Source organism: Streptomyces sp. NPDC058239 (assembly GCF_042882185.1).
Taxonomy (GTDB): domain Bacteria; phylum Actinomycetota; class Actinomycetes; order Streptomycetales; family Streptomycetaceae; genus Streptomyces.
In genome coordinates, this window is record NZ_JBHVWS010000030.1 from 1 (window position 1) to 57,671 (window position 57,671).

39 protein-coding genes and 6 pseudogenes (1 of these 45 running past the window's edge) are annotated in these 57,671 nt (G+C 70.5%); 23 read left to right on the forward strand and 22 right to left on the reverse strand.

Translation table 11 applies throughout. The annotated features are described in order from the left end of the window. Positions 1 to 271: 271 nt before the first annotated feature. On the reverse strand, positions 272 to 976 hold the full coding sequence (locus ACFVYE_RS27705; protein WP_389607558.1) for a TetR family transcriptional regulator: 705 nt from the start codon (positions 974 to 976) through the stop codon (positions 272 to 274). A 123-nt stretch (positions 977 to 1,099) separates the two neighbouring features. On the opposite strand from ACFVYE_RS27705, the gene ACFVYE_RS27710 reads away from it, so the two are divergent. Together ACFVYE_RS27710 and ACFVYE_RS27715 are read left to right on the forward strand one after the other, a co-directional pair. Beyond that, on the forward strand, positions 1,100 to 1,984 hold the full coding sequence (locus ACFVYE_RS27710) for an SDR family NAD(P)-dependent oxidoreductase (protein ID WP_389607559.1): 885 nt from the start codon (positions 1,100 to 1,102) through the stop codon (positions 1,982 to 1,984). Further along, positions 1,981 to 2,151, forward strand: a pseudogene (locus ACFVYE_RS27715) (SDR family NAD(P)-dependent oxidoreductase); the annotation flags it as partial. The gene ACFVYE_RS27710 and the pseudogene ACFVYE_RS27715, both read left to right, overlap by 4 nt. 149 nt (positions 2,152 to 2,300) lie before the next feature. On the opposite strand, the gene ACFVYE_RS27720 reads toward ACFVYE_RS27715, so the two are convergent. Beyond that, positions 2,301 to 2,858, reverse strand: a complete 558-nt coding sequence (locus ACFVYE_RS27720) for an MFS transporter (RefSeq protein WP_389607560.1) — start codon at positions 2,856 to 2,858, stop codon at positions 2,301 to 2,303. A gap of 280 nt (positions 2,859 to 3,138) precedes the next feature. Between ACFVYE_RS27720 and ACFVYE_RS27725 the strand changes: the two genes are divergently transcribed. Continuing rightward, a complete protein-coding gene (locus tag ACFVYE_RS27725) occupies positions 3,139 to 3,888 on the forward strand; it encodes a hypothetical protein (RefSeq protein ID WP_389607561.1) in 750 nt (249 codons plus the stop codon). Here the strand turns inward: ACFVYE_RS27725 and ACFVYE_RS27730 are convergent. Continuing rightward, complete coding sequence (locus tag ACFVYE_RS27730; RefSeq protein ID WP_389607562.1) at positions 3,885 to 4,625, reverse strand: Type 1 glutamine amidotransferase-like domain-containing protein; 741 nt, start codon at positions 4,623 to 4,625, stop codon at positions 3,885 to 3,887. The two genes, ACFVYE_RS27725 and ACFVYE_RS27730, sit on opposite strands and share 4 nt — an antisense overlap. Before the next feature lie 776 nt (positions 4,626 to 5,401). On the opposite strand from ACFVYE_RS27730, the gene ACFVYE_RS27735 reads away from it, so the two are divergent. Continuing rightward, positions 5,402 to 5,920, forward strand: coding sequence for a DUF402 domain-containing protein (locus ACFVYE_RS27735; protein WP_389607563.1), 519 nt, complete (start codon positions 5,402 to 5,404; stop codon positions 5,918 to 5,920). A gap of 268 nt (positions 5,921 to 6,188) precedes the next feature. Here the strand turns inward: ACFVYE_RS27735 and ACFVYE_RS27740 are convergent, their stop codons facing one another. Next, entirely contained in the window at positions 6,189 to 6,647 is a 459-nt protein-coding gene (locus ACFVYE_RS27740) for a MarR family transcriptional regulator (protein ID WP_389607564.1), read from the reverse strand. Between the two features lie 146 nt (positions 6,648 to 6,793). Here ACFVYE_RS27740 and ACFVYE_RS27745 point away from each other — a divergent pair, with 146 nt between their 5' ends. The 7 genes and pseudogenes from ACFVYE_RS27745 to ACFVYE_RS27775 all read left to right on the forward strand — a co-directional run bounded on the left by ACFVYE_RS27745 (position 6,794) and on the right by ACFVYE_RS27775 (position 14,700). Continuing rightward, positions 6,794 to 8,209, forward strand: a complete 1,416-nt coding sequence (locus ACFVYE_RS27745; protein ID WP_389607565.1) for a DHA2 family efflux MFS transporter permease subunit — start codon at positions 6,794 to 6,796, stop codon at positions 8,207 to 8,209. Between the two features lie 74 nt (positions 8,210 to 8,283). Further along, positions 8,284 to 8,576: pseudogene (locus tag ACFVYE_RS27750) on the forward strand (hypothetical protein). 271 nt (positions 8,577 to 8,847) lie between these two features. Continuing rightward, entirely contained in the window at positions 8,848 to 9,624 is a 777-nt protein-coding gene (locus ACFVYE_RS27755) for a protein kinase (protein WP_389607566.1), read from the forward strand. A gap of 32 nt (positions 9,625 to 9,656) precedes the next feature. Next, positions 9,657 to 10,493, forward strand: a complete 837-nt coding sequence (locus ACFVYE_RS27760; RefSeq protein WP_389607567.1) for a DUF4158 domain-containing protein — start codon at positions 9,657 to 9,659, stop codon at positions 10,491 to 10,493. A 6-nt stretch (positions 10,494 to 10,499) separates the two neighbouring features. After that, a complete protein-coding gene (locus tag ACFVYE_RS27765) occupies positions 10,500 to 12,731 on the forward strand; it encodes a transposase (RefSeq protein WP_389607568.1) in 2,232 nt (743 codons plus the stop codon). Between the two features lie 391 nt (positions 12,732 to 13,122). Further along, positions 13,123 to 13,860: a dienelactone hydrolase family protein gene (locus ACFVYE_RS27770; protein WP_389607569.1), complete on the forward strand. Its 738-nt coding sequence runs from the start codon at positions 13,123 to 13,125 to the stop codon at positions 13,858 to 13,860. 264 nt (positions 13,861 to 14,124) lie between these two features. Then, on the forward strand, positions 14,125 to 14,700 hold the full coding sequence (locus tag ACFVYE_RS27775) for a hypothetical protein (RefSeq protein WP_389607570.1): 576 nt from the start codon (positions 14,125 to 14,127) through the stop codon (positions 14,698 to 14,700). Positions 14,701 to 14,744: 44 nt separating this feature from the next. Here ACFVYE_RS27775 and ACFVYE_RS27780 read toward each other — a convergent pair whose 3' ends face one another. The 4 genes and pseudogenes from ACFVYE_RS27780 to ACFVYE_RS27795 all read right to left on the reverse strand — a co-directional run bounded on the left by ACFVYE_RS27780 (position 14,745) and on the right by ACFVYE_RS27795 (position 17,240). Next, a complete protein-coding gene (locus ACFVYE_RS27780; RefSeq protein ID WP_389607571.1) occupies positions 14,745 to 14,987 on the reverse strand; it encodes a hypothetical protein in 243 nt (80 codons plus the stop codon). A 59-nt stretch (positions 14,988 to 15,046) separates the two neighbouring features. Beyond that, positions 15,047 to 15,955 (reverse strand): recombinase family protein, encoded by a 909-nt coding sequence (locus ACFVYE_RS27785; RefSeq protein WP_389607572.1) that lies wholly within the window; start codon positions 15,953 to 15,955, stop codon positions 15,047 to 15,049. Positions 15,956 to 16,143: 188 nt separating this feature from the next. Continuing rightward, positions 16,144 to 16,259 (reverse strand): annotated as a pseudogene (locus ACFVYE_RS27790) (Lrp/AsnC family transcriptional regulator); the annotation flags it as partial. A 3-nt stretch (positions 16,260 to 16,262) separates the two neighbouring features. After that, complete coding sequence (locus ACFVYE_RS27795; protein ID WP_389607573.1) at positions 16,263 to 17,240, reverse strand: winged helix-turn-helix domain-containing protein; 978 nt, start codon at positions 17,238 to 17,240, stop codon at positions 16,263 to 16,265. Positions 17,241 to 17,328: 88 nt separating this feature from the next. Between ACFVYE_RS27795 and ACFVYE_RS27800 the strand changes: the two genes are divergently transcribed. Beyond that, complete coding sequence (locus ACFVYE_RS27800; protein ID WP_383966034.1) at positions 17,329 to 18,645, forward strand: MFS transporter; 1,317 nt, start codon at positions 17,329 to 17,331, stop codon at positions 18,643 to 18,645. 71 nt (positions 18,646 to 18,716) lie between these two features. Here the strand turns inward: ACFVYE_RS27800 and ACFVYE_RS27805 are convergent, their stop codons facing one another. Then, positions 18,717 to 19,061, reverse strand: coding sequence for a Tn3 family transposase (locus ACFVYE_RS27805; RefSeq protein ID WP_383966037.1), 345 nt, complete (start codon positions 19,059 to 19,061; stop codon positions 18,717 to 18,719). A 56-nt stretch (positions 19,062 to 19,117) separates the two neighbouring features. Between ACFVYE_RS27805 and ACFVYE_RS27810 the strand changes: the two genes are divergently transcribed. Continuing rightward, positions 19,118 to 19,366 carry a helix-turn-helix domain-containing protein gene (locus ACFVYE_RS27810; protein WP_383966040.1) on the forward strand — a complete coding sequence of 83 codons (249 nt, stop codon included), beginning with the start codon at positions 19,118 to 19,120 and terminating at the stop codon, positions 19,364 to 19,366. Between the two features lie 102 nt (positions 19,367 to 19,468). Here ACFVYE_RS27810 and ACFVYE_RS27815 read toward each other — a convergent pair whose 3' ends face one another. From ACFVYE_RS27815 to ACFVYE_RS27825, 3 genes are all read right to left on the reverse strand, one after another. After that, positions 19,469 to 21,007 carry a transposase gene (locus ACFVYE_RS27815; RefSeq protein ID WP_389607574.1) on the reverse strand — a complete coding sequence of 513 codons (1,539 nt, stop codon included), beginning with the start codon at positions 21,005 to 21,007 and terminating at the stop codon, positions 19,469 to 19,471. A gap of 454 nt (positions 21,008 to 21,461) precedes the next feature. Then, positions 21,462 to 22,178 (reverse strand): hypothetical protein, encoded by a 717-nt coding sequence (locus ACFVYE_RS27820; RefSeq protein WP_389607575.1) that lies wholly within the window; start codon positions 22,176 to 22,178, stop codon positions 21,462 to 21,464. 203 nt (positions 22,179 to 22,381) lie between these two features. Next, entirely contained in the window at positions 22,382 to 22,717 is a 336-nt protein-coding gene (locus ACFVYE_RS27825; protein WP_383966085.1) for a hypothetical protein, read from the reverse strand. A 576-nt stretch (positions 22,718 to 23,293) separates the two neighbouring features. On the opposite strand from ACFVYE_RS27825, the gene ACFVYE_RS27830 reads away from it, so the two are divergent. Both ACFVYE_RS27830 and ACFVYE_RS27835 read left to right on the forward strand, forming a co-directional pair. Next, the gene (locus tag ACFVYE_RS27830) at positions 23,294 to 24,013 is read left to right on the forward strand and encodes an MBL fold metallo-hydrolase (RefSeq protein ID WP_389607576.1); all 720 of its coding nucleotides are present in this window, start codon (positions 23,294 to 23,296) and stop codon (positions 24,011 to 24,013) included. 117 nt (positions 24,014 to 24,130) lie between these two features. Continuing rightward, a pseudogene (locus tag ACFVYE_RS27835) lies at positions 24,131 to 24,667 on the forward strand (transposase); the annotation flags it as partial. A 107-nt stretch (positions 24,668 to 24,774) separates the two neighbouring features. Here ACFVYE_RS27835 and ACFVYE_RS27840 read toward each other — a convergent pair. Next, positions 24,775 to 25,293, reverse strand: coding sequence for a Dyp-type peroxidase (locus ACFVYE_RS27840; RefSeq protein ID WP_389607577.1), 519 nt, complete (start codon positions 25,291 to 25,293; stop codon positions 24,775 to 24,777). A 28-nt stretch (positions 25,294 to 25,321) separates the two neighbouring features. Here ACFVYE_RS27840 and ACFVYE_RS27845 point away from each other — a divergent pair, with 28 nt between their 5' ends. Continuing rightward, positions 25,322 to 25,555, forward strand: a complete 234-nt coding sequence (locus ACFVYE_RS27845) for a hypothetical protein (protein ID WP_383966053.1) — start codon at positions 25,322 to 25,324, stop codon at positions 25,553 to 25,555. A gap of 176 nt (positions 25,556 to 25,731) precedes the next feature. Here the strand turns inward: ACFVYE_RS27845 and ACFVYE_RS27850 are convergent, their stop codons facing one another. Beyond that, positions 25,732 to 26,988, reverse strand: coding sequence for an MFS transporter (locus ACFVYE_RS27850; protein ID WP_389607578.1), 1,257 nt, complete (start codon positions 26,986 to 26,988; stop codon positions 25,732 to 25,734). Between the two features lie 257 nt (positions 26,989 to 27,245). Here ACFVYE_RS27850 and ACFVYE_RS27855 point away from each other — a divergent pair, with 257 nt between their 5' ends. Next, complete coding sequence (locus tag ACFVYE_RS27855; RefSeq protein ID WP_383966057.1) at positions 27,246 to 28,412, forward strand: FAD-dependent monooxygenase; 1,167 nt, start codon at positions 27,246 to 27,248, stop codon at positions 28,410 to 28,412. Positions 28,413 to 28,605: 193 nt separating this feature from the next. On the opposite strand, the gene ACFVYE_RS27860 is transcribed toward ACFVYE_RS27855, so the two are convergent. The 5 genes from ACFVYE_RS27860 to ACFVYE_RS27880 form a co-directional block, all read right to left on the reverse strand. Beyond that, positions 28,606 to 29,466, reverse strand: coding sequence for a LysR family transcriptional regulator (locus tag ACFVYE_RS27860; protein ID WP_389607579.1), 861 nt, complete (start codon positions 29,464 to 29,466; stop codon positions 28,606 to 28,608). 885 nt (positions 29,467 to 30,351) lie between these two features. Further along, positions 30,352 to 36,954, reverse strand: a complete 6,603-nt coding sequence (locus tag ACFVYE_RS27865) for a beta-ketoacyl synthase N-terminal-like domain-containing protein (protein ID WP_389607580.1) — start codon at positions 36,952 to 36,954, stop codon at positions 30,352 to 30,354. Between the two features lie 49 nt (positions 36,955 to 37,003). Beyond that, entirely contained in the window at positions 37,004 to 43,066 is a 6,063-nt protein-coding gene (locus tag ACFVYE_RS27870) for an SDR family oxidoreductase (RefSeq protein WP_389607581.1), read from the reverse strand. 56 nt (positions 43,067 to 43,122) lie between these two features. Continuing rightward, a complete protein-coding gene (locus ACFVYE_RS27875) occupies positions 43,123 to 44,706 on the reverse strand; it encodes a PfaD family polyunsaturated fatty acid/polyketide biosynthesis protein (protein ID WP_389607582.1) in 1,584 nt (527 codons plus the stop codon). A 33-nt stretch (positions 44,707 to 44,739) separates the two neighbouring features. Beyond that, positions 44,740 to 45,921, reverse strand: coding sequence for an SDR family oxidoreductase (locus ACFVYE_RS27880; RefSeq protein ID WP_389607583.1), 1,182 nt, complete (start codon positions 45,919 to 45,921; stop codon positions 44,740 to 44,742). Between the two features lie 772 nt (positions 45,922 to 46,693). Here ACFVYE_RS27880 and ACFVYE_RS27885 point away from each other — a divergent pair. Next, a complete protein-coding gene (locus ACFVYE_RS27885; protein ID WP_389607584.1) occupies positions 46,694 to 48,010 on the forward strand; it encodes a wax ester/triacylglycerol synthase domain-containing protein in 1,317 nt (438 codons plus the stop codon). Between the two features lie 62 nt (positions 48,011 to 48,072). Here ACFVYE_RS27885 and ACFVYE_RS27890 read toward each other — a convergent pair whose 3' ends face one another. Further along, complete coding sequence (locus tag ACFVYE_RS27890; protein WP_389607585.1) at positions 48,073 to 49,293, reverse strand: wax ester/triacylglycerol synthase domain-containing protein; 1,221 nt, start codon at positions 49,291 to 49,293, stop codon at positions 48,073 to 48,075. 25 nt (positions 49,294 to 49,318) lie between these two features. After that, positions 49,319 to 50,680: an NAD(P)-binding domain-containing protein gene (locus tag ACFVYE_RS27895; RefSeq protein WP_389607586.1), complete on the reverse strand. Its 1,362-nt coding sequence runs from the start codon at positions 50,678 to 50,680 to the stop codon at positions 49,319 to 49,321. A gap of 413 nt (positions 50,681 to 51,093) precedes the next feature. Between ACFVYE_RS27895 and ACFVYE_RS27900 the strand changes: the two genes are divergently transcribed. The 5 genes and pseudogenes from ACFVYE_RS27900 (at position 51,094) to ACFVYE_RS27920 (ending at position 55,548) form a co-directional block, all read left to right on the forward strand. Next, positions 51,094 to 51,708, forward strand: coding sequence for an ABC transporter ATP-binding protein (locus ACFVYE_RS27900; RefSeq protein WP_383975909.1), 615 nt, complete (start codon positions 51,094 to 51,096; stop codon positions 51,706 to 51,708). Beyond that, positions 51,705 to 52,574 (forward strand): ABC transporter permease, encoded by an 870-nt coding sequence (locus ACFVYE_RS27905; RefSeq protein WP_389607587.1) that lies wholly within the window; start codon positions 51,705 to 51,707, stop codon positions 52,572 to 52,574. Before ACFVYE_RS27900 ends, ACFVYE_RS27905 begins: the two co-directional genes overlap by 4 nt. A 130-nt stretch (positions 52,575 to 52,704) precedes the next feature. Continuing rightward, positions 52,705 to 53,226 carry a hypothetical protein gene (locus tag ACFVYE_RS27910; protein ID WP_389607588.1) on the forward strand — a complete coding sequence of 174 codons (522 nt, stop codon included), beginning with the start codon at positions 52,705 to 52,707 and terminating at the stop codon, positions 53,224 to 53,226. 186 nt (positions 53,227 to 53,412) lie between these two features. Next, positions 53,413 to 53,679 (forward strand): annotated as a pseudogene (locus ACFVYE_RS27915) (ISAzo13 family transposase); the annotation flags it as partial. 435 nt (positions 53,680 to 54,114) lie between these two features. Then, a pseudogene (locus tag ACFVYE_RS27920) lies at positions 54,115 to 55,548 on the forward strand (IS1380 family transposase). Positions 55,549 to 55,700: 152 nt separating this feature from the next. Here the strand turns inward: ACFVYE_RS27920 and ACFVYE_RS27925 are convergent. Next, a protein-coding gene (locus tag ACFVYE_RS27925; protein WP_389607617.1) for a BTAD domain-containing putative transcriptional regulator crosses the window boundary here: on the reverse strand, positions 55,701 to 57,671 show its 3' portion. It continues 1,110 nt past the right edge of the window; the window shows 1,971 of its 3,081 coding nt (coding positions 1,111–3,081); its start codon lies beyond the right edge, outside the window; its stop codon occupies positions 55,701 to 55,703.

Consider the following 57,671-nt stretch of genomic DNA (forward strand, 5'->3'; position numbering starts at 1 on the left):
AAGCTACCTGGCTGGCCTCTACTTACGTGCCTCGATGATCTGGATCAGAGACCTCACGCAGGCCACCTCTTGATCACAACACGATACGCGCCCTAGCACCGTGGAGGGCCTCAGCGGGAGCGCGAGACCGACGTGCGGCTCGTGCGCCCACCCGGCACTTGGGCCGTCCCAGGGCCATGGCCGCGTGCCTGTCTCAGGAGCCTGGCCATTTCCTCTTCCTTGGCGTGGCCATGTTCCCGGCGAGTGAAGGCCTCCAGCAGGAGGCGGCCCATCACCGTCCTCCGGTGCGGGTCGAGCGGGTGGCGTAGCCGGTGAGCAGTGCGCTCAGGATGTCGGTCAGCCTGGGTTCGACGTCCACGATGGAGTGGGATAGTTCGGGGTCGGTCTCGTAGAAGGCACGCAGTTGTGTGCCGGGGGCGGCCATTTGCCACAGCGCTCCGGCCATCGAGGTGGCGGTCGTCACGACGGCCCGCGCCTGGTTCGCGTCGAGCGGGGTGAGCGCGCAGAGCGTGTCGGCGATGGAATCGCCCTCGGCGAAGGCGCCCTTCTTGAACGTCCGGACGGTGTCGGTGGAGACATTGCGCTCCAGGTTCAGGGGGGTGTGCGCCAGCAGGTCGCAGAACAGCGGCCGCGCCACCAGCGTCCCGGCTAGCGTGGCGGAGATCGAGCGGGCGGTTTCCTCCCACTTCTTGGTCTCGGCGTCGGGACAGGGGGCAATCGCATCGAGCCGGCTGCGCACCTCGACCGACCAGTCGTGCCAGGCGGTGCCGGCCAAACGCAGGAAGATGTCCTCGCGCGTCTCGAAGTAGCGCAGCATCGCGGACTTGTGCATGGCGACCTCGTCGGCGATGGCGGTCACGGTCACCTCCCGCACTCCCTTCGCCGTGGCGAGGCGTGCCGCCGCGGCGAGGATCTCGGCCTCCCGGGCGGCCTTGGCCTCGGGGCTGCGGGCTCGCAGGAAATCAGCTCTGGTCATGGCTCTCATCATAACGAAACTAGGTTGCGGTAACGCCGCAACGGCGTTGCGATAGCAAGTAATGACACGCAGAGTTACCGAAACCGAGTTGCATTAATAATGCAACCGTGTTTCGGTAGAAGTGTGAGTACACACACCCACACCTGGTTCATCACCGGCTCCTCACGCGGCTTCGGCCGCAACCTCGCGATCGCCGCCCTTGAGGCCGGCGACAACGTCGTCGCCACCGCGTGCAAGCCCGAGCAGCTCCACGACCTCGTTGGGCAGTACGGTGATCGCGGTCTGCCCGTCGCCCTCGACGTCACCGACAGACCGGCCGCCGTGGCCGGCCTCCAGGCGGCAGTCGACCGGTTCGGCAGGATCGATGTGGTCGTCAACAACGCCGGGTACGCCAACGCCTCGGCGATCGAGACCACGCCCGAGGACGACTTCCGCCGCCAGTTCGACACCAACTTCTGGGGCGTCTACAACGTCTCGACCGCGGCACTGCCGGTCCTGCGCGCCCAAGGAGGCGGCACGATCGTGCAGTTCTCCTCCATCGGCGGCCGCGTCGGCGGCACCCCCGGTCTCGGTTCCTACCAGGCCGCGAAGTTCGCCGTGGACGGCTTCACCCGCGTCCTGGCGGCCGAGACCGCACCGTTCGGCATCGGGTACCTGGTCGTCGAGCCGGGCGGGTTCGCCACGGACTGGGCCGGAGCCTCGATGCAGATCCGGGACGTCACACCCGAGTACGACGCGACGGTCGGCGAGATGGCGCGACGGTTCAGCGGCGCCACCGCCCCGGGCGACCCGAAGCGGGCCGGCGAGATCCTCGTCCGCGTCGTCAAGCACCCCACCCCGCCCACCCACCTGATCATCGGCGCCGGAGCCGTGCAGATGGCACAGGACTACTCCCGCCGCCAGCTGGACGAGGCGGCCACCTGGGAAGCGGTGAGCCGGTCTGCCGACTTCGACCAGGACCCGGTCGAACTCCCCACCCGCGGGCAAGAATCGAAGTCCCGGTCATGACCCAGTTCACCGGCAAGGTAGCGCTCGTCACGGGCGCCGGAAGCGGCGTGGGCGCGGCGACGGCTCGGCTGCTGGCCGCCCGCGGCGCTGCGGTCACGCTCGTAGGTCGGCGCGTCGAGAAGCTCGACGAGGTCGCCACGCAGATCAAGGCGTCTGGCGGCCAGGCCCTCGCCGTCGCCGGGGTGATGAGACTCTTTGAAATTCCCCACCCCGTGCTCAGGGTCTCCCCAGACCTGCTCACCTCGGCTCCCCACACCCGCACCGTGCTGAGGAGCCCCTATCTCGGGTGGTTCACACCGGGCAGCATCGCAGCGTTTCAGGGACGCCTGTCCGTCTCCAGGGCATCGGGGGCGGTCTCAAGAGTGCGGCGAAACAGTGTTCCCACGGCCAGAAGGGCAGCGAGCCGGCAGGCGCTGAGCGCAAATGCCTGCCGGTGTCCAAGGCTCTCCGTGATGGCTCCGCCCACCGCATTACCCAGCGCGCCGCCCACCAGCCAGACGCTCACCATCAGGGTGTACGACCTGGTCAGCGCGGCCCGGGAAGCCAGTGTGTCCAACAGCGCCGAGGAAGCGATGGCGGACGGGCCACCGCACATACCTACCAGGAACGGAGCCGGGAACAGCAGTGCAGGGCTGCTCGCGGCCCACGCTGCCATGCCGACCGCCAAAGACCAACCTGCCAGGGCCGCAAGCAGCAGGCGGGCCGGTGACCAGCGCCACGGACGGGCTCCGAAAACCAGCCCTGTGATGTTTCCCCCGGCCGACATCATCGCGATCAGAACTCCGCTGTCCGCAGCGGTGCCCAGTGACAGAGCGGTGGCAGGTACAGCGACGGCGACAATACCGGCTGAATGTCCCGCCCCTGCCGCGATCATCAGCAAGACGGCCAGACCACCGTTCTTACGGACGCCGTCATACCGGGCGAAGGTCCGCAGGGGGCTCCAGTTCCGGGAAGCCCTCGTTGTGGAGAAGAGCAACCCCGCGCCACCGGCAAGGAAGCCCCCCCCATCACCACGATCGCACCCGGTCCCGCCAATACCAGCAGCAGCGACGTGATCAGCGGCCCGGGCGTGTCTCACACTCCTCAACTCCCGTTGATCGGTCGTGGCGTTAGCAGTTGATGAGGCCCGTGTCGCGGGCCTACCGTCCCGGCGCGTGTTGGTGCACTTCTTCTCTGCCGAGGGCTGGCAGTCCTGGGGGCTTGGTGGCGAGCCGTTGATTCCCGAGCGAATGCCGGTGCTGTTCGACGACGACTTCGTATTCGAGGACGAGGACGGCCCGCGGGCGACGCGGGCGACGCGGGCGGTGAACGCCTGGCTGCGCACGCTGCCATCGAGCGGGGCTCCGTCGCCGAACTCGTGGCGGGCGTACGCGCTGGCGGCCCGGGACTGGCTGGTGCATCTGCGGCGGCACCGTGTCGCAGTGTTCGGTGCACGGCAGGATCTGGTGGCCGCGCTCGGTACGTACGCGGACCGTCGGCTGTCGGGGCCGTTGGACGAGCGGCTGGAGTCCTCGTCGTGGGAGCTGCAGCGAGACCAGATCGAGCGGCGCATCCGCGCGGCCATCGACAGGCTGCTGACTGGGCAGATCCCGCCCGGCGGCGCCTGCGACGTCAAGACGCTCGCCCGCGAGGCGGGTATCTCCCGCAGGTCCCTCCACCGGACCTCGGGCCACCTCAAGGACGAATTCGAAAAGCGGCGGCCAACCGCCTGGGCGGCGGGCCAGCAGCCCGATCCTCGCGAGGCCCGCATCACCCGGTTGCGCGAACTCAATCAGCGGCTCACCAGCAAACTCGCCCACACTCACACGGAATTCAACGAGCTCAAGGAACGGAACCGGCTCCTTCTGTCCGTCCTGGCCGCCAAGGACGACGAGCTCCAGCGGCTCCGCCGCCAGCTTGATTAAGGTGACACGGTGGGCAGCTTGCGGGGCTCGATGCGCTCCTCCACCGCCCTGTCACCCTCGCGCATGACCAAGTAGGCACCCTTCCCCGGAACCTCTGCCACCGCTTCAACCAGTTCCGTTCCCCGGTAGACCAGACCGACTCCGTCATCTGTGCAGTGAGCCGTTGGCAGGTTCCCGTCCGCGACAAGCTGATGGATCAGCGGACGCCGACCCGCGTCCGAGTCATAATGCACGCCATTGCCATAGGGCAGGAATGAAAGAGCGTTCGTGATCGGGCGCAGCTCCGGTCCGAACGAATCGGTCGCGCCCCCCTGGAACCAGCAGATCGACCCCGCACTGACCCCACTGAGCACGACGCCGGCCTTCCAGGCTCGGCGCATGATGCGGTCCAGGCCGTGGACTCTCCACACCGCCAGCAGATTGGCTACCGATCCACCCATGACCCAGACGACGTCTTGATCGAGCACCGCACCTTCGACATCCTCCATGTTGGGCATGGGGAACAGGTGAAGCGGCGTCAAGTCGAACCCGGCTACCCGTGCGGCCTCGCTCATGCGGGTCGTGAAGTGCTCGGCATCTCCGATCGCGGTGCCGACATACATGATGCGTGGCCGGCGGCCGTGGACTCCCGAGAGATCAACCGCGTGATGCACTAAGGAATCAAACGTCACCCTGGTGCGCCCTCCGGCGCGGTGTCCCCCAGAGGTCGCGAGAATGGTCGGTTCCGATGCCGTCATGGTCATGATCATATCGGCGGCATACTCCGATCAGTCAGCGCGCCCGGTGCGTCATGCAACCGCCCACCTCTGTCACCCGCACGAATTCACTTCGGGCCAAAAAGCCGTACTCGCCAAGCGAGACACGTCATCAGTGCTCCGCCTGAGCACGGCGCACGTAACTCCTTCCAGTAGTGAGACACCGACGAGGGTGGACACGACCTTCGCCGTGTTAACTCCAGTAATCCCCGAGGGCGCTCGCTGCGCGGGTCAGGCCGAGCAGGGCGGCGAGGGTGGCGGGACGATGCATGCTGGAGTTCTCCTGATCTCGATACGGGTGGAAGGGGAGCGGGCGGTCGGCTCTTTGCCGGTGGTGCGGTCACCCGGTGGTCCCGCCCCCGGCCTGTGCGGCCGAGGCGGGATCCGTTCACGCGGCCGGGTGGTGCGTGGCTGGGGGAGCGGTGTAGCTGCTCGGGTCAGCGGGGGTGCCGTCGTGGCACTCCAGGCAGCAGCCGATCGTCTTGAGCGGTACTGGTGAAGAGGCATCGTTTGAGATGTGCGCTGTTCCGGCGGTTCAGAAGCTATGTTGCAACCGCTGATCTGTGTCCTGTGACTGGTGGCAGAGCCGCGCAACTGAGTGTCGGTCCAGGGACGTGTTCGGGCATGAGTGGGACGGCTCATGAGATGAGGAACGGGCTCCGTCGGCAATGCCGCAGTGAAACCACTTCCACCAGCCGTCCCATGAAGCCAGCTTTGAGGCGGCCTCCTGGTTGGCGCCGTCGGGTTAGCGTCTTGGCATGACTGCAGAGAGCACTTCCGTGCTGGTCGACATCCGGAAGTACGACGGCAGCCTGAGCGCACAGTGGACTGCCATCCGGCTCGGTGAGGACGAGCACGGCGTGTGGCTGGGCACGGCACAGGGCGTCTCCGTCAGTTCGGCCACGGGCGGCTGGACAACCCGGTTCGCGTACGTGATGTTGGTCCCGCGCGGTGAGTGGTGGACAGCCACGTTCTGTGCGGACCCGGGCCCCGAGATGTACTGCGACGTGTGCACGGTGCCCGAGTGGAACACGGACGGGACCGTCCTGCGCGCGGTGGACCTCGATCTCGATGTCGTGCGGCCTCATGGCGGCGAGGCCTGTGTTGAGGACGAGGATGAGTTTGCCGAACACCAAGTGCGCTACGGCTACCCCGATGGCGTCATCGGCAAGGCCCGACAGACCTGCGAGTGGTTGATGGAGGCGGGCCGTCGCGGTGGTGATGGCGTCGAACCCTTCGCCTCGGCGTACCGCCACTGGCTCGGCCTGATCGGGTAGGTGGTGCCGGTATGCACCGCCTCTTACTGGTGAAGAGGTGTTGTTCCGACCGTGCGCTAGCTAGGACGTCGGAGAGTATCCGACCAAGGTGGGCCGCCGATCGCCCGACGACCTACGCCGTTGGCGCCGTTTCAGGGGTGCGGTGGCGCCAGGACTGGCCTCCAGGCCTCCTGGAAGGGCGGAGATCCGCACGAAGGCCCGATGAGCGCGATTGGCTGATGATGCCACCAGCCAGTCGCCGACGGGCGCCCGACCAATCCTCGCCCACCTATGGGCGCAGGTTGGCCAGCGCCTGCGGAGTCAGGTGTCGGGCGAGTACGGCAAGGGCATCGGTGACTTCCTGAATCCGTTTCGGCCAGTCGGCGCCGAGCGCCTTGGCAAGTGCGTCGTCGATCGTGGTTGCCCGGACCTGCGCCACTCGGTCCGAGAGGTCGGGGGACTGTCGGACCAGGAGGCGGCGACGGTCCGCGGGGTCGGGTGCTGTCGTGACCGCGCCCGTCTCCTTGAGGCGAGCGACGGCGGTGGATACCTGACTCTGCGGCAGGCCGGTGCGTGCGGCGATCTCGCCGACGGCACTGTCCGGATGGGCGGCAATGTCGCTTACCGCGATCAGCACGGACCGGACGGTACCGGGGTGGCGCCCGCTACCGCCCTCCGGCTCCGGCATGGCCTCTTCGCCGATCTTCATCAGGGTTCGCCCCAACAGGAACAGCTCAACTCCATTCATGCCACCACGATACATCCAACTCGATACATCTATCTTGATGTATCGAGTTCGATTGAATATTGTCATGGTGGGCCCCGGAGGTTCCGGGGCCGGGCGAAGGGGTGGATCCCGTGCGGAAATGGCACGCAAACCCGTGGGCTGTCCTGGTGACGCTCTCCCTCGGGTTCTTCATGACCCTGCTGGATCTGACGATCGTGAACATCGCGATCCCGGAGATGATCGACGGGCTCGGTGCCTCGCTCGACCAGACGCTCTGGGTGGTCAGCGGCTACGCACTGGTCTTGGCGGTGCTGCTGATCACCGCCGGCCGCCTCGGTGACCTGTTCGGGCCGCGCAATCTCTTCGCCGCGGGGCTGGTGATCTTCACCCTGGCCAGCGTCGCGTGCGGGATGGCCCCGGACCCCGCCCTGCTGATCGCCGCCCGCGCTGTCCAGGGGCTGGGCGCCGCCCTGCTCGTGCCCCAGACGATGACCCTGATCGTCTCGGTCTTCCCAGCCCAGCGGCGTGGTGCCGCCATGGGGATCTGGGGCATGGTCGCCGGTCTTGCCACCCTGTCCGGCCCCACCCTGGGCGGCATCCTGGTCTCCACGGTCGGCTGGCGCTGGATCTTCCTGGTGAACGTGCCCATCGGCCTGGCCGCGCTCGCCCTCACCTTCCTGGTCGTCCCCGACATCCGGCACGGCCGCAAGCACCGCTTCGACGTGATGGGCGTACTGATCGCCACAGCGGCGCTGTTCTGTCTGGCCTTTGGCCTCCAGGAGGGCGAGCGCTACCACTGGGGCCCCGGTATCTGGGCGCTGCTGGCCGCTGGAGCCATGCTCGTCGCGGGCTTCCTGCTGAACCAGCGCGGCAAGCAGGACCAGGAGCCGCTGGTGCCGTTCGCGCTCTTCCGTGACCGCAATTTCACCGTCATGACCGTGCTGGTCGCCCTGGTGGCGATGGCCATGATCGGACTGGTGCTGCCGTTCAACCTCTATCTGCAGTCGGTACTGCACATGAGCGCGATCAAGGCCGGAATGGTGCTTGCCCCGTCCTCGCTGGTGTCGATGGCCGTCGGGCCGTTCGCGGGACGGCTCTCGGACCGGATCGGCGGCAAATACCTGTTGATGGCCGGACTGACGCTGTACGCAACCGGGATGCTGGCGATCGTGCTGATCGCGGGGGTGGCCACCCCCTGGTACTCGTTCATCCCGGCGACCGTGGTCACGGGCCTGGGAATCGGCTGCGTGGTCGCTCCGATGTCCACCGAGGCAATGCGGAATGTCGAGCCCCGGCTGGCCGGCGCCGCTTCGGGCGTGAACAACACGATCCGTCAGATCGGTTCCGTCATCGGCGCGGCGACGGCCGGTGCTCTGCTGCAGGGCCGGCTGGCTGCCGAGCTGGCCACTGGCAAGACGTACGCGGACGCGTTCATCACCACGATGCACGTCACCGCGATCCTCCCGATCGCCGTGGTCCTGGCCGGAGCACTCGCCTGCCTGCTGGTACGCAACCACACCAGGGCCAAGCCCGCAGGCCTCGTACCGGCTGCGGTCACCCGGGAGACGACGCCCGGTCGCTGACCGAATGGCCCGCTGCCGGGCCGCCCGCCCTACCGGGTGGCGGCCCGGCAGCGCTTCGTCGGACAACGCGTGCGCTGACAGCAAGGACGCCCGGAGTCATTGCAGCTGACTCCGGGGCCCCGGGAGCTCCGACCGAACTGCTCGCGCAGCTGCGCGCCGACCGCCGCGCCGCGCGGTGGGTCCCGGCCTCAGAGCAGGAGTGGCCGGCCGCGTTGGAGGAGTCCCGCCGGACGTTCTCCCTCGCCGGGCTGTACGAGGTCGTCCAGGTCTGCCAGGCCCGCCCCGGCGGTCGACGCGTTCGTCGACTCCGGCCATGAGCGAGAGCGGGTTCGTGGATCTGGAGGAGCTCTGGAGTGGGAACTCGTGAGCGGTCAACCGTCCGCGATCCGGCTGTCGCCGGTCGCGGACGGTCGCGGTGCCCAGCTGGACGATCCAGGTTCCGCTGCCGGGTGGGGTCGCCCGGGAGAGCAGTTTGAGTTCTTCGGACGTTCATGGCTGGCGACCAGTGTGTGGTGAGCTGCGACTAGTGCACCCCGCCAAGATCAATGGACGAGCGTGGCGGGACCATGAGAGGTGAGCGCTCACCGTCAGATGACGGGCAGATCGGGCGGGAGCTGAGAGGCTTTCTGAGGGGGCCGATGGGTACGTCGGGGCGTGGAGCAGGGAACGGGGCCGGGCCGGGTGCTCGGCGGGCGGTATCGACTCGAGGGCCAGCTGGGGTCCGGGGGTACGGGCAGGTCCGGATGGCGATCGACGAGTCCCTGCACGTCCGGATAGCCGCCGAGGCGCTGGGGGAGGTGGATTCGGTGGATTCGGCACGAGTGCGGCGGCTGGCGCTCGCGGCCGCGCGTCTGCAGGGCCATCCAAACCTCGTCCCGGTGTACGACGTCGTGGAGACGCGCGGTGTGGTGTGGTGCATCAGGGCGCTCGTGCCCTGCCCGTCTCTCGCCGACCCCTACCTGCATGGCCCGTGGCCTGCCGAGATGGTCTGGGAATTCGCGAAGGCGCTGCTGGACGCGCTTGCGGCGATGCGCGAGGTCGGGATCGTTCACGGGGATGTTCGGCCCGCCAATGTCCTTCAGAACAAGGAGCGTTGGGTTCCGCTGCCCGGCATCCGCGCCAGGGAGCGGAGGGACGATGACACCATCGATGACGGGACATGGCTGACAGGCTCGGCGAACTACGTCGCCCCTGAACTGCTGTTCGGTGCGCGCCCGGCGCCGAGCGGCGACCTGTTCTCGGTGGGGGCGACGCTCTGCCACCTCCTCGCGGGGAGCCCGCCGTTCCAACGGCACAGCATCGCGGAGACCTTGTCGGCCGTAGCACAGGAGGACTTGCCGCCCCTGAGTCGCGTCGGTGAGCTCGCGCTGCGCCCGGCCCCCGTCACCCATTCGGCTCAGTGTCGTTGGTGGTGATGTCGAGCGTCGTCTGGGGCCTGGGGTGGGTTGTGACATCGATTGAACGAACCGCGTATCCGCGGTTCAAGCGGCTGATCACCGCGCATGAGCTGCATCTGTTCTTCTCGCCGAGCCGCGATGAGCTGGAGTGGGCGGCCGATTCCACGGACTGCGATGAGCATCTGCTGGCGCTGCTGCTGATGCTGAAGTCGTACCGGCGTATGGGGTGTTTCCCGGCGTTGGAGGATGTCCCGGAGATGGTGGTGGACTTCGTGCGGCGGGCGGTGGAGCTGCCGGAGGGCACGCTGCCGGTGTACCGGGCGGAGCGGACCGCCAAGCACCACCGTGGTCTGGTCCGCAAGCAGGCCGGCGTGACTTACGACCAAGCCAAGGCCCGTGGGATCGTTGAGCAGTCGATCCGCAAGGAAGCCGCTGCGAAGAACCGCCCGGCGGACCTGATCAACATCGCGCTGGAGAAGGTGGTGGAGGCCGGGCTGGAGCTGCCGGGGTTCTCCACCTTCGACAAGATGGCCTCGAAGATCCGCACCGAGGTGAACTCCTCGATCCGTACGGGCATCCACGACCGCATGAGTGGCGCTCAGCGGGCGGGGCTCATGCAGCTGCTGGAGGAGCGCGACAGCGACGGGACGACGCTGTTCAACCGGCTGAAGAAGCCCGCGCAGGGCCCGACCTGGTCGCACTTCAAGAACCTGACCAAGCGTCTGGAATGGCTGGACGGTCTCGGCGACACTGATGTGTGGATGGACGGTGTCGCCGCGGGGAAGATCACAGACTTCGCCGGGGAGGCGGACGCGGCGGATGCTTCGGAGCTGCGGGACTTCGTCCCCGTCAAACGCATCGCGCTGGTCGCGGCCCTGACACACTAGGCGCGTATGCGGGTGCGGGACGACCTGGCGACGATGTTCTGCAAGCGCGTGGCGACGAAGATCAAGAAGGCCAAGGCGGAGCTGGAGGAGATCCGGCTCGCCGAGCGGGAGATCGTCGAGGCCCTGATCGGGAACTACCGCACCGTGCTCAAGCACATCGACGAGGGCGGCCCGGCCCAGGAGGCGTTGGAGAAGGCCGCTGCCATGACCGCCGAGGCCCGCCAGGCACTGGAGGGCCTGGACGAGGAGGCGTCGGTGGACGAGGTCGCGAAGCGGCTGGAGGGCAGGGTCTCCCCGGCAGTCCTCGCCCTAATGAAGGCCCAGATGGTGCAGGCCGGCGGGTTCGGCGCGGTCACGCAGGCCGTGGAGGGCTTCGGCGGGTTCGCCAAGCAGTACGAGCAGATCGAGAAGGTCTCCGCCCACCATGGCAACTTCTGGGAAGTGCTGCTGTACGGGCAGATCGGCCGGGACCGGGCGGTGATGTTCGACCTGGCCGGTGCCGAGCAGCTGGAGTTCACCGCGACCAGCGAGGACAGCCGGGTGCTGGACGCGCTCGCGCACGCCCAGCGTCACCAGGCGGCCCGCGGCGAGTACATCACCGCCTTCAATGAGGAGGGCAAGGAGGTCGACATCTCCTTCGCCACCCAGAACTGGCGCAAGGCCGTTCTCGACAAGACCCGGACCAGGCAGTTCGTCCGTAAGCACTTCGAGGCGATGGTCTTCACCGCGCTGGCGGAGGAGTTGTGTACCGGCGACGTGGCCGTGGTCGGCTCGGAGGAGTACGCCGACTGGTCCGAGCAGCTGCTGGCCTGGGAGGCCGTTCAGGAGACGCTGGGGTCCTACCTGGTGGAGGTCGGCCTGTGCGAGCCGGGCGAGAGTGCCGAGTTCGACGCGAAGTTCTTCCGCCGGCAGCTGGAGAACAAGCTGCGCAACGCTGCCGCGGCGGCGGACGCCGGGTACCCGGAGAACGAGGGCCTGGTCATCGATCCGGAGACGGGCATCCCCTCCCTGAAGGCGTTCCGGGCTGACGGTCGGCGGCCCTCGGCGAAACGGCTGGAACAGGAGATCAAGGCGAGGATGCCGGAGCGGTCACTGATGGGGATCGTGGCCCGGACTGCGTACTGGGTTGAGTGGTGGCGCTGTTTCGGCCCGCCGTCGGGCAACGAGCCCAAGCTCACTGACCCCTTGGGTCGCTACGTGATCGTCACGTTCGTCAAGGGCACCAACATGGGCCCGTACGAGGCCGCCCGGCACATCCCCGGCGTGAGCGGGCACGAGCTGTCGTACGTCGCCAACAAGCACTTCTCGATCGTGCTGCTGAACGAGGCGATCGCCGACCTGGTGAACGCGCACGCCCGCCTGGACATCTCGCAGGCGTGGGGAGATGGGACCGCCGTGGCGGCGGACGGCACCCACATGGACACCTATCTCGACAACCTGCTGTCCGAGACGAGCGTCAGGTACGGCAAGCCGGGCGGCATCGCCTACCACCACGTCTCGGACACTTACATCGCGCTGTTCACGCACTTCATCCCGTGCGGCGTGTGGGAGGCCGTCTACATCATCGAGGGCCTGCTGAAGAACACCAGCGAGGTGCAGCCGACCACCGTGCACGCGGATACCCAAGGCCAGAGCTTCCCTGTTTTTGCGCTCGCCCACCTGCTGGGCTTCGACTTGATGCCCAGGATCAGGAATTGGAAGGAACTGACCTTCTACCGGCCCTCAAAGCAGACGGAGTACATGCACATCGACGCCCTGTTCGGCGAACCGGGTAAGCACGTCATCGACTTCGACCTGATCGAGTCCCAGTTCCGCCACCTGATGCGGGTGGCCGTCTCCGTACGCGAGGGCACGATCTCCTCATCCACGCTGCTCAAGCGGCTGCGCTCCGGGTCGCGCAAGAACGCCACCTACGCCGCCTTCCGCGAGGTCGGCCGCGTGATCCGCACCGTCCAGCTGCTCCGCTACCTCACCGACGCGCCGCTTCGCCGGCGGGTGACCGCGGCAACCAACAAGGTCGAGTCGTTCAACCGGTTCTCCCAGTGGATCGGCTTCGGCAACCGCGGCGTCATCGCCGACAACGACCCCATCGAGCAGGAGAAAGCGATGAAGTTCAACGCCCTGTTCACGAACGCGGTGACCTTCCACAACGCCCTGGACATCGCGGAGATCGTGCGGCAGCTGCTGGAGGAGCGAAGGGAGATCGACCCGGAGGACCTGGCGCACATCTCGCCGTAGCTGACCGAGCACATCAACCGGTTCGGCGAGTACAGCACCCACGAACTCGGCATCCAGCCCGAGGCGTACGACCCGAAACTCGACGTCGACTTCACACCGCTGCGCGAGCAGGACCTGATCGCCGCCGGTCTCGGCCAGGCCGCCTGAACCGTGAGGTGAACTAGCTGGTGACGCCCTTCACGGGAGCGGGCCGGTATACGCCAGAATCCTGCCGCGAGGGTCAGCCTCCAGCACCGTAGCCTGGGCAGGTGATCCGACAGCGCTGCCGTGGGAACGGGGTTTGTGACGGTTCTTGTGAGCCCTCGCTGTATTTCAGAGGGACACCCGCGCTGTTCTGCCAGCGGCAGAACACCGGCCGGACCGGGCTCGACGATCACTACAGTCCAGTCTCATGACGAAGATTACGACGCGTACGGTCGAGTACCCGGCCGACGGTTTGACGATGATCGGGCACCTTGCGCTCCCGGCCGGTGTCGACCGCCGGCCCGCGGTGCTGCTCGGACCAGAGGGCATGGGGCTCAGCGACGTCGAGCGCCGCCGGGCCGATGCTCTCGCCGAGCTGGGATATGTAGCGCTGGCCTTCGACCTTCACGGCGGGCGCTATTTGGGTGACCCCGAGGAGATGCTGGCCCGTTGCATGCCACTGCTCGCTGATCCCGACCGGATGCGGGGCATCGGCCATGCGGCGCTCGACGTGTTGCGCACCGAACCGCGGACCGACCCCGACCGGATCGCCGCCGTCGGCTACGGCACCGGGGGCGCCGTCGGGCTGGAACTCGGGCGCGACGGCGTCAGCCTGCGCGCGATCGGGACAGTCAACGCAACGACCACGGGCCGACCGGGCGAGGCGGCACGCATTCGCTGCCCGGTGTGGGCCGGGGTCGGGTCGGAAGACCCGATCATGCCGCCCGCGCAACGGGACGCGTTCACCGCTGAGATGCAGGCCGCGGGCGTCGACTGGCGCCTCACGGTCTACGGCGGCGCCTTGCACGCCTTCCACCACCCGCTGGTCGACCACCCCGTGGTCCCCGGCGTCGGCTACCACCCACGGCACGCGCAGCGAGCCTGGCGCGACGTCGTCGACCTGCTCGCCGAGTGCCTGCCCGTGACGGAGGATCTGGGGGCATGACCCAGGTAAGCATGCTGGCGCCGGGCCTGGTCGGCGTCGGGCACTGACAGTCCCCTCCCCTCAAGTCCGCACAGCAGAACCGCATTCGGGCGGATGCTCGATCGCGGAGACGCGTTCGCAACTGCCGCAGTAAATGCCGGATTTACTGCGGCGGAGCCCCTGCCGTGATCATCGCGACCTGCGGCGGGCCATTCCGGCAGTCGGGGCGAGGTGTACGCATTTACTGCGGCAGGGCAGGGCAGGGCAGGGCAGGGCAGGGCAGGCATGGCGATCGAACCAGTGACCGACATCGGGAGTGGGGGCGCGTTGCGGTTGCCGCGCGCCCGCGTCATCCCCCTGTCCGCCCCGCCCGCCTCGTACACCGCGGCGGTCGAGCGGTACCTCACCGGTGCGGGCATCGCGAAGTCCTCCGCGCGGATCTACCGGATCTCGCTGACGACGTGGGGGTGGATGCTCGCCGGCGAACCGGCGCCGACCGGACCCGCCCGCCGGGGCGCGAAGCCGCCCGCCGTCCCCGTCGCCGCGATCGACGACCCGGTGCTGCCGGAGGTGTTGGCCGAGCTGGCGGCGGCGCGGGCGGACGAGATGGACGCCGACACCGTCAACCGGGAGCTGTCCATCGCACGCAAGGCGATCGGCTGGTGGCAGCGCCAGGGCTGGATCAGCTCCGATCCGACGATCGGGATCGAGCGGCGGCCAGCCCCGCCGGACCGCACCAAGGCCCTGGCCGAGAACCAGATCGCCGCCCTGTGGCGGCTGGACGTGGCCCTGCGGGAGAAGACGCAGTGGAAGATGCTCTACGAGTCCGCCGCACGGGCCGACGAGGCCCTGGAGTCCTAGCTCGGACCCCAGGGAGCAAGTGACCGGTCAGTAGGTTCTTCTGGTCACTCGCCGAGGGTGTTGACGCGGTTCTCGTACTCGCGGCGGGCCTTGCGCTGGGCCGGGACCGCCGCGGTGCCGTTGAGGGTCTGGCAGCGGTTGAGGAGTTGGCGGTGGATCGTGGGCACGGCGGTGACGCGGAGGGTGTAGCCCATGCCGCGGCGTACGGCCTGGCCGTGGTCGAGCGAAGTCCGCTCGGCGTCGTCCAGCTCGGCGGCGCGGAGGAAGTCCGCGACCTTGCCGGGCATATCGAGGGTGACGGCCCCGAGGTCCTAGCTCAGACACCAGCCGCAAAGTAGCTCCGTGGTCAGTGGCTGAGGATGTTGACGCGGTTCTCGTACTCGCGCCGGGCCTTGCGCTGGGCCGGGATCGCGGCGGAGCTGTCGAGTGCCTGGCAGTGAGCGAGGAGTTGGCGGTGGACCGCAGGGGTGGCGCTGACGCGCAGGGTGTAGCCCTGGCCGCGTCGTACGGGCACACCCTTCTCCAGCGCGGTCCGCTCGGCGGGCTCCAGTTCAGCAGCGCGCAGGAAGTCGGCGACCTTGCCGGGCATATCGAGGGTGATGGACAGCTCCGGGGACCGGACGGGTTCGTCGGCGGCGACGTGCTCGGGCAGGAGGTCGGCGACGGCGGTGCGGATGGCGCCGCGGCTGACGCTGTGCTCGCGGGCCAGGGCAGCGATGGACTGGCCCTTCAGGTACGCGGTGCGTGCGTCGGCGACGGTGTCGCCCGCGAGGGCGGGGCGGCGTCCGCCCTTGTTGCCCTTGGCCTCGGCGGCCCGTAGTCCGTCGTAGGTCAGCTCGCGCTGGAGGTCGCGCTGGAGTTCGCCGGCGGCGGCGAGGGGCTGCACCATGAACTTCACGGTGGACAGCAGCTCGCCGGTGCGCGGGTGGCGGGCGGTGAGGTCCATGCTGGAGAAGGCGCCGTCGTGGATGCGCAGGGCGAGGCGGTCGCGGTGCAGGACATCGAGCACGTCGAGGATGTGCCCAGTGCCGCGTACGAGACGGAACATCTCGGAGATGTGCACGGTGTCGCCCGGCCGCGCGTAGTCGAGCAGCTTGCCGAACTTCGGCCGCTGGAGCGGGTGGAGGCGGCTGGAGGTGCCGGCCTCTTCCTCGAAGACGACCGGGTCCTCAATCCCGGCCTCGGCCAGGACGAGGTTCTGCCGGGCGGTCGACTGCTGGTCGGTCGAGACCCGCTTGTAGACCAGGTTCGCCACCGAGGGCCCCCTTCCATACGGAGGATTGGACCCTATCTGTCGGCAAACCCTGTCATCAATCACGATCGGATCTGATTGGATGCGCGCCGCCGCGAACCCCCGGATTACACGGGTTCATTGGACGCGTCAGCCGCCTGTCGTCAAACGATCGTTTGCCGACAGAGAGGGCGGCCGGGGCGAGAGTGCGGCTATTCGGGCAGCGGTCTGTCCTGGACGACGTTCTTCATGACCCGGTGGAAGTCAGGCGTTGGACGCCGGGGAGTCGGACGAGCTGCTGGTCGTAGAGCTGCTGTGCTGATCCGAGCCCTCAGCCCGAACCGGCGACCAGCGCCTCGCCGAGCGGGGTGCGCCGGTAGAGCACCGACCGTCCGGTCCGGGCGCGGACGAGCAGCCCCGCGCCTCGCAGGATGGCGAGGTGGTCTCCTACCGCGCCGGGTGCCATGGCGAGGCTTCGGGCGAGGTGGCTGGTACTGGCCGGGGCGTCCAGCGCCAACAGCAGCCGGGCTCGGGCCCGGCCGACCAGAGCGGTCAGCGTGTCCGGTTGGGGGACGGTTTCCTGTTCACCCCACAGGGCGGCGGTGCCGCGGGCACGATAGACCAAGGTCCTGGGCCAGGGGTCTTCCAGGTGGGCTGCGATATGCCCGACAAAGACCGAAGGGATCAGCAGGAGCCCGTCGCCGGTGAGGCGGACTGTTCCGCCTCGGAAGAAGTCGATCTCGATACCGCCTGCGTGCCAGGCGATGCCCGGGTGCAGGCTCTCGATGGTCGTGGCCCATCCGTGTTCGCCGATCACACCCACCCGGTGCACGACATCGCGCTCACAGATCGCGCGCAGTTGCGGCCAGTCCGCGGCGAGCAGCTCGTGCCATGCCTGGTCCATCGCCTCGGCGATCCTGGAGACGGCGTCCGGCGAGTCCAGCACCGCGCGTACGCGGGGATCGCGGGCGGACGGGCCGGTCGCGGTGGTGGCGGATTCGCGGCGGGCCGCTTCCAGCGGCGTGGCCCTGATCATGGCCAGGTCGTCCGCCCAGGTCTGGTTGAGACCGCGCGGGGGCGGGGCGACGAAGTTCGGTCCGCCGTGCGGGGCCTGCAGAGCGAGGGCGGCGTCCAGTTCGGTCTCGCGGCGCAGCCGTTCAAAGGCCGGCAGGAGCCGGGCGGCCCAAGCTCGCGGCAGCGGCTGGCCCTGGCCGATGAGCGAGCGCAGCAGCAAGCAGAGGTCCAGCGCGGGCGACAGCGCGAACCGGCTGCGCAGCAGGTCCTCGACGGAGACTTCGAAGCGCAGCACTCTGCCATGCTACCGCGGGACGTTGTTCCGATTCGTCCAGCGACGAATCATTGGTGAGTGGCGTGGGCGCACGGCGAGGCTGGGCGTCATGACCCCAACCGCCGAGCCCGCACAGGGCAACCACCGTGCCACCTACCGGGAGGTGCTGGCCGAGCCGCGATTCCGGCTGCTCTTCTCAACCCGCGCCGTCGCGATCACTGCGGACGCGCTGCGGATCACCACGTTCACGGTTCTGGTCTTCTCGGCCACCGGCTCCCCGCTGCTGAGCGCAGTGGCCTTCGGCATCGGCTTCATCCCGCAGCTGTTCGGCTCGCTGTTGCTGGGCTCACTGGCCGACCGACTGCCGCCCCGCGCGCTCATTACCGGCGGCTACGCCTTGACGTGCGCCGCCGCCCTGCTGCTCGCCCTGGTGCGGATGCCGATCGCGGCAAGCCTCGGTGTCGTGGCGCTGGTCTCCCTCGCCACACCGGTGTTTCACGGCGCGTCGAGTCGGCTGGTCGCGCAGTCGCTGGAGGGCGACGCCTATGTACTGGGCCGGTCACTGAACAACATCGCTGGCTCCGGCGCGCAATTGTTCGGCCTGGCGCTGGGAGGTGCGGTCGTCGCGGCACTCGGCCCACGCCTGGCGCTCGCGGTCAGCGCCGTCCTTTACCTCGGCTGCGCGCTTGCTATCCGCATCCGGCTACCCCGGCTGCAGCCGGGAGAGTTCGGCGGCACACCCGGCAGCGCTGGGGGCGATAGCGGGGCCGTCCGTGCAAGCCTGCATGGTGCAGGCCTGCTGCTGCGCGGACGCACAGTGCGACGACTGATGCTGGCCCAGTGGCTACCGCCCGCGTTCGTAGCGGGCGCGGAAGGCCTCATCGTCGCCTACGCGGGAGAACGCCACTTCGCGCCCGGCTGGTACGCGGTGCTGATGGGCTGTCTGCCGGTTGGCATGCTTGTCGGTGACCTGCTGGTGGGTCGACTGCTACGGCCACGCGCCCGGGAGCGACTGGTAGTCCCGTTGATTGCGCTGGCGGGGCTGCCGCTGATCGGCTTTGCTGCCGAGCCCGGAGTGGGCGTCTCGTCCTGTCTGCTGCTGCTCTGCGGCTTCGGATACGCCTACGGTCTCGGCCTGCAACGGCCGTTCCTGGACGCCCTGCCGCAGGATGGCCAAGGCCAGGCCTTCGGCTTGCTCGGCTCCGGCAGCATGACGCTACAGGGCGTCGGGCCGGTTTGCTTGGGCTCGGTGGCCGCAGGCATTGGAACAGGCGGCGCAATCGCCCTGGCAGGCGGCGCGGTGGCGCTTACCGCCGGCTGGATTCTCACCTGGCACCCGTCCACCTCCCCGGTCCCCGTCCCGAACTACTCAACGGGATCAGAGAACAGCACCGAACAGCATGCGTGTAGTCCTCCTGCGCAGTAACCGTCGCAGGTCGGGTCAACCGCGAGCCGTCACGCACCCCACCCCCACCCCCACGTCTCTCTGACAGACAGTCACTCCCGGTAGCTCATGCGGAGGCCGCCGAACTGCGGGGCCGGCACAGTGGTGGGCAGCCCCAAGTCGAGGCGCTTGTCCATGTCGAGGCGGAAGGTGCCGTACGGATTGACGTTCGACCAGAACAGCGCGGTCAGCCCGCGCCGGTCCTCGTCGCTCAGCTTCTTCGCCCAGGCCGGTTCGGCCAGGACCTGCTGCACGAGCAGGGTGTTCACGTGCACGAGCGGGGACTGGAGCAGGTGCAGGGCGAGCATCGACGTCTCGGCGTGCTCCTTGTCCGGGCCGGTCAGGGCGCCGTCCTTGCCGTAGTGGAGCACGGTGTTCGCGCTGTTCCAGTTCTCCACGACCTGGAGCCCGCCGCCGGGGTGGCCATGCGGGAGGATCTGGACGGGACGGTGTGATGGCGCCCGACGACAATGACAGCCATGGGATCGAGGTCCATCTCGACCGCATGCTCAGCGAGCGCGGCATGACCCTCGCGGAGCTCGCCTCCCGGGTCGGCGTGACCAACGTGAACCTGTCCATCCTGAAGAATGGCCGGGCCCGCGCGATCCGCTTCACCACGCTGACCCGCATCTGCGAGGTCCTCGACTGCCAGCCAGGCGACCTGCTGACGTACCGAGGCGCCGAAAACCAGCGGCGCAGGTAGACAACGCCCACCGGCCGCTGTCGGAGGCGGGCCCGGCCGACGGCGTGGTCTGCTCCATGTACCGCCGAGAATCCCAAAGATCCAATGGGTCTCTGCATCGGTTTACAGCACTCGGCGTACGTCCCAGTCGTACCAGGTCCAGTAGTCGGCCGTGGGTGTGGTTTCCACGGTTTTGCCGGGCCGGGGTGCGTGGATCATGGTGCCATTTCCGGCGTAGAGGCCGACGTGGCCCCAGTTTCCGTAGTTGTTGATGACGATGAGGTCGCCGGGCTGAATCTCGGAGCGGGGGACTCGGGTTCCGGAGTGCCGCATCTGCTGGGAGGTGCGGGGGAGTGTGATCCCTGCGCCTTGGTAGAAGGCGTAGAGCATGAGGCCGGAGCAGTCGTAGCAGCCCTTGGTGGGGCCCGTGGTGCTGCCGTCGCCCCAGACGTAGGGGGTACCCCGCTGCGCCAGTGCTGCGTTGACGACGGCGCCAGCCGGTCGCCGTACCCGTGCTGTTCCCGGCGGCGGGGAGCCGGTCCCTCGGGGGGCAACGGGTGCGGATAGAAGATCTCCGGCGGCGGATTGGAGAGCGGCCTTCTCTGCGTGGTGACGGGGCGCGGCGCGCGGGGTGGCGGGTGGCGGAGCGACCTGGGCGGCACGAGGCTGCCGTGTGACGGCGGGGCGCGGTGCACGGGGTGCCGGGGGAGTGGTGTTGGTGGCGCGTGGCTGCCGGACGCGGTGGAGCTGTTGCTGGAGCCTGGCCTGGGCTGCGCTGGTGGGCGGGTGCGCGACGCGTGGAGGCGCGGGCGGCGACGGGCCGCAGGCGAGACCGGTGCCGGGTGCGGAGCGCGGGCCGGGGGTGCGTCGGGGGCGGGCCGGGTAGCTGGTGCCGGTGTGCGGCGGGCAGCGGCCTCGGACGATCCGGCCGAGGGAGCGTACGTTGTGCCGGTATTCCCCGGCGAACTGCTGGGCGGGCTGGACGTAACTCCGGTTGAGAGCCTGGGCGCCGCTCTGCAGGTTCGACGGTGGCGTCCAGGGGTGCACTGGCGAGTTCGTCAGGCTTGGCAATGCCACGGCGGGCCAGCATCCAGCGTTGCCGGGTGGATTCGGCACCGTCGAACTCGAACACGGCGGGCATGCGGGCTGCGGCCCAGTCGTAGAAACGCTCGCCCTTCGCGCCGCTTCCTGCGGACAGCCGCTGCCAGGCTTCTGGTGGGGCCCCTGGCCGATGAGGTGGTCGATGCGCGGGCCGTGGATCTGCTGGGACTTGGTTACGGCGACGACGTAAGACAGCTGATGGTCTTCGAGGAAGTGGCGGAAGTGGGAGTCCTGGCCATAGGCGGAGTCCGCGGTGACCCAGTCGATGGGCAGGGGCGAGGCGAGGGCCCACAGGATGATGGCCCGCGCCGGTTCGCCCTTGGTGGCGAAGACGCGGTCGTCTGGGACACGGGCGGCTCGACAGCGTTTGCGGTCCTCGGCCCAGGACTTGGGCAGGTAGAGCTCGCTGTCGACCAGGGTGTGGCCGCGGCCAGTTGCGTAGGCGGCGAAGACCCCGATCTGGCAATTCTCGGTGCGGCCTGCGGTGCCGGAATACTGGCGTTGGACGCCGGCGGAGGTGGTGCCCTTCGTCACGAAGCCTGTGTCGCCGATGATCAGCAATCAGCACTCCGTTGTCCGCGCCGAGGTGCTCGGCGACGCAGGCGTGCAGGTTATCGCGGACCTCGTCGGCCTCCCAGCGGCTTCGGGCCAGCAGGTGTTGCAGCCCGTCGGGGGTGGCATGGCCGGCCTATTCGGCGAGCTGCCAGCCGTTCTCGCGGCGCACCGGACCAAGGAGCCCACGGACCTAGTCCCGCATCCGGCGCCGGGATTCCACGCGGGCGAAACGCCCCCGATCCGTAAGAGCAGTTCGCCAAGTCCCTCTTCCCGCAGGTCCGTTGGTGCATCACTCATGCGAGCGGGCTGCCCGGGACGTTGCCACTACAAGCAGCGCGGCCACACGTTCGTGGGACGACCCCCGCAAAGACCGCCCCGCCCCCGTCCCAGCCCGCTACACTCTCCACGCCCAAGCCGTTGACCAGCGCTGATGAAGAAGCCCGGCGGGAGTACCACTGCGTCACGAGTGGTAGAGCACCCGCACGACCATCGTGTCGCCGGGCAGTCCGTCCAGGCAGGCGTTGAACATCCGCTCGTAGTCGGGGCCGCCGCCCTCCACCCACCGCCCGTCGCGGGTGAGCAGGGCGGGGGTGGGCAGCGCGGCGGCCGCATGGCGGGTCACGTAGGTCCCCAGGTCCTCGTCGAGGTGGAGGGCGGGGTCGGAGGTGATCTGTTCCTCCAGGGTGGGGTCGGCCTCGATCGCCTGGATCAGGGGCTGTTCACGGAAGGCGGCGATGGCCGCCTCCCTGGCGTGCTCCGGCTCCAGGTTCCTGGCCCGCTCGGCGAAGTGGTGGAAAGGCAGCGCGGGCGGGTAGCGGTCGGCGAGGGCGCGGTACGCCGTCCAGGTGTTGGCCGCCCGGCGGGCCTCGGCGGTGCGGGGCGTGTCGAGGTCGAGGATGCCGCGCGGGCCGCCGTGGCAGCGGGACGGCGGCAGGACCTCGGGGAGTTCGGTCCAGTCGTCGTATCGCACGAGCCGGGGGTCGTCCTCGTGGCCGGGCAGTACGTCGAAGAGACAGCCCGCCCCGGAGACGAACCAGTAGCTCCACTCGCCCACCCAGTCCGGGTGAGGGCGGTCCTCACGGTCATACCAGAAGGGGGCCATGGCCTGCCCGATCGCCTGCTTCAACCCGTCGGGGCCGACGGGCGGCAGGCAGACGGTGATGCGCTGTTTGCCCATGGTGTCCCTTCCTGTGGTGCGGTCTGTGCTGGGTGCACAGTCGGACGGCGCGCGTGGTGCGGTGCGCGATCCACCTTGGCAGGCCGTGCCGGTCGGATGGCCGAAAGGGGCCCGCAGGAGACGAGTGGGCTCGTCCGTCGGCGTGGGCTCGGGCGCGGGGTCCTCGTCACCGAGGTTCTGTCCTGCGGTGTTCCCGCCGAGCGTCACGCAACCGTCCTTGTCCGCACGCGATGGCGTGGTCCCACCGGCGTCGACGCCACCGAGCACGCCCAGGGTGCGTTTCGAAAGTGCTGGTCACAGCAACTCGTTGATGGCTGCGACCAGCACGTCGCCTCGTACCGGACGGCGAGCTTGTCGTATCTCGTGGCGACCGTGCGGCGGCGCTTGAGACGATTGATTCCGCACTCCACCGCGTGGCGCTCTTTGTAGTCGGCCTTGTCGAACTTCGGCGGCCGGCCACTGTGGGAGCCGCGTTTCTTGCGGTTGGCGATCTGGTCGTGCTTCTCCGGGATCGTGCAGCGGATACCGCGCTTGCGCAGGTAGGTGCGGTTCGCGCGGGAGCCGTACGCCTTGTCCGCACGAACCTTGTCCGGCGGGTGCGCGGGCGGCCCGGCCGAGCCTGGGCACCCTGATGCGGCCCAGGGCCACCTGGAACTGCGGGGAAGTCACCGCGCTGCCCGGCCGTGATCACCAGTGACATCGGCTTCTGAGCCTGCTCGACCGCCAGGTGGAGCTTGGTCGTCAGCCCGCCCCGGAAGCGTCCGAGCCCATGGTCGTCGGGCTCGGTGAAGACACCACCTGGTGGCTCGACCTGCAGATCCCCATTTTTGCGGGCACCCGCCGCATGCTGGTGGGCACGGGCGACAGTCGAGTCCACCGAGACGTCCCAGGTGATCAGTCCCTCGGCGTCGGCCCGGGCTTGCAGTTGCTCGAAGATGCGATGCCAGGTGCCGTCCCGCTGCCAACGCCGGAAATCGTAGTGGCCGTCACGCCGCCCATTATCTGCGGGTTGGGCCTGGATCCGAGCTGGGTCCGGCTGCCTCGTTCACGCTGCGCGCAATTCGCCGTCGGCAGAAGTACCTGGACACTCGCCAGCCCCACGCTAGCGTCGCATCATGGAAATCACCCAGGTCACCCCTACTATCTGGCAGCTGGCCTTCCCGGTCGGGCATGTCTACTTCGTGCGCCTGCCGGACGGTTATGGTCTGATCGACACCGCCATGCCGGGGTCCGCCCCCGCGATCCTCGATGCCCTGACGCGGCTCGGCGGCCGCTCACAGGACCTGCGGCAGATCGTGCTCACTCACTCTCACATCGACCACATGGGCTCGGCTGCGGATCTCGTCGAGGCCACCGGCGCTCGCGTCCTGGCTGGAGCCGCGGACGCCCCGTTTATCCGCGGCACGGCACCCGAACCCCAACCGGTACATACCGCCCCGGAACGCGCGCTTCACGAGCAGATCGTGGCGGGCTTCTCCGAAGCGTACGTCCGGCCCCTGCAACATGTGCCGGTGGATGTGGAACTGCACGACGGAGACACTATTGATGACTGGGGCGAGCCCGTCCACGTCCTGCACGTGCCCGGACACACCCCGGGGTGCATCGCGCTACACCTCTCCTCCAGCGGCGTACTGTTCCCGGGCGACATCGTCGCCACCGCGGAGGGCCGGGCGATCCTCGGCCCGTTCAACGTGGACAGGGAGCAGGCTATTGCCTCCTTCAGGCGGCTGGCCTCGCTGGAGGTGGAAGCACTGTGCGTCCCGCACGGCGAGCCGGTGTTCAAGGGCGCGAGCGAAGTGCTGCGGGCGGCAGCTCCGGAAAATGACTGGGTGTGAGTCGAGCGCAGGTCAATCGATCGCACGGATGACTGGAGGGGTGACGCCCCGACAGTGCGGCGGAACGGGCCTTGGGGATCACGGAGTTGCGACATTCTGTCGTCACCGGAGAGGCCCGTGCCCGTACTGCCATCATGGCTGACCGAACCGCTCTGGGGCCGGTTCGCCGCCCTGTTGCCTGAGCGATCGACCTACGCGGCGACGCATCCGCTGGGCTGTCATCGCCCACGCATCAGCGACCGGATCGTCTTCGACAAGATGTTGCAGCTCCTGCGATTCGGCTGCTCCTACCAGGCGATCGCCGACACGACCTGCTCGGCCACCACGATCCGCAACCGTCGCGACGAATGGATCCGACTCGGCGTCTTCGCCGAACTCAAGCGGATTGCGTTGGAGTCCTACGACCGGATCGTCGGCCTCGTCCTCGACCAGATCGCCATCGACGGCTCCATCACCAAAGGCCTCGGCGGCGGTGAGGTCGCAGGGCGTTCCCCGGTCGACTGCGGAGAACAAGGTCTGAAACGCTCGGGCATGACGGATGGTTATGGGATCCCTCTGGGCCGCGTGCTGGCCGGAGCGAACCGGCACGACTCTCCACTGCTCGCCCCGGCCCTGGACCGCCTGGACGACCTCGGGCCGCCGCCCGACGACATCAGGCATGGAGACCCACCGCTGGGACGAACGCCCGAACCGCCGCCCATGAACGCACGCCTATCTGCGCGACCTTTCAGTTCGGTGGGCAGGAGGGAGCGAGGCGGACTTCATGTCCAGAGCTGTTCGCCGAGAGTCCCGGCGGGTGCGGTGCCGGGCAGGACGTCGGCCACGGCCGAGGCCCGGTGTTGGAGGAAGGGGGTGAGGGCGTCGCGGGCGGCCAGGCGGTTCCGGACGCGGGTGAACTGGGCGGGGTCGCGCATGAAGGCGCAGAAGAGAAGGCCGCGGTCGGTCGGGCCGTCGTCGTAGCTGTAGCTGCGGCGGAGCATACGGGCGCCGCCGTCGAAGCGGGGGCTGGCGAGACACACGTGGGCGGTGGCGGGGATGACGTAGGAACCGTCGGGGTTCTTGGCGTAGATGTCCGGCTCGTCATGCCCGGCGGTGCCGCTGAGGGGGACGCCGTCGCGGGCGCCGCGGCCTATCACCCGGTCGCGCCGGCCCTCGGGGAGGGCCGCGAAGCCGGTGATCGCCTCGCTGCCGCTGGGCGGGGTGAAGGGGCGCTTCCCGGGCTGCGGATCTTCGTGCACGGCGGCGGGTGCGCGCCGGGCCTGCTGGGCCGCTGGACGCACGGCTGGCACGCGCGCGCGGACGTACGACGTGACTCGACCCGGCCGCCGGACGAACTGTTCGGCGAGCCGTACGTTCGACACGGTCACCCACGATCCGCACCTGCTGCGGCTGCTGGTGAGGCACGCGTCCAAGGAGGGGATCGTCTGCGGCAGCGACTATCCCTTCGACATGGCCGAGAGTGACCCGGTGCGGTTCGCCACGGACCACGGTCCGGCGGCGGCCACCCTCACCTCCAACGCACGGGCGTACCTCGGTCTGTGACGGGGAGTCCGTGATCGGCGGGGAAATACCGTCATGACTTCGGGCCGGCGCCTCCAGCAGAGGGAGGGACCGGCCCGATTCCGTGCGTGGGAAGGGCGGGGGTGGAGACGAGCAGGGGTGGGGGAGGACGTATGACCGGAGTCGGTGGGCGGCCGGGGCACCGCCGCCGCGCCATGTCACTTCGCGGGGGTGTCCTCGCGTGCGGTGGAGCGCCGTTCGGTCAGCCAGTAGAGCAGCGCCAGCAGCGGCATCGCCGCACCGAACAGGCTGACCCCGCCCCAGCCGGCTGCCTTGTGGGCGAGGGAGCCGACCTCGGAACCGAGCGCGCCGCCGAGGAAGAAGGTGGCGATGAAGACCGAGTTGAGGCGGGCGCGGGCATCGGGGTCCAGGCCGTAGATGGTGTGCTGGCCGACGATCAGCGTGGTCTGCACCGCCATGTCGATCAGGATCGCGGCGATGGCGATGGCGACGATGCTGTGCTGTCCGAAGCCCGCCAGGGCGAACGCTCCGGCGGCGACGGCGAACGACGCACCCGTCATCGGGCGGCCCCACTTGCGGTCGGCCCAGTGTCCGGCGACCGGCGCGATCAGCGCGCCCGCCGCTCCGACGAGGGCGAAGATGCCCATACCCACGGCGGAGTAGTGGAAGCCGGGACCGGTCAGCAGGTAGGACACGGTGGTCCAGAAGGCGCTGAACACGGCGAACATGGCTGCCTGGTACAGGCCGCGGCGCAGCAGCGCCGGGTGCTTGCGCACGAGGGCGGCGGTGGAGCGCAGCACGTGGTGGTACGGCTCGGTGGTGGTCGGCGCGTGCTGGGGCAGCGCGAACCGCAGAGCGACGGCGACGACGGCCATCAGGACGGCCGAGCCGAGGTAGACCACGCGCCAGCCCGCAGCGTCGGAGACCAGGGCGCTCACTGTACGGGAGAGCAGGATGCCGGTGAGCAGTCCACTCATCACCCGGCCCACGATGCGGCCACGGGCGTGGTCGGGAGCGAGGCTCGCCGCGACCGGCACCACGATCTGGGCGACGACGGAGGTCGCGCCGCTGATCAGCGAGGCGGCCAGCAGCACGGGGAAGGTGGTGGCGAAACCCGCCATGACCAGGGCGACGGTGGTGATCGTCATCAGGATCGTGATCAGGTTCCGCTTCTCCAGCCGGTCGCCGAGCGGAACCAGGAAGAGCATGCCGATCACATAGCCGACCTGGGTCAGGGTGATGAGGATGCCCGCCGTGGAGGTGGAGACGTGGAAGACGTCGCGCAGCGAGGACAGCAGGGGCTGCGCGTAGTAGAGGTTGGCGACGGTCGCGCCGGAGGCGACGGCCAGCAGAGCGACCAGCCAGCCCGGTACTCCGGTGGAGGAGCCGGGGTTCGGCTTCGCGCCGCCGGTCGTGTGCCGTGCGGATCGGTGCAGAACGGATGACTTGGACACGGGACCCTCTTCATCGGTTACCTGCCGAGCGGCGTGCTCGCCGCTCTCACGGGGGTGTCAGCGCCGGGGGCGGCGGATCGCTTCCCCTTTTCCGGCGATGGATCTCGATATCTGTTATCTCTTGCACAGATAGAGGTCGCCCGGGTGGGTCGACTGTGCGCGGACAGACCATGCGGGTGGGAGTGCGACCGGTCAGGATGGGAAGACCGCGCCGCCGGGCGGCGGGTGCGGGCGGAGCGAGTACGGGAAGGCATGCGATGGAGCCGAGCAGGACAGCCAGGGTCGTGATCGTCGGAGGATCCCTCGGCGGGCTCGCGGCGGCGCATGAGCTGAGGGCGGTGGGCGCCGAGGTCGCCGTGTACGAGAGGTCGGCGGGGAACATGCAGGCGCGCGGCGCGGGCATCGTGATGCAGCCGGAGGTCGAGGACCTGCTGGGACGGCTGGGTGTCACGGCGCGTCAGGTGTGCGTGGAACTGCGGGAGCGCCAGCATCTGCACCTGCACGGGCAGCCGGACCGCTATGCGATGCCACAGTTGATGACGTCCTGGGACACCCTCTACCGGACGCTGCGCGAGCCCCTGGACGGTGTCTGCTACCGGCTGGACAGCAGGTTGCGACGGGTCACGGTGGAGGGTGCGGAGGTCACGGCGCAGTTCGGGGACGGGTATGCGACGCGGGGCAACTTCCTGGTCGGCGCGGACGGGATCGGCTCGGCGACGCGCCGGCTGCTTGATCCGGCAACGCGTCCGTCGTACTCCGGATATGTTGCCTGGCGCGGGCTGGAGCCGGAGTCGGCGGTGCCGGACGAGCTGCTGGACCTGCTGTCGGGGCGGTTCACGTTCTTCGGTACGGACGGGCAGCAGATGCTGTGTTACCTGGTACCCGGCGCCGGGGGCGAGGTGAGCGAGGGGGCGCGGCGGGTCAACTGGGTCTGGTACACGAACGTTTCCGAGCGGGATCTGCCCAGATTGCTGACGAGTCGGTCGGGGCGGACGTACGCGACGTTTCTGCCGCCCGGGGAGATGCTGCCGGAGACCGGCAAGGAACTGCTGGCCACGGCGGAGGTGGCGTTGCCGCCGCAGTTCGCCCGACTCGTCGAGGTGTCGAACGTCTTCATGCAGCCGGTGTTCGACCTCGCGCCGTACCGGATGGTCGCCGACCACGCCGCGTTGATCGGCGACGCGGCGGGAACGGTACGGCCGCACACGGCGTCCGGCACCTCCAAGGCGTTCGGTGACGCGGCGGGCCTCGCAGCGGCGTTGCGGGATTGGACTGCGGACCAGCCGCTGCCCGCCGAGCGCCTGGCCCAGTGGGAGGAGGACCGTCTGGTCCATCTGGTCACGCTGTCCGGCGCGGGCATGGACCTCGCGACCCGCTCGCAGCTCGGAACGCCGGGTGGCCGGAGGTTCTTCCCTTCGGCGTGACCGGAACCGCGGGTGGCCTTGGACTCACTGCGCTGCCTGCGGCCGAACGTCCGTCCCTGCACGGCCCGTTGACGGTGACGGTGTGGCGGGCACGGTAGCGGTGGTGGGCGCACGACTACGGGTCACAGTGACGGTGTGGCGGGTGCGGGGGAACCGTCGGGGCGGCGGACTCCCGCCCCTCGCCCCCACCCTGTCAGGTGATCCACCGCAGGAGCGCCCCCGCCGCCGGGGAGAGGTCGCCGCCGCGGTGGACGACCATCACGTTCCAGCGCGGGACGTGCCGGACGAAGCGCCGCAGGGACAGTTCCGGGAAGCGGGCCGCGATGGACTCGGGCAGCACGCAGACGCCGAGGTCGTGGCGGACGAGTTCGGAGGCAGCGACGATGTCGTTGACCTCGAAGACGGCGTCCCGGTCGACGCCCGCCGCGCGGAAGGCGCGGTCGACGGCGGCGCGGACGGCCCAGCCGGGCGCGAAGTCGATGAACGGCAGACCGGCGACCTCGGCGCAGGTGACCTCGCCGGCGTGGGTGAACGGGCGGGCCGGGGAGGCGGCGAGGACCATCTCCTCGCGGGCCAGCAGCCGGGTGACCAGGCCGCGTTGCTGCTGGCGGTCCAGGGCGACCACGGCGAGGTCCACCGAGCCGTCGCGCAGCATCTGACGCAGATCGCGGACGGCGGCCTGCCGCAGCCGGACCCTGACCCGCGGGTGCCGGGCGCGCAGTTCGCCCAGGGCGCCGTCGAGGCCGCCCCACACGCCCTGCATCGTGCCGATGGTGACCTGACCGTGCAGTTCACCGCGGGCCGCGTCGGTGGCCGCACGTGCCTGGTCGACCGCGCGCAGCGCGGCGCGGGCGGCAGGGACGAACGCCTCGCCCGCGGCGGTGAGGGACACCCGGTGTGTGGTGCGGTCGAACAGCCGGATGCCCAGTTCCTTCTCCAGCGCGCGCACCGTCCCGGACACCGCCGACTGGACCACGTGCAGTCGCCGTGCGGCGGCTGTGAAACCGCCCTCCTCGGCGACCGTCACGACGACCTTCATCTGACGCAGATCCATCCCCACTCCCCGCCGGTGAGCCGGACTGTCATCTCCCGATGAGATGACCGACACCTCGTATGATCGCACCGTGCACCGGGGCAGGTGGGTCTCGCCGATGGGGGCGCCACCCGCCATCGCGATCCGCCTCCGACCGGCGGAGGGTCTGGAGAGCTTGTGGTGGGTACCCCGGTAGCGTCGCCGGGGTGGTGACGGTCTGGCAGCCCGACGGAACCGACTGGTTGAGCCGCTACGCCCCGGTGACCTCGCCGCCCAGTCCCAGGGCCTCACGTCGGTCGTGCCGGCTGTACGCGACGAACGCGCCGCCAATGGAGCTGCCGATGCCCATTCGGCGCTGCGCTGTCTGCGGCGCGAGGTGCGCTCGCCGACGTCATGGCGAAAGCAGGATGTCCGGGATGGCGGGGATGGCCCGTACCACGACGTGCTGATACTCGCCCCCTCCTGCTCCTTCAGGGGGGTGGGGATGAAAAGTGCCCCGACTGGCGTGTCGACATGGTGGCCAGAGGGAAGGGCGACATGGTTGCGCCGCTTGGCCAGCGCGTCTTCGACCATGCGACTGCGCCGTCCGCAGAGCAGACCCACCGCACGCGACCACCGGCGAAGCCCGTGCAGCATGCCGTTGAAGTCCACGACGTTCGTGGCGACGACCAGGCGTAAATACCAACCGGCGCGGGCAAAACCGCAGGTAGCTGACCTCGCCTCCTGCGCTGCCACCCCGCGGCGCGGTGTTGATCAAGGGCTACGGGGTGTTCGATGTGCCCATTTACGTGTCACACGGCGGGCGGCGAAGCCGCTCTGGACCGCTGACCTGTGAGTTCGTGAGTGTGCACTAGGTGCGGTGCGGGCATCACGGGCGAGTGCCCAGCCCTCGACCGGGCACTCGCGTCATGGAGCGGGTGAGGGTCCGGGAGCCGCGTCGGACACCACACGCATGCCCAGCCCGCGCACCCGGTAGATGCACGTGTCATCGCCCCACAGCGACGCGTCCGCCGTCGCGTAGGGCCCCCGCGCGTCCGTGCCGCTCTCCACGATGTCCATGTCCACTCGGATCAGCCTGTTGGCCGGGGTGATCTGGCCGCGGTACGTCCAGGTCGTCTCGCGGCCGGGCAGCACCGGCTCGAACCGGGGGCGTGGAATGCCGTCCGCCGCGCCGCGCTCAAGCAGGTGGAACTGGAGCAGCTGGCACATGGCCTCGACGCCCAACGACCCTGGCTGCACCGGGTCCTGGAAGAAATGGGCCCGGAAGAACCACTCGTCCGGGACCACGTCCTTCTCCGACCGCAGCCGCCCGAGCCTCATGCTGCCCCCGTCCGGCCAGGAACCGGTGATCCGGTCGAGCATCAGCAGCATGGGGCCCGGCAGCCGCGGTTCCCCGGCGCAGTAACCAGCGGGCCGGGCGGTCAGATCGACCACACGATCGCAGGGCTCGTCGAGACGGGCCCGTTCCTGGGCCGACGCCGTGAGACCCTGCTGGTGGTCGAAGGCCGACGGCGGGAAGTAGCCGAAGACCGTGGAGAGTTCGAAGAGCGGCACGCCGTCGGCCGTGCACCTCACCCGGAACGACTCGATGATCATGTCCCCGTTCCGGGAGACACGCGTCAGTTCGGCATGGGTGCGGACCGTACCCGTCGCCGGAGTGACCTCACCGGTGACTGTTCCCGCCCCGTCGAGGTTGCGGAACAGCAGATCCGTGTCGGTGGTCAACGCGCTGCCCACGTACGAGGCCAGCCACCCGCAGGGTTGCAGCGCGATCTCCATCAGGACCGCGAACGGCATCGTACGGCCGCCGCTCTGCTCGAAGTACCAGGCCCTCGCGGGCACGTCGTAGTCCGCGACGACACTGCTGCCCTCCTGCATACCGCCCTGCGGACCGTTCACCGAGACGATCCGGCTCATGAAGTGGTAGGGGGGACCGGGCAGCCGCGCGACCTTACGGGTGCTGTCGAAGGGCTGGTACGCGGTACCGAACGCCTCACTCGGTCTGCCCCAGGCACACGCCAGCAACGAGGCGTAGTCGAAGGGGAATCCATCGGTCGCCGTCGCCACCGGCTTCTTCTCCCGGTGCCCGGCCAGCCCGCCGAGCAGGGGGAGCGGCACCGATGTACCGCTGCCCTGCACGACGGGTGGGCCTGAGTGCCGCCAGTGCGACAGCGGCCAGTCGGGTACGAGCCGCAGCGCCACGTCCCGGCCCAGGAATGCTCTCGCCCCGTCCACCGAGCCCAGCACATCGGCGTACAGCGTCGGCACCGGCCCGGCCGAGACACCGCGCACGAACACCTCGTAGACGACCCGCCGGCCGGCCGGAGTCGCCTGGCCGCGGCACATTGCCTTGCAGGGGTGACCGCCGACGGGCTCGAAACGCCAGCCGTCCCGGTTCACGGTGAAGCCCATGGCCGCCAGGTAGAACGCCATCGCCTGGAGACCGCCCTGGAGCATCAGGGTGCCCGGCATACAGGGGTCGTTCTTGAAGTGCCCCGCGAAGAACCAGTCGTCCGGCGACAGCGGGGTCTCGGCCCGCAGATAGCCGCGGCCCCACGGCCCTCCGGCCGGGTCGAACACGGTCACCTCGTGGAGCAGCCGCAGTTTGCCGTCGTCGAGCCGAGGTGAGCGGACGTGGGCCGCCGTCGCCTCCCAGCCGGGGCCGAAGCAGTCCGCCGGCCGCCCCTGGGTCAGGGCCCGCACCCGGTCCGCGTCGAAGCGGGTCCGTCCGCAGCGCACTGCGGGCGGGTCGAGCGGCAGGCCGCCGCCGGGCGGCCGCTCGGCGGGATCCCACCGCACACCGCCGCTGCCGGCGAGCTCCTCGGGGGTGAAGAACCCGGCCTGGCCCTCGCGGATGCTGAGCCGGAGTTCGCCGTCCACGTAGCAGTCGTAGTGAAAGAAGGACAGCCGGACGCCTTCGTGCTCCGCGTGGCCGTCGATGTGGATCTCGTAGCGCAAGGTGTCGCCCGCTTCCGGCGGGCTGCCGTGATACGTCACCTCGCAGCCCAGCAGCCGGTAGGCGCGCTCCCCCCGGTTGAGGAGGTCCACGCCCAGCCAGCTGAGCAGGAGCAGATCCGCCTGGCCCGCCTCGATCAGCAGCCCGGCCGGCATACGTCCGGTGAAGTCCAGGTACCAACTGTCGGGCCGGACATCGGTCTCCGTCCAGATCGTCCCGTCGGTGCGCACCGGGCCGGGCGCGGCGAGCGCCGCCGGCACGGCGTCGATACCGGTGACCCGGTCCGTGAACAGCATCGGCGGCTCGGGCATCCGTGTCTGCACCGCGTATGCGTCCTGCTCGGCGAACCGCGGGCCGAACAGTGTGGAGATCTCCCGGGAGGCGAGGTGCTCCAACTGGGCGCGGTCGAACTTCGGCCCCGGCTTCAGGAGTGATGCGGGTGCCGCTTCCGGCGGGGCAGCGGGCAGGAACGCCGAGCGGGGCGTGGGCCGTACGGGGACCGGCGGCGGCCCGGCGGTCGGACGCGGGGCAGGGGGGCCCGGTGGCCGTACGGGAACGGGCACGGTGCTCCGCAGCGCGGTGACGGCGAGAGCGGACATCTGCAGGAACCGCTGATGGGCCTCGGTGTGCCCGGCGGTGATCTCTTGGTGCAGCGCGGCGACCCGCAGGCTCTGCCGGAGGACTGCGGCGCGGGCGCCCGCCGCCCGCGGATCGCGTCCGTCCGAGCCTGTCGGCCGGACGTCCGGCAGGGGGCGCGGCCCCGCGGTACCGGGGCGGGGCATGGCAGCGCCGCCCGGTGCGTCGGACCGGCCGGCCTCCCGGTCCGGTACCGGCGCCAGCTCGGGGGCCCGGGGCAGGGTTACCAGTGGCGGCAGACACGGAGGCGCGGGTACGGACACGGTGACGGTGGGCCCGGGACGCGGGACCTCCGTGGCGGCTTCCGCGAGCCGGGCGAACAACTCGTCGGCGTGTACCGGCACGCCCGCGACGACGAGTTCGGCCACCGCCAGGCAGGGCTGCCGCAGCCGGGTGTCGCCGGGGGCATCGAGTGCGACGGCCACATGGTCCCGGTCGCCGAGTACCCGCTTGATCCAGCCGGTGCACAGCTTGCGCGGCCCGTGCTCCACGAAGACCCGGACACCGTCGGCCCACGCCTGCTCGACCGTGGCCGCGAAGTCGATCGTGTTCAGTCCCTGCGCGGTGAGCGCCTCGGCGGCCAGCTCGGCCGTCGGCCGGTACGACTGCCCGGTGGCCCCGCTGTAGAACCGCACACCGGGCACGTCGACGGTCGGACGATGGTGGACCGCACGCCATACCTCTCGGATCTCCGCCAACTCCGGTGCGTGGGCGGCCATGTCGTAGTCGAGCTCGATCGCGCGGTCGGCGCCGATCCTGGCCACGACGGCCGCGCACGCGCGGGACTCGCCGCCGATGACGCAGACTCCGGGGGCGTTCAATGCCATCAGATGGACTGCGACCTCGGCGGCGAGCTCGGCACGGACCGCTTCCAGGGGCGCACTGACCAGATAGCTCGACCAGCGGCAGCCCTCGACGCCCAGACGCTCCCAGTGGCGCCGCACCGCCCGGAGCTCACCGGTGAGTTCGGTCGTGAACAGACCGCTGTCCCGGGTGGCGTCGTACAGCCCTGCGGCGTCCGGCCAGGCACCCAGAGCCACCAGGGCGGCCGACTCGCCCGAGGAGTACCCGAGAGCGGCCTCCGGCCGGAGCCCGAGCACCTCCCGGGTGAACACGGTGTGGTGGACGGCGAGTTCGGCGGCACCCCAGATCTGGTCGAGCACTCCGCGCTCCCCCCGGGACCGCAGTCGTGCACCGATCGCCCCGTGCCTGGCCAGGACGGCCTCGCCGAGCGACGGCAGCGCGAGCATCAGCTCGTGGCCCATGCTCGGGTACGCCGCCGAGCCGTTGGTGTACACGAACGCGGTCTGCCCCGTGACCGGCCTGTCCCGGTACAGCACATCGGCCGGACGGGCTCCGCCCTCGGCCAGCCAGCGGCGGGCGGCCTCCTTGCGGCCCGGCAACGCGTCGTCGTCGGCCACGAGCGCCAGCCGGGCCGGTCCGGCGTCGGACTCCGCACCGGACTCCAGTGCGGCCAGCACCTCCCGGCGGTCGGCCCCGGAAAAGACGTGCAGGCGCGGAGCCGGGCCCCGCAGCCACGGCCGGGCGTCCCCCGCGCGCAGCCGGACACTCGCGGTGGGCCCTTCCAACGGTGTCACCGCGGCCTTCGCGGTGTGCGCGACGGTCGCAGTATCCGCAGGAAGGCCCGGACGCGGCACCGCGCGGTGCTGGAGCGAGAGCGCCGCGACCGCGACGGAGACCAGCCCGTACGCGGCGTGAGCACGCCCGAAGGCCGACGCCGGGTCGAACACCGCGTCAGGGCCGTCCCCGATGACCACGTCGGGTGCGCCGGCGGTGTCCTCGTCGAGCAGGGCGACGACGGTGTCGCCGTCCCTGCGCGCGGTGTCCAAGGACTTGAGGACCAGGACGACGGCGGCGTCCCCCGGTTCGTCCTCGCGGCCGAGATCCCGCTGGGCGGTCTGATGCACCGCCTCGCAGGACAGGTCGGTGGCACCGACGAGCGCGGCGTCGACCTCCCCCGACCGGACGGCCCGGGCCGCGAGTTCCAGCGCCACCAGCCCGGACGCCTCCTCCGCCGAGACCGCGAAACCCGGTCCCGCCAGGTCGAGTTGGGTACTGATCCGGTTCGCCACCAGGTTCGGCATGGTGCCCACCACCCCCTCCGCGGTCACGGGCGGCACGAACGCGTCCCGGGCGAGGTCCGCCGACTCGGGTGTGGCGGCAAGCCCGGCCTGCTCCAGCCAGTGGGGAACCCTCCAGCGGGCGCCCGCCCGGGCCACCTCGGGGTCCACCCCCATGCCGATGACCACCATGGTCCGCTCCCGGGGCAGGGACACCGACCGGACGGCCTCCCGGGCGGCCTCCAGCACCAGGAGCTGATGGCGCACCGTTCGCTCCAGGGCCAGTGGCGGGAAGCACAGGTCCCTCAATTCCACAGCGATCCCGGGAGCGGGGCCACGTCGCTCACCGCCCAGCACCGCTCGCCGGAAGTCCTCCGTACAGGTCCCGTCGCCGACTCGGGCGCCGAGGGCGACGATCGCCACCGGCGTACGGCCGCCCGGCGACTCCCGCACCCGGGTCGGGGCGGGCACGGCGGCGGCCGGGCGGATCGGCCGCGGTACGGCGGACACCGGGTCGCCGTCCGGCAGGTCCACCACCAGATGGGCGTTGGTCCCGCCGAACCCGAACGCGCTCACCGCCGCCCGGCGAGGCCCGGACCACGGTTCCGGCGCGGTCAGCACCCGCAACGGCGTGCCCGCCAGCGCCTCCAGCGGCCGTTCCGCGCCGAGCGTCGCCGGACGGATCCCCGCACGCAGCGCGCCGAGCACCTTCAGCAGCCCGGCCACGCCCGCCGAGGCCAGCAGGTGCCCGACGTTCGACTTCACCGAACCGATGGGCACGTCGTCACCGGTCCCGAAGACCCGGGCCATGCCGCGCGCCTCCACCGCGTCCCCGACCGGCGTCCCCGTCGCATGGCACTCGACGAGTGACACGGTCTCGGGCGCGACGCCCGCCGCGTCGTACGCCAGGCGCATGGCCCGAACCTGGCCCTCCTCCGCCGGGCTGATCAGCCCGGAGCCGCGCCCGTCGTTGGACAACCCGACACCGCGGATCACACCGAGCACGGGCAGATGGGCGGTGCGGGCCTCGGACAGCCGCATCAGGGCGACGAACCCGGCGCCCTCGCTGTGCACCAGCCCGTCCGCGTCCCGGTGGAAGGGCCGGCTGCGCCCCGTGCGGCTCGTCGCGGACAGCCCGCAGAAGCCGACGTGCAGATAGAGGGGGTCCGCCCGGCTGACCGCACCGGCCACCATCAGGTCCGCCGTGCCGTCGTGCAGCCGGTCGCACGCCAGCTTGATGGCATACAGCGACGACGCGCAGGCGGCATCGAGGGACCACGCGCCCGCGCCCAGCCCGAGGGCTCGGGCCGCGAGCCGGGCGGGCAGCCCGGACGAGAAGCGATTCCGGGCGTCGGGCCGCAGCCGGCGCTCTCCCGTCAGCAGGGCGTCACGGAGCGGGGGCCGCTGGGCGGACAGCCAGACGTGCTCGGCAAGAGCCGCCCCTGTGGGCGTGGGATAGGACAGGTTTCCCAGCACCAGCCCCGCGCGCGGCAGAGGGCCCTCACGGCCCGCCTCCGTGAGTGCCTGCCGGATGCCGTACATGACCCAGTGGAAGAGCGGGTCCAGCGACAGGATCCGCTCCGGGGCGATTCGGAAACCGCTGGGGTCGAAGACGGACTCGAACCCCCGTACGTACCCGCCGACATCGGTCCAGGTGCGGTCGAGGTGGTCGTCCACCGAGCCCATGGCCCAGTGGCGCGGCAGCCGCCACCGGTCCTCCGGGATGGCCGACAGGCTGGTGCGGCCCGCGGCGATGTTGTCCCAGAACGTGTCCGGATCGAGCGCGTCGGGCAGCACACAGCCCCGGCCGACGACGGCGATCGGTTCGAATTCCATGCGGGTCTCACTTCATGGCAGGGCGGGGCTGGTTCGGAGGGGCCGGGGCTCAGGAGGGGCGGCGGACGAGCTCCACGCCGAGCAGTTCCAGACGGACGGCTCCATCGGCGTCGATCAGCGCCGCATCGCAGCGCGCCCCCGTGCTGTGAACCTTCCGGGCTCGCAGCACACACCGCACCTTGCCGTCCACCGGGCCGCGCCGGTACACCCTGCACTCCGCGACGGCCATCGGCAGCGTCGCCGCATCGAGTACCTCCTGCGCCCAGAGCAGGGCGAGTTGGAGCGCGCCGTCCATGGCGGCCGGGTCGAGCGGCCAGTGCTCACCGGACCATTCCAAGTCGCGCACGCCCGCGACGATCGCCTCGGCTCCGTGCTCCGAAACACCGTGCAGCGAGTGGACGGAGTGGAAGCGGGGGCCGTGGAAGAGGCTCTCCCCGTCGTACAACTCGGTGCGGTCCAGCGGCTTGAGGTTGTCCGGGCTGCCCCACGTGGCCGGATCCGGCTCTTCGGCCCCGGTGTCCAGCACGGCCCGGAAGTGCGCCACCCCGTTTTCCCCGCGCAGTTCCGCCTCCAGCCCCGTCGACGAACCGGCCGCGCCCCGGCTGCCGTGCACGGTGAGCCGGTGGCCTGTGCCGGCCAGTTCGGGCAGGGTGCACTTCTGGTACACCCGCAGGTCGCGCAGGACGAGTGGGCCGGCACCCGGCAGCCAGGCGGTGGCCGCCCCCGCGAACCAGTTCAGGACCATCGCCACGGGCAGCACGGGAACCCCGGTGAGCGCGTGGTCGGCCAGCTGCGGCAGGTTGTCCGCCCGGACCAGCAGCTGTGCCGGACGTGGATCGCCGGCCGGGGACAGGGCCGCCGGATCGTCCCCGGCCACCAGGACGACGCGGGCCTCACCGGCTGTGCCGTCCAGCTCGGCCGTGAAAGCGGCCGCCCCCTGCTCCAGAGAGATCAGCGGAACCCCGGACCGGCCGAAATGCCCGGCCAGAGCGGGCGTGACCATGCCGCCGCGCCACGGCCCCCAGGCGACGCACCGCACCAGGCAGCCGGGGCGGCGGGCCTGCTCCGCTGACGCGACCTGACCCAGGATCTCGTTGGCCATGGCGTAGTCGCTCTGCCCAGCATTGCCGAACACGGCGGCCACCGAGGAGAACAGGCAGATCACGTCCAGCGGATCGTCCGCCGTCGCGGCCAGCAGCGTGCGCAGACCGTCCACCTTGGTGGACATCACCTGCTCGACCTGCTCGTCGGTCTTGTCGGCGATCCGCTTGTCGGCCAGTACTCCCGCACCGTGCACGATGCCGGTGACCGCCCCCCACGCGTCACGTACGTCGCGCAGTGCGGCGGCGACGGCGTCGCCGTCGCGGACGTCCACCTGGACGTACCGGACGGGGGATCCCGCCGCCTCCAGCGCCGCCAGCGTCGCCCGCACCTCGCGCGCGGCCAGGATCTCCCGGGCCCGCGCCGTGATCCGGGCGGGCGAGGAGTTCTCCGCGCCCTCGGTCGAACGCTCGGCGAGCAGACGGGTGAGCGCCGGTTCGTCGGCGGCCGACGCGAGCCCTGCGGGCTCAGGAGCCGGTGCTGTCCTGCCGAGCAGCACGATACGCGGACGATGGGTCCTGGCCAGGTCCAGCAGCGCGGCGGAGGTCACCCCGCGGGCCCCTCCGGTGGCCACGATCACCGACTCCGAGGTGATCCGCCGGGTGCTGCCGGGCATCACCGGCGCGGGTACCGTCCGCAGGGTGGTGCGGGTGCCGTCCGCGCGGAGACCTGCCTCCAGGTCAGGGCCGCCCTCCAGTAGTTCCCGCACGATCGCCTCGGCGACCTCCTCGTCGCTCCGACCGCCCCGCTCGCAGTCGACGGCCTTGACCGAGACACCCGGCCACTCCTTCGCCACGGTCCTGGTCAGACCGGCGACGCCGCCCAGCCACGCGCGGTCGGGTGCGTGGCCGTCGAGCCCGAAGTCGCCTCCGGTGTCCTGCACGGTCACGAACAGTCCGCCCCGTTCGGCGGCCTGTGCCACCACCGCGCGCGCCGCGCGGAACACCGACCGGTGGACCTCCCGCGCATGGTCCGGCGTGCTGCCCCCGGTCAGCCCGCCGAGGTGTACGACTCCGCGCGTGTCCTCGGGCACCTCCGCCACGGCGGTGGCGTCCACGCCGTGCTCCGCCAGCTTCCGTGCGACGAGGGATGTGATCGCGGCGCCGTCGGCGCCCCCGCCCGCCACCACGAGCGGCCCGTCCAGGAGCCCCGCCGTCGCCAGGCCGGACGCCGGTGACTCCACCGCGCGCGGCACCAGCCTCGTCAGCGCCGTCCTTTGCCCGGACCTGCTGCGCATGGCGGGGATCTCCGGGACGGCGGGGGGCCCGGTCACGGCCGGGGAGTTCGGCGCCGGGGCCCCCGGCGGCCGGCCGGCCGCGGTGAGCGCCTCGACGATCTCGCGCAGCGTGCGGAGTTTGCCGAGTTGTCCGATGTCTCCCGTCGCCACGTCGCCCACCCTCCGGCGTACGGCCGACAGGATCTCGACGCGCTTGATCGAGTCGACTCCCAGATCCGCCTCCAGCTCCATGTCCACGTTGAGCATTTGAGTCGGATAGCCGGTGAGCCGGGCCACCACCGAGAGCAGTAGTTCCTCCAATTCCGGCGCCGGCAGAGGCGCGGCATCGGCGGCCGGTGCCGAGGGGGCCACCGGGACGGCGGCCGGGGCCCGTTCCTCGGCGGCGACCGGTGCGGGCGACGGCGCCTCGCCGGGCCCGGCGGGTACGAAGGCGGGCACGGTCCCGGGAACGCCGATCGCTGCCGGGGGCGGTGTCGCGGGTGCCGGGGCCCGCCAGGGTGCCGAAGGACGGGGGATCGGCAGCGGTGCCGGGGGAGCCGGGGCGTCGGGCACGGCGCCGACGCCCTGTGCCCCGAGCATCGCGGCCATGGCGGTCTCGGTCATCCGCAGAAAAGCCATATGGCTTTCGGTCAGCATGCGTTGGCAGGCCGCGTGGGCCTGTGCCGTCTGCCGTTGGACGCTCTCCACCGCGGCGTACCACTCGGGGCCGAGGGCGGCATCGGGCTCGGCCCCGTACGCGGACACGGGGTCGTAGGCGGGCACGGGGTCGTGCGCCGGCTCGGCTCCGTACGCGGGTTCCGGTTCCCGGGCGGGTGCCGTCCCGTAGGCCGACGGCTCCGGAGTGTGGGCGGGAGCGGGTGCGTACGCGGACATGGGAACCGCCAGGATGTCGGACGAGGGGGCTGGATGCGGGTGGCGTTCCGGCGCGGGCACGGGCGGCTGTGGTTCGGCGGCTTCGGTGCGGGGCGGGTAGAGCTGACCGTAGTTGGCTCCGCTGATCTTCACGGTCATCCGGGGCTTGCGCTCCTTCACTGAGGTTCCGGGCGAGGCGTACGGCGCCCAGAGGGGATCGAAGTCGAGAGGGATACCGCGTACGGCGAGTTCACCGAGCGCGGTGTGCAGGGTGCTGACCCCGGACCGGTCCGCCCGGTCCAGGGGGACGGCCGAGTGCTCGCGGTCACCCAGGATCTGTCCGACCAGGCCGGTCAGCGCGGTGCCCGCGCCGACCTCGACGAAGGTCCGCACCCCTGCCGCGTACATCGCCTCGATCTGGTCCTGGAAGAGCACAGGTGAGGCCAGGTGGTCGGCGATCCGGCGGCGTACCCCGTCGGGCGACGACGGGTACGGTTCCGCGTCCGCGTTGCCGTACACCTCGATCAGGGGCTTCGTGAGCGGGACCGTACGCAGGAACGCGGCGAGCGGCTCACCGGCCGGGGCGACCAGCGGGCTGTGGAAAGCGGTCGAAGTGGTCAGCCGGCGTGTGCCGACACCCTCGGCCGCGAATGCCTTCTCGGCGCGCGCGACAGCCTCCCTCGTACCCGAAAGCACCACCTGACGCGGGGAGTTGAGGTTGGCCGGCCAGATGTCGCCGAACTCGTCACCGGCCAGTACCGCCATCACGTGCTCGCGGTCCGCCGCCACGGCCAGCATCGCGCCCGGTACGCCGGCCGCGTCCCGCATTAGCTCACCACGCCTGCGGGCCAGACCGACCAGAGCATCGGCGTCCAGGGCACCCGCGCAGTGCAGCGCCACCAGCTCACCGAAACTGTGGCCCGCCACACAGTCCGGTTGCAGCCCCAGACCCCGCAGTACGGCCAGCAAGGCGAGCGCGTGCACCGCGAGCGCGGGCTGCGCCCACTCGGTGGCGGCCAGAAGCGCAGCCCGGGCCGTGCGTTCCTCGTCGGTGAAGGCGGGCGGCGGGAACACCACCCGGTGCAGGGGCCGCCCGTCGAACCTGGTGCCGCCCAGCCGGTCCCACACGGCCTGGGCGGCCGGTGACAGCATCGCGAGGCCGACGCCCATCCCGACGTACTGGGATCCCTGCCCCGGAAACAGGAACGCGAGACGGCCGGGCACGGGATCCCCGAAGGCGTACCGGACACCGTTCGGTGTCGAGAACGCCGTGCCTGGCCGCTGCCGGATCAGCGTGAGCGCCTGCGCGTACTTCTCCTTCAGGTCCTCGGTGTCTGTGGCGACGACGGCCAGCCGCACCGGATCGGTGGGCGAGAACGTGCTGTGGCTCTCCTGGGCGAGCGCGGCCAGGGGACGGTCGCCGTACGTTTCCGGCGGCACCAGGTCGGACGGCGACGCGCCGCTGAACAGGACGAGTTCGCTCGGTGCGCAGCGATGGCGCGGCGGCACCCGGGCCAGGGTGCCCGAGGGTACGTACTCCTCCAGCGTGACGTGGAAGTTGCTGCCCCCGAAGCCGAAGCTCGACACCGACGCCCGGCGCGGATGACCGGCGGACCGCACCCACGGCCGGGCCTCGGTGTTGACGTAGAACGGGCCGTCCGGGGCGGCGGCCGCCGGCATCGGCCGGTCGACCTTGATGGTCGGCGGCAGCACCTTGTGGTGCAGGGCCATGACCGCCTTGAGCAGCCCCGCCGCGCCCGCCGCGCACTTGGTGTGGCCGATCTGCGACTTGACCGAGCCGATCGCGCACCACTGCCCGTCCGTACCTCCCGACGCCTCGAACACCTCGCGCAGCGCTGTCAGTTCGGCGGCGTCCCCGGCCTTCGTGCCGGTCCCGTGGGCCTCGACCAGCTCCACGGTCTGCGCACCGTAGCCCGCCTCCTCGTAGGCGCGTCGCAGAGCCAGTGCCTGACCGTCGGGAAGCGGCGCGTAGATCGCCGTACCCCTGCCGTCGGACGAGGTGCCGATGCCCCGGATCACCGCGTGGATCCGGTCGCCGTCCCGCTCCGCGTCGGACAGCCGCTTCAGTGCGTACATGACGACCGCTTCGCCGAGCATGGTGCCGTCCGCCGCATCCGAGAACGGACGGCAGTCACCGGTACGGGAGAGCGCGGGCGTCTTGGAGAAGCACAGGAACATGCCGATGTCGTTCCCGGTGTCCACACCGCCGCTGATCACCAGGTCGGTCCGCCCGAGCGTCAGCTCACCGACCGCCGTGGACAGTGCTGCCAGGGAGCTGGCACAGGCGGCGTCGGTGGTGTGGTTGGTGCCGTGCAGGTCGAACCGGTTGGCGATCCGGCCCGCTACGACATTGCCGAGCAGGCCGGGAAAGGTCGACTCCTGCCACGGGCTGAAGTGCGCCGAGATGCGGTCGCACACGGCCTGCGCCTCGGCCTCGGCGAGACCGCTCTCCCGCAGCGCCTTCAGCCACACCGGGCGATGCGCGCGCCCGTACATGTGCGGGAGCAACTCCAGGGAGGCTGCGCCGAGGACGACGCCGACCCGGTCCCGGTCCATGCCGGACAGACCGCCGGCGTCGGTCAGCACTTGGTCGGCGACCATCAGGGCGAGCAGTTGGGAGGTGTCCGTCGCCGACAGGTTGGCGGGCGGCACACCGTACGCCAACGGGTCGAAGTCAACCTCCGGCAGGAAGGCGCCGCGGCGGGCGTACGTCTTGTCGGGGGCGGCCGGGTCGGGGTCGTAGTGGTCCGTCACCAGCCAGCGGGAGGCGGGCACTTCAGTGATCAGGTCCCGGCCGCCGGTCAGGATCCGCCAGTAGCCTGCCGCGTCCGTCGCGCCGGGCACCAGGGCGCCGACACCGACCACGGCGATGGGCACCTGCCCACGGGTGCAGGCGGACACGCTGTCTCCTCGGGGCCGGACGGCTGCCGCTGACGCCTCCGGGGCGCCGGGGCCGCTCATGCCAGCCCGCGCGGGGTGTAGGCGAATGCCTCGGACGGCAACGGAACTCCATAGGTGCGCAGTTGATGGGCTCGGGTGAGCACCGCAGCGCCTTCGAGAAGGTTGAGCGCGATCTGCACCACGGACCGGTTCGCCGGTTCGGCCAGGAACGTGCCCGCAACCCAGCGGTTGAACGCGCCCGTCGCCGGCCCGCACCAGATCTGGTAGTCGGTACGTCGGGCCGCCTCGCCGGTGATCGCCCACCGACTGGAACTGCCCAGGTACCAGCGGAAGACCAGCGCCATACGGTGCTTCGGATCGGCCTCCGCACGCGTGATCTCCGAGGGATCGCGCTGCTCCCAGAATGCGCGCGTGTGCTGCCAGACCTCGTCGAACGAGGCGCGCAGCACGTCCCGTTCGATCGCGGCGCGCACTGCGGGTGGGATCTCCTCCAGCGAACCGTGCGCCCGGTAGGCCGCGTGGAGCCTGCCGGCCCGCTGGGCGAACATCGTCCCCCGGGACAGTACTTGCAGCGTGACACCCAGCTCGAACATGTCCGCCGCCGGCGCCATGGCCACGTCGGCGACATCCGCCTCGCAGAGCATCGCCTTGGCCTCGTCGGACAGGCCCGCCTCGGTGGCGGTCTGGTTCACCGATCCGACGACCACGTAGGACGCGCCGAGGGCGAAGGCGGCGGCCACCGCGGCCGGTGTGCCCAGCCCGCCGGCCGCGCCGATCCTGACCGGTCGGCGGTAGTCGAACCGCCGGCACAGCGCGTCGCGCAGCAGGGCGATCCTCGGCAGCAGGGCCGACAACGGCCGGTTGTCGGTGTGACCTCCGCTGTCGGCCTCCACGGTGATGTCCTCGGCCACCGGCACCAGGGCCGCCAGGCCGGCCTCCTGCGGGGTCAGCTTCCCTTGGACGACGAGCCGGTCCAGCAGCGCGGCCGGGGCCGGCGAGAGGAACCTCTCGGCCACCTCGGGCCGGGAGACCTTGGCGAACATCCGCGTGCGCCGGACGATTCCGCCGTCGGCGCCGCGGCGCAGTCCCCGGGCCGAGCACAGCACGACGGCCGGGGTGAGCTCCATGAAGGCCGACGCCGAGATCCGGGGCACACCGCAGCGCAGCAGCAGCTCGGCGACGCGGAACTCCAGCGCGGGTTCGGCCGGTGAGTGGATGAGGTTCACGCCCCAGTTCGAACGGGACCGCAGCTCCCCGGCCAGCGCATGCACGGCCCGCTCCACATCGGCATATGCCAGGCCGCCGGCGCCGAAGAACCCGAGCATCTCCGTCCGGGCCATCGCGGACACCATCCGGGTGGTTGCGATGCCGTTCGCCATCTCGCCCGCCACATAAGGGAAACGGACGCCGTGCGCCTCGCAGAAGGTGCGCCCGCCGAGCCACTCGGGGTACAGCGGCGGCAGCGTCCCGAGCACCGGGCCGCCGGGCACGGGACCGGCCGCGAGACCCAGTTCACGGCCGCTCGGCCCACTGACGATGTGTACGGGTTCCCGGATCCGTCGGGCCCGGGCGGCGATCTCCTCGGGGGAGAAGACCGGCGAGGACGCGGCGGGTGCGACGGGAGCGGAGAGGACGGACACGGAGGGGCTCCAGCGGGAGAGGAGGTGTGCGGGTCAGGCGTAGCGGGCGGTCGGGAAGGCGGCGGTGGGCGACGGGCCGGCGGGAACCCGGTCCCTCGGGACCAGGCCGGACCACAGGTAGTCGAGGTCCACCCGGTCGGAGGCCGCCGACGACCCGAACAGGGCCCGGACCCGGGTGTCGTCGAAGCGCCGTCGATGGGTCAGGTAGGCCGTCAGACCCGGGTAGAAGTCCACCAGCGCCTCCAGCGCCGACGGGTCGTCCGGCTCCGTGGCGACCAGGTCGATCGACAACTCGACCAGCCGTTCCAGCAGGGTTGCGATCGTGAGCACGGGCACATCGCGGTCGTGGACGACGTGGTACGTGTCGACTCCGCCCGAGGGCGTCCGGCCGGCCAGCCGCACCATGACCTCGGCCGCATGCTCCACCTGCATCAGGTTCAGCCGGCCGTGCGGATGACCCACCAGGCGGACGCGGGGACGGCCGCCCGGGTCGGCGCCGTTGGGGGCGTCGGGTCCGTCGCCGTCGTGCCCCGGGCTTCCGGGGCCGGCGGTGCGTCGCGCGTCGCGCAGGATCCGCTCGATGACCTGGAGCGGATGCGAGGGCAGTTCCGGGTGCGGCGGCAGGTCCGTGACGAGGATGCTCGGCCGCAGCACCACGACCGGGCGGCGGTGCTCCCGCGACCACGCGTGGATCAACACCTCCGCCTCGTACTTGGAGCGTTCGTAGGCGTTCTCGAAGCCGTACGCGTCGTCCAGCTCGTCCTCGTACGCCACCCCCTCACGCCGGCTCCCGGCGACGAAAGCGGTACTCACGTGGTGGACCACGGGTCTCTCGCGTCCGGCGGCGGCCAACTCCAGTACATGCCGGGTTCCTTCGACGTTGGTCCGGCGCAGCTCGCGAAGGTTTCCCTCCAGGTTGATGCTGCCCGCGCTGTGCCAGATCGCGCCGAGACCGTCGGCCAACTCCTGGAACGCGCGCCTGGACAGCCCCAGCCCGGGTTGCTCCAACTCGGTCTCCACCACCCGCAGTCGGCCGGGGAGTTCGGCGACGAACGCCTCGGGCACGCCGGTCAGTGCGAAGAACCGGGTGATGCGGTGCAGCGCGTCACCCGATCCCGCGTGGACCAGGACCGTCACCGACCGGTGTGTGTCGAGCAGACGGCGCAGCAGGCGCAGTCCGAGGAATCCGGTGGCGCCGGTGAGGGCGACGTGCATGACCTTGGCTCCAAGGGCTCCGAAAGGGACAGGACCACAACCGCGTGCGAGGGCGGTGAACGCTGGGGCCGTTGCGGCGGCCGGGGAGGCGAGATGTGGCCGACCGTCCCACGGCGCGGCATGACACCGGCGGTCGCGGCGTGCGCGGCCTGACTCGTCCGGCCGACCCGGTGCAACGGGCGTCCGCCGTCCTCCGGTTCCTCCGGCCCCGCCGGGGGCTGCTCAGGCCCTCTTCCGGGCTTGATGACCACTGGCGCACGGCACACAGTGTCAGACGGCGGACGGTGATGAAGCCCCCGATCCCACCGGCTCACCCGAATGAAGTACCCACGCCACGGTCCATGTGTGTCCCGGACAGCTTGTCGGAGCTCCCGCCGGGAGCCGGGGCACCCGGCAGTACGGACGCAACGGAAGCAGTCGGGACCGAGCGGGCCGCCCGGAGGACCGTCCCCCTTTCGGGTGATCTCGCGGGCGGTGGCCGACAGGCGGACCCGGGCGGCTCCGCGTCCCTGCCGGCGGGCGGTGACGGGTGTAGAGCCCGGTGGGGCAGGCGGGGAGCGCGTACTTCGGGGGCTGCGGGCGAGTACAGCCGTTCACCGCGGCCGGATATAAACCGTACTTATTCAGGTCCGAGGTGACGCGTTTGGCGTCGCTGCGGACGCGCACTGGTCGGCGGTCCTCCCAATCGGCGGTCCGTCCCGGTCGGTCGGGGTGGCCGAGCGCCCGGCCTCGCCCCGCCTGCCCGTCCCTTGGCACGAACTGGAGTTCCCCGATGCCCGTGTCCGATCCGTCAGCCCGGTCTGTTCTCTTCCCCAGCCACCCCGCCCACTCGGTCGACCGCGCGTTCCTCAGCATGGAGCGCCGCCACCCCGACGTCCGCTGGGACGCCGGCGGTGTCGCGTACCTGAGCGGTCCGCCCCCGAGCCTGGCGGACTTCCGCGCGTACGTGGGCTCACGCCTGGGCCGGCTGCCCCTGCTCACGAGCCGGGTCGAGGGCGGCTCACGGCGCCCCCGGTGGCGGCCGGATACGGACTTCACCGTCGACCGGCACGTCCACGAGGTGGTCGCAACGGGCCCCGCAGGGTGGGACACCGCCCTGAACACCGCGCTCGACGCGCCGTTCGCGCCCGGCACCTACTGGGGGGTCTGGCTGGTCCACGGCCATGTGCCTGATGAGTACGCCGTGTGCTACCGCTTCCACCACGCCTGCCAGGACGGTTCGGCCGCCGCGATGACGTTCCGGGCCATGCTGGGCGAGGGGGAGCCCTCGGCCCGCCCGGTGCTGAGGAAGGGCCGCCTGGCCGGTCTGCCCCGACGGGTGGGCACAGCAGTCGGGCTGACCACGATGTTCCTGGCCGGCTCCCTCGCCGTTCGCGGCCACCGTCCGGCCATCCCCTTCGTCCCCACGGGAGAGCGGCGGCTGTGGCGGGGCCGCGTACCGGCGGACGCCCTCCGCCGGATCGCTGCGGCACACGGCGGATCGGCCCACGATGTCCATCTGGCCGCGCTCGCCGGGGCGTTGTCGGCCTGGTCGGCCCGGTCCGGTGTACCGCTTCCTCGGGTGACGGCGCTGCTGCCCGTTGACGCACGCCGCCCGGACGAGGAACAGACCTGGGGCAACCGCTGCTTCGCCCTGCCGCTGCAGCTGCCCGTGCGGACCGCCCCGGAACACGGGACCGGATCCCGGGACGGCGACTCGCCCCTGAGGCGACTGGAGCACGTCATGGCCACGACCCGGAAACTGCGGGGCGAGGCCTGGCGGCAGGCCATTCAGGACCTGGTCCACTACATGCCGGACCGCCCGACCGAGTGGTACCTGCGAAGGATGCTCTCCCCGCGAGTCACCGACGTCATGGCCACGTCCATGCCGGTCGCCGACAAGGGAAGCCTGGGGGACAGCCGGGTGACGGGCGTCGCCCTGCTCCCCCTGCTCGTGCCCGGGCACCTCTTCGGAGTGGGCCTGTCGTTCTTCGGTAACTGGACCGAGTCGTCCTTCGTGGCTGACCGCGCCCTTCCTCTCGGGGAACTGCTTCCGGAACTGTGGGAGCAGGCCGTGGGTGAACTGGAGGGAACCTCTGCGCCGGTGTGAACGCGCAGGCGCCGGGGGCCGTACCGATCGCTCGGGTGCGGCCCCCGGCCAAGCCGTCCCTGTCAGACCGCTGCTTCGAGTTCTGCCAGGGCCGTCAGCCACAGCCCCGGGAGGTCCGCGCCGCGGGCGAAGGCCGTGTCGTGGACGACGGAGAGCGTGCACTCGGCCCGGTACCTGAGCAGCGTCAGGTGACAGAGCTGACCGGGCAGCGGAGCCCCCAGCCCGAGCGCGCCGTCCAACCGTGCCTCACCGAGGACCGGCTGTGGCACGGCCGCGGGGAAGTAGGTGCCGGTGAGGGAGGCGTGGCGCGGACGCATGAGCAGCCGCAGCGTGCCGAGACTCACCGGACGCGGCGCGCGCCGCATGAGAGCGCGGGAGGTCTGCATCCTCCGCTCGACGCGCCCTGGCTCCAATTGACATGAGAAAGAGGCGAGACGGCGGAGAGGAAGGGGCTCCTCACAGGGCAGCCGCAGACGCACCATGGTGAGGAAGTTGCCCACCGCGCCCCGTTCGCCACCGGTCCGGACCGACAGGGGCCAGAGGAGTGTGAGAGGAGCCGGACGCTCTTCCTCGGCCAGGGCAACAGCCCGCATCGCCCCGGTCAGCGCGGTCAGGAAGACCGCGCTGACGTCGGTACCGAGGGCCCGAGAGACAGCGAGCAGCCGCCGGGTCTGCACCGTCCCGACGGCCGTGGCGAGCTTCCCCGTCGGCGGCCGACGCAACACGGACCAGGTGCCGCTGCCCCGCAGGCTCCGGGCGACGTCGCTCATGATGCCCAGCACGGCACGGGAGGAGACCCGCCCCCCGCTGTTGGCGGGCAAAGACGTGTCCTGGACGCCGGGCGACCTCTGCGTTGCGACGCGGGGGGTGAACAGCGTCCGCAGTACGTAGTGGTGCCCCGCGCCGTCTTCCAGAGCGTGGTGGATGCGGAACACCAGCACGTACTCGGGCAGGCCAGTGGGTCCGGTGTACCCGTGAATCAGCCAGAGGTCCCAGGGCGGGCGGGGTGCGGCCGGCAGCGGCCGCATCAGCACTTCCTGGAGACAGTTCTGCCACTGCTCCCGGGGATCCGTCATGAGCAGATCGTGTACATGCTGACGCAGGTCGAGGTCCGGGATGGGAACGAAGCAAGGACGAGGCCCCAGCCCCTCTTCGACACGGTGGGTCAGCGTCGGAAGGTCCGCGAGCCTGGCCCGTACGTGCCGACGCAGGGCGTCCGGTGAGGGCGGCTCCCCATGGAAGCGCACCGCCCACCCCACCGCCAACTGGTGCGTGCCGGACATCCGGTGGAACACCTGGCTGAGCGGATCACAAGGCGTCGGCCGCCGGGGCGGGGCCGGCCACGGCGGGCAGGGCCGGGACGGCGCCGCGTGCGCGACGCCTGCCTGCTCGGCGTTCCCGGCGGAGGGCTCTTCGGTAGGAGCGGAAGTCAATTTCGATCCCGTGGCGGTAGGTGGACACGTACGTCTTGCGATGGCGGCGCCACTCACGCGCGATCGCCCGCGTCATGTCCGTCGGCGACGGCAGGGCGACCGCGCCCTGGATCAGCTCGGTGATCCATTCCGCCTGCGGTTCGAGCAGCGGGAACGCCGCACCGGAGGGCTGCGCGAGCCCCATGAAGTAGAGCCCGGGGATGCGGGGCGGGACCGTGCGCAGATAGAGCTCCGTGCGGCCGTCCGATACGGCGAACACGGAGGGCTCCAGGAAGGGGAAGGAGATCCTGTAGCCCGTGGCGTACACCACGGCATCCACCGATTCACGGCTGCCGTCCTTGAAGACCGCCGTGTCCCGGCCGAAGGAACTGACGCCGGGCTTCGGCCTGATCGCGCCCCGGGCCAGCTGGACGAGGAGTTCGTCGGAGGTGGAGGGGTGGCCGACGAGCGGTCCGCGGACCGGTTCGGGGAGCCCGTAACGAGCCGGGGCACCGCGGGAGAGCCGCAGGAGGAGCCGCAATGCCGGATCCTTGAGGAACCGCGGAAGATCGGACAGTGGGCTCCACACCAGATGGTCCGCCGGACGGCCGAGCAGCATCTTGGGGAACAGATGGGCCGCGTCGCGCGCGGAGAGGAACGTCCGCGCCGCCGTACGCGAGATCTCCGCCGCGATTTCGCACGCGGAGTTGCCCATGCCGATCACCAGCACCCGCCGACCGGCGTACGGGTCAGGAGTGCGGTAGTCGTGCGAGTGGATCGCGGGCCCCTCGAATTCCTCGGCGCCGGGCACGGCGGGGGCCGGGAGGCGCGGATCCCAGTGGTGCCCGTTGGCCACCACCACCTCTGTGTAGCGCCGCGTCTCCGTGGCCACGCCGCCACGGCGCCGGCAGACCACCTCCCAGCCGCCGTCGTCCAGGGGCCGCACCGAGGTGACCCTCGTGCCGAACACGATGTGGCGGTGCAGGCCGAACGACGCGGCGTAGTCCTCCAGATAGGCCAGGACCATGCTGTGGTGCGGAAAGACCGGGTAGGTCTCCGGCATGGCCAGGGAGGAGAAGGACATGCTCTCCTTCGAGATGTTCGCGTGCAGGGACGCGTACACCCCCGACATGCCGTTGTCGTTGCCGTACCGCCAGAGTCCGCCGATGCCCGACCCGGCCTCGAAGCAGTCGAACGGAACGTTCCGCGAGGCAAGGACCTTGCTCGCGGCCAGGCCGGACGGGCCGGCACCGATCACACACGTTCTCCGCATGACTGACCGAACCTTTCTCGCGCGTGCGTGACATCTCCGGCATCCACGTGAACGGGACCGCCAGAGGGGTGCGGCGACGGCGTCGGGATGGGCGGACCTGGACGCCCGGGCCCGGTACCTGACCCGAGGACCCGGGCGGAACCCGGTCGGACCTGCCGACCCGCAGCCCTGGCAACGCTAGCCGCCCGGTCGCCCCGAAACCTGTTTCCGCCGGCAAAGCCGCCGCACGTGTGACGCGGTGTGTGCCGGATTGACGCCGTGGAACGGAACCGCTCCTGAGCACCGTTTCCGTTGAGCTGCCTGCTCGTTGGGCACGGGCGGACCGGTTCCGCCGCCCATCGGAAGACGCGAACCGCTTCCGTGGCCATCCGGAAGACCTGGCACGACGGAGCAGCGCGATGGACGTCACAGATGTGCACCACTCCTACCGGCAGCACGCCGTTCTACGGGGTGTCGACCTCCGGCTGCGGCCCGGGGTCCTCGCCGGGATCGTCGGGGAGAACGGCGCCGGCAAGACGACGCTGCTGAGGATCCTCGCCGGCGAACTCCGGCCGGACCGGGGCTCGGTGCACCACAGCGGCAGGTTCGGCTACTGCCCGCAGTCCGTCGTCCTGGACGACTCCTTCACCGTCCGCCAGCACCTGGACTTCTTCCGGCACGCCTTCGGGCTGCCGGACCTGCGGCGAGCCGAGGAAGTGATGGAGACCCTGGCCTTCACCGAGTACCTCGACCAGCGCGCGGGTCTGCTCAGCGGCGGCTCACGGCAGAAGCTGAACCTGACCCTCGCACTCATGCACGACCCGGATGTGCTGTTGCTCGACGAGCCCTACCAGGGCTTCGACTGGGAGACGTACCTGCGCTTCTGGGAGCTGGCGACAAGGCTGCGCGACGCCGGACGCTCGGTGCTGGTCGTCTCGCACCTGGCGTACGACATCGAACGGCTGAACCAGCTGTGGCGCCTGGAGGACGGGCGCCTCCACCGCCAGGACCGGTGCTCGGAGGCGGCGGCATGAGGCGGCACTGGCTCCTGTTCACCACGGCCTCCCGGTACGCGCTGATCGGTCACGCCCGCAACCGGTTCGCGATGCTGCTGGTGGTGCTGTACATCCCCGTGTGGATCGCCCTGGCCTACATGACCATTCCCGACCGGCCGGCGCCGTTCCGGCTGCGGGCCACGGGCGAGGTCCTGACCCCGCCCGGCAATCACCTCACCCAGATCACCGGCGCGCTGAACGCGGTCACCCTGATCGCCGGGTTCATGATGTTCGCCGCCACCTTCACGGGCGGTGCCTTCGACCGGCGCCTGGCCATGGCGGGGTACCCACGTCACCACCTGGTCCTCGCCAAGCTGTCCGCGCTCACCCTGGTCTGCGCCGCCGTCGCGGCATACGCCACGGCCGCCGCGGGCTTCGCCTGGTCCCCCCGACAGCCCCTCATGCTCGCTGCCGCGCTGTTCTGCGCCGCCCTGACCTACGGCGCGCTCGGAGTGGTCTTCGGCTCGGTGCTCCGCCGTGAGGTGGAGGGCATGTTCGCCATCCTGATGATCAGCATCATCGACGTCGCCCTGCAGAACCCCCTGTCGAGCTCCGGGTCGGACAGCGCCGTCGTGCACTTCCTGCCGTCGTACGGAGCCGTGCAGGCCAGCATGTCCGCGGCCTTCTCCACCGCGCCGGTGGCCCAGGGCCTCGCGATCCAGTTGCTCTGGCTTCTGGGGGCGGCGCTGGCCGGGTTCATGGTCTTCCGCCGGCGTACCCGCGACGCACTCCCACCGGAACGGAAGCGACGCACCCCGGACCGCTCCGGACCCGGTGTGAACGCGGGCGCGCCCGCGCACGTGCCGGAGCCCGGCGCAGCCGCACAGCGCGTACGACCCACCTGACCGGCGGGCCACCGGCCGTCTGGCCTGAAGCTGCCGTGACCTGCGGGAGCCGGAGATCGTTCTGCAACCGGGCGTTGATCGTCGCCCGACCACCACATTTTTCATTCTTCACACAAGGAGCACCATCCCCATGACCCTTTCGCGTACCGTCCGGAGCACGGTCCTCACCGCGGCTCTCCTGTCCGCCTCCGCCCTGACCTTCCCCACCTCCGCGCAGGCGGCTCCGCTGCCGCCCGCGTGTCAGGAAGCGCTGCTCACAACCCTCGACAAGTTCCCCGTCGCGGACTTCACGGTCCCCGACAAGGTCCAGAGCGCCATGCTGAACGAGGTCGGGAACCTGAGCGAGGCCGACCAGCAGGCCTTCACCGAGAAGGCGTGCGCGGCCTGGAACAACTGGGCCACCAAGAACGGCCAAGCGGTGGCCACGGACCTGGACACCCGCTACCGGAACGCCGCCGGACCCGCGTGCAACAAGTTCACCACCTCCGCCATCGGGACGATCAAGAAGTACGCCCCGAACATCCCCGCCCAGACGAGGGAGTTGGAGAAGGTGGCCAAGAAAGTCTGGCAGAACGCCATGCAGAAGCTCGCCGTGGAGGCCACCAACGCCGACTGCCGTAAGGCCTACAACGGGGTAAAGGCCGGCTGGTAGCGAGACCCCTCGGATGACGCCCCCGTCCGCAGTCCGACGTTTCATTCTGTCGCCTGGCGTTTCCGTCCGTCGTCCGACCCGACGGCCTCGGTCGGCCACATCGACTCAGTAGCTGCGCGCAAGGGTGTCGAGGCCGTGGTCGTAGCCCTGGCCGACGGTACGGAAGCTCCAGGCGAGACCGCGCCTGTGGGATTCGCGGTGTTGTTTCCGCACCTGGACGAGTGCCGGCGCCGTCTGTTGACGGGGCCGGGGCCCGGATCCCGGGACACGGCGGGAGCCGGGCCTTCGCGCAGGCGGCCGAAGCCGGCGAGACCACCGTCCGCAAGGGCGTCGACGAGTGGGAAGCGGGGGGCGGACCCGCTGGGTCGGGTCCGCCGCCCCGGAGGCGGCGGGCGCAAGAAAGCCGTCGAGGTGGATACGGGGCTGCGACCTGAACTGTTGGCGCTGGTCGAGGTCTGGACGCTGCTCGAAGACGACATGAAGCGGCTGCGGAACAAGTCGGGGGCGAACCGGCTGGGCTTCGCAGTGCCGCTGAAGTTCTTCGAAGTGGAGGCCCGGTTCGCGGCCGCCGGCACCTCCCTGGCCGACTCCGGGACAACAGGCCATCCTGGCCTGCGAGGTTGGTGGACGACGGGCAGGCAATGACACACCGAACGTCCAACGGAGTTCCCCTGCGGACGGTCGGATCTTGGTCGATCTTCTGTCCTACCGGGAGCTCCGTTGCCGCGTCCTGGCCTTCAAGTCAGCATCACCGAAAGCGACGAACCACAGAACGCAACCAGAGGACAAACCCGCCTCAACTCGCCATCGGCAAGCCTCTGATCAGCACGTACTCGCTAACTCACTGGCATTGTTCTGAGCTGGGACGATGAGGCTTGTCCAGGGCTTCTGTCATCACAGCAGGAAGGCACTTTCTGCGTGCACACTACCGGGTCGCGTCCCAAGCTCGTCGTCTCGGCCGACGGCCGAGGGGTGGTCAGTCATGCCGGATCCCGCTTGCTGGCGGATCTCGCCGACGCCACCGGCCTGACCGGCTCCTTCGCCAACGTGCTGGGTCGGTTGCGGCCGCGCGGCACCGGCCACGATCCGGGCCGGGTGGCGGTCGACCTGGCGGTGATGCTCGCCGACGGCGGCGAGGCAATCGCCGATCTGTCCCTCCTGCGTGACCAGCGCGAGGTGTTCGGTCCGGTGGCCTCCACCCCCACTGCATGGCGCGTCCTGGCCGACATCGACACCACCGCACTCGCGGCACTGCGCACGGCCCGCGCAATCGCCCGGGAGACCGCCCGGCTGCAGGCCGCCGAGACCCGGCGTGGGATACCGGTCTCCCACGCGGGCGGACGCGACCTGCCCGGCCTGGTCCTGCACCTCGACGCCACCCTCGTCACCTGCCACTCCGAGAAGGAACAGGCAGCCGCCACCTACAAACACGGCTTCGGCTTCCATCCGCTGCTGTGCTTCCTGGACAACACCGGCGAGGCTCTGGCAGGCATGCTGCGGCCGGGCAACGCCGGCGCGAACACCGCGAGCGACCACATCACCGTCCTGGACGCCGCACTCGCACAGATCTCCGATGCCCATCGCCACGGCACCGACATCCTCATCCGCACCGACAGCGCAGGCGGCACCAAAGCGTTCCTGACCCACCTACGCAACCTGCGCCAACAGGGCATCCAGACGCGCTTCTCCGTCGGACACCCCGTCACCGAACCGGTCCGCTGCGCGATCCGGGCCCTGCCCCGGCAGGTCTGGCACCCGGCCCTGGAGCAGGACGGTTCCCTACGCGGTTCAGCCGAGGTCGCCGACCTGATCGGCATGGTCGACCTGACCGGATATCCCGACGGCACCCGGATCATCGTCCGCCGCGAGCGACCGCACCCCGGTACCCAGCTCTCCCTGCTCGACCTCGATGAAGGCTTGCGCCACCAGGTCTTCCTCACGGACACCCCCTACGGAGAGGGCTCCGTGCAGCATCTGGAGGTCCGCCACCGCGCACACGCCCGGGTCGAAGACCGCATCCGCTGCGGCAAGACCACCGGCTTCGGCCGCTTCCCCTCCCGCTACTTCCATATCAACGCGGCCTGGCTGGAGCTGTCCCTGACCGCGATCGACCTGCTCGCCTGGACCCGCGCCCTGCTCCTGCACGGCGAACTCGCCGATGCCGAGCCCAAGAAGCTCCGCTACCGGCTGCTGCATGCAGCCGCCCGCCTCACCCGCGGAGGCCGCCGCCTCCACCTGTGAATCGCCGTCACCTGGCCATGGCGGCACGAGCTGGCGAATGCTTTTGCCTGTCTCGCGGCCCTGCCAAGACCGGTCACCTGACCAGTGACTTCGTCCCTGACCACCCACTACACGAGGACCTGGAGCACCCGACCACGCGCCGGGCCTCAGCCATGCCCGCCGGACGAGAAACAGCCGACAGCCACCGCCATCGCAACCAATCCGGCTCAGCCGACCCAACTGAAGCGGGGAGGTTAGGTGTCCGAGGCCGCCCGCACTGCTGCGGCTTCGTCCTGAGTGCGGGCTGCGGCCACGAGGTCACCAGCCATGGTGTGGGCCTTGGCCAGGGTATCGAGGCCTACGGCCAGCCAGGTCCGGGAGCCGATCTGTCGCCACAGTCTGATGGCTGCTTCGGCGCGTCGACAGGCCGACGCTGGACGTCCTGCTACGAGTTGCGCCTCGGCGAGTGCATAGAGCGTCGCCGCCTCGCCCCACAGATTGCCGAACTCCCGGTAGGTCCAAAGGGTGCGGGCCAGTAATCGGCGCCCCTCCGCATCAGCGCCTTGTCGCACCAGGACGTCCCCCAGCCAGCAGGTGGCGTGTGCGGTGGTGAGCCGGTCGCCCAGACTTTCGCTGATCGAGGCGGCCGTCCGGAAGCATTCTGCGGCAGTGGGGTAGGCGCCACGTGCCCGGTGGCCCTGTCCCAGGCATCGCAGGGCCTGGGCTTCTCCGGGCCGGTAGCCCGCTTCTCGGCTCGCCCGCAGGCAGTGCGTGAACTGTTCCATGGCCGCTTCTACACGCCCCTGCTCGAGGTAGATGACACCGATGCCGTTGGTGGCGTAGACGAGGCAGTTGACGTTTTCCACCGTTCGGGCCAGCTCGGCAGCCTGTTCGAAATGATGTACGGCCGAGGAGTACTGGCCCAAAAGGCGGTGTACGTACGCCAGCCCGGCTGTTGCACTGGCACGGTAGGCCCGGCCCTCGCCGTCGGCGAGCTGTAGCGCCTGCTCGAAGTGATTCAGCGCCTCCGGGTACCGGTCGAGGATGGTGGTGAGTTCGCCCAGGCAGCGGTGGAGCTGGGTGGCGCTGCGCTGATCTCCGCTGCTCAGTGCCGCCTCAAGCGCCCGGCTCTGGGTCCGTTCCCAGTCGTCGAAGTGGCTGCCGATCTGGAAGAGCGTCGTCAGCGTGGTGGCCAACCCGGCGGCCGGCGCGATCTCGGTTCTGTCGAGCGCCTGGTCCACCACGTCGATGAGGAGCTGGCGCTCGTCGTTGAACCAGGCAAGAGGGTCCGCAAGGATCTGGGTGGTGTCGGCCGGGGAGAGCCGCCAGGATGCCAGGCCCGCCTGCGAGGTGCCCTGGAAGTCGACGCTGAGGGTGTCCGCAGCCAGGCCGGCCAGGTGCAGGCTCGCGCCCAGCAGGCGAGTAAGCGCGGCCGTGCGGTCCTGTGGACTGACCTCCCGTTCTGCTCGTTCCCGGCCCAGCAGCCGCACCAGGTCGTGCAGCCGGTAGCGCGCTGCGGTGGCACCAGCCGCCCCAACTTCCACCAGATGGACATCCACCAACTCGTCGAGCACGGCCTCCGCGCGGCCCAGGTCCACGTCCAGCAGCGCGGCCAGGGCCCAGGCGGCGACGTCCGGCCCCGGCAGCAGGGCGAGCATCCTCAGGGCGTGCCGGATCACGGGAGCCATGCTCCTGTAGGTCAGTTCCAAACTGGCTCGCACGGCGATGTGGCCGACGGCCAGCTCATCAAGCTTGCGTTGCTCGTCGGCGAGCGCACGGGCGACCTTGGCCAGCTCCCAGTGCGGTCGTGCGGCCAGTCGCGCTCCGGTGACCCATACCGCGAGGGGAAGGCCACCACAGGTTTCGACGATGGATCGGGCCGAGTCGGACTCCGCGGCGGTCCGGTCCGCGCCCACCATCTCACGCAGGAGAGCCAGCCCCGCCCCGGGGTCGAGGACTCCTAGGGGGAGCCGGACACCACTCAGGCTCGCCAGGGTGGTCCGGCTGGTGACGATGGCGGCGCAGTGTTCTCCGCTCGGCAAGAGGTCGTCCACCAGAGGCGCGTCGGCCGCGTTGTCCAGCACGACGAGTGTCCGGCGCTGAGCCAGCAGGGTGCGGTAAAGGTTGATTCGCCCGGTCACGTCCGGGGGTATCGCTCCACCGTGTACGCCGAGCGCCCGCAGGGAGGCTCCCAGGACAGCGAACGGCTCGGCCGGCTCGTCACC

What these genes read in the sequence shown, in the direction of transcription:
- ACFVYE_RS27800 (WP_383966034.1), top strand. Translation starts at nt 17,329, where the DNA reads ATGACCCCAACCGCCGAGCCCGCACAGGGCAACCACCGTGCCACCTAC.
- ACFVYE_RS27885 (WP_389607584.1), top strand. Translation starts at nt 46,694, where the DNA reads ATGCCCGTGTCCGATCCGTCAGCCCGGTCTGTTCTCTTCCCCAGCCAC.
- ACFVYE_RS27890 (WP_389607585.1), bottom strand. Translation starts at nt 49,293, where the DNA reads ATGTCCGGCACGCACCAGTTGGCGGTGGGGTGGGCGGTGCGCTTCCAT.
- ACFVYE_RS27900 (WP_383975909.1), top strand. Translation starts at nt 51,094, where the DNA reads ATGGACGTCACAGATGTGCACCACTCCTACCGGCAGCACGCCGTTCTA.
- ACFVYE_RS27830 (WP_389607576.1), top strand. Translation starts at nt 23,294, where the DNA reads ATGGAAATCACCCAGGTCACCCCTACTATCTGGCAGCTGGCCTTCCCG.
- ACFVYE_RS27905 (WP_389607587.1), top strand. Translation starts at nt 51,705, where the DNA reads ATGAGGCGGCACTGGCTCCTGTTCACCACGGCCTCCCGGTACGCGCTG.
- ACFVYE_RS27735 (WP_389607563.1), top strand. Translation starts at nt 5,402, where the DNA reads ATGACTGCAGAGAGCACTTCCGTGCTGGTCGACATCCGGAAGTACGAC.
- ACFVYE_RS27755 (WP_389607566.1), top strand. Translation starts at nt 8,848, where the DNA reads ATGGGTACGTCGGGGCGTGGAGCAGGGAACGGGGCCGGGCCGGGTGCT.
- ACFVYE_RS27730 (WP_389607562.1), bottom strand. Translation starts at nt 4,625, where the DNA reads ATGACGGCATCGGAACCGACCATTCTCGCGACCTCTGGGGGACACCGC.
- ACFVYE_RS27770 (WP_389607569.1), top strand. Translation starts at nt 13,123, where the DNA reads ATGACGAAGATTACGACGCGTACGGTCGAGTACCCGGCCGACGGTTTG.
- ACFVYE_RS27810 (WP_383966040.1), top strand. Translation starts at nt 19,118, where the DNA reads ATGGCGCCCGACGACAATGACAGCCATGGGATCGAGGTCCATCTCGAC.
- ACFVYE_RS27780 (WP_389607571.1), bottom strand. Translation starts at nt 14,987, where the DNA reads ATGCCCGGCAAGGTCGCGGACTTCCTCCGCGCCGCCGAGCTGGACGAC.
- ACFVYE_RS27740 (WP_389607564.1), bottom strand. Translation starts at nt 6,647, where the DNA reads ATGAATGGAGTTGAGCTGTTCCTGTTGGGGCGAACCCTGATGAAGATC.
- ACFVYE_RS27880 (WP_389607583.1), bottom strand. Translation starts at nt 45,921, where the DNA reads ATGCACGTCGCCCTCACCGGCGCCACCGGATTCCTCGGACTGCGCCTG.
- ACFVYE_RS27865 (WP_389607580.1), bottom strand. Translation starts at nt 36,954, where the DNA reads ATGGAATTCGAACCGATCGCCGTCGTCGGCCGGGGCTGTGTGCTGCCC.
- ACFVYE_RS27775 (WP_389607570.1), top strand. Translation starts at nt 14,125, where the DNA reads ATGGCGATCGAACCAGTGACCGACATCGGGAGTGGGGGCGCGTTGCGG.
- ACFVYE_RS27820 (WP_389607575.1), bottom strand. Translation starts at nt 22,178, where the DNA reads ATGGGCAAACAGCGCATCACCGTCTGCCTGCCGCCCGTCGGCCCCGAC.
- ACFVYE_RS27855 (WP_383966057.1), top strand. Translation starts at nt 27,246, where the DNA reads ATGGAGCCGAGCAGGACAGCCAGGGTCGTGATCGTCGGAGGATCCCTC.
- ACFVYE_RS27705 (WP_389607558.1), bottom strand. Translation starts at nt 976, where the DNA reads ATGACCAGAGCTGATTTCCTGCGAGCCCGCAGCCCCGAGGCCAAGGCC.
- ACFVYE_RS27765 (WP_389607568.1), top strand. Translation starts at nt 10,500, where the DNA reads ATGCGGGTGCGGGACGACCTGGCGACGATGTTCTGCAAGCGCGTGGCG.
- ACFVYE_RS27910 (WP_389607588.1), top strand. Translation starts at nt 52,705, where the DNA reads ATGACCCTTTCGCGTACCGTCCGGAGCACGGTCCTCACCGCGGCTCTC.
- ACFVYE_RS27860 (WP_389607579.1), bottom strand. Translation starts at nt 29,466, where the DNA reads ATGGATCTGCGTCAGATGAAGGTCGTCGTGACGGTCGCCGAGGAGGGC.
- ACFVYE_RS27720 (WP_389607560.1), bottom strand. Translation starts at nt 2,858, where the DNA reads ATGATCGCGGCAGGGGCGGGACATTCAGCCGGTATTGTCGCCGTCGCT.